The following is a 56044-nucleotide window of genomic DNA, read 5'->3' on the forward strand; positions in this document are numbered from 1 at the left end:
GCATGCTCGCCGAGCAGTTGCTGCGGCTGACCCGCCGGCTGCACCGCATCCAGAGCCGCCAGCTGGAGCCGATCGACATCACTCCGGCCCAGTTCCGGCTGCTGCGGACGGTCGCGAGCTACGAGGCCGCCCCCCGGATGGCGGATCTCGCCCGGCGCCTGGACGTCGTTCCGCGCGCGGTGACGACGCTGGTCGACGCCCTGGAGGCGAGCGGGCGCGTGCGCCGCGCACCCGATCCGGACAGCCGCCGGGTGGTCCGCGTCGAGATCACGGACGAGGGGCGCGCCACGCTGCGGTCCCTGCGCAGCGCGCGCCGGGCCGCCGCAGAGGAGATCCTGGCCCCATTGACCGCCGATCAGCGCGAGGTCCTCGGCGGGCTGCTGTCCGCCCTGGTCGACGGCATGCCGGAACGCCACTGCTGAACACCGCGCCGAGCCGCCGAGGAGATGTCCGACATGCCGCTGCTGGAGCCCGACCCGGAAGCCCTGCGCCCCCGAACCACGCGGGCGCCCGCCCCCGACCGGGTCACCGACCGCAGCGCGGGCGGCACCCCGGAGCCGCTGCGCGGCGAGCTGACGGCCCTGCTCGGCGCCGACAAGGTGCTCTGGAAGATCTCCGACCTCGTGCGGTACGCCTCCGACGCCAGCCCCTACCGCTTCCTCCCCCGGGTCGTGCTGGTCCCCGAGAATCTCGACGACGTCTCCGCGATCCTTTCGTACGCCCACGGCAAGGGCCGTGACGTGGTCTTCCGGGCCGCGGGCACGAGCCTCAACGGCCAGGCGCAGGGCGAGGACATGCTCGTCGACGTACGCCGCCACTGGACCGGCGTCGAGGTGCTGGACGACGGGGCGCGGGCCCGGATCGGGCCGGGGACGACCGTGATGCGGGCCAACATCGCCCTCGCCCGGTACGGCAGGCTGCTGGGCCCCGACCCGGCCAGCGCCATCGCCTGCACCGTCGGCGGGGTCGTCGCCAACAACGCATCGGGCATGACGGCGGGCACCACCCGCAACTCCTACCGGACGCTCGCCTCGCTCACCTTCGTCCTGCCGGGCGGCACCGTCGTCGACACCGCCGATCCGGCCGCCGACGAGGAGCTGGCCCGCGCCGAACCGGAGCTGTGCGCGGGGCTGATGGAGCTGAAGGCGGAGATCGAGGCGGACGAGGAGCTGACCGCCCGCATCCGCGCCAAGTACACGATCAAGAACACCAACGGCTACCGCCTGGACGCCTACCTCGACGGGGCGACACCGGTGGAGATCCTGCGGGGGCTGATGGTCGGCTCCGAGGGCACGTTCGGCTTCATCTCCGAGGTCGTCTTCGACACCCTGCCGCTCGACCGGCGGATCTCCAGCGCCCTGCTGTTCTTCCCCTCCCTCACCGCCGCCGCGGCCGCCGTGCCCCGGTTCAACGAGGCGGGGGCCATCGCCGTGGAACTGATGGACGGCAACACCCTGCGCGCCTCCGTCAGTGTGCCGGGCGTTCCGGCGGACTGGGCGGCGCTGCCCCGGGAGACGACCGCGCTGCTGGTGGAGTTCCGGGCGGCCGACGAGTCGGGCCAGGAGGCGTTCGAGCGGGCGGCCGACGCCGTCGTCGCCGGCCTGGACCTGGTCGTCCCGGCCGTGTCGGTGACCAACGCCTTCACCCGGGACGCCGGGACGATCGCCGGGTACTGGAAGGCCCGCAAGGCGTTCGTCACGGCGGTCGGCGGGTCCCGGCCCTCGGGCACCACTCTGATCACGGAGGACTTCGCCGTGCCGCCCGCACGGCTGGCGGATGCCTGCGAGGCGCTGCTGGAGCTCCAGTCCCGCCACGGGTTCGACGCCGCCGTGGCCGGTCACGCCGCGCACGGCAATCTGCACTTCCTGCTCGCGTTCGACGCGGCGAAGCCGGCCGACGTCGAGCGGTACGACGCCTTCATGCAGGAGTTCTGCGCGCTGGTGGTGGACCGTTTCGACGGGTCGCTCAAGGCGGAGCACGCCACCGGGCGCAATATCGCGCCCTTCCTGGAGCGGGAGTGGGGGCCGCGCGCCACCGAGCTGATGTGGCGGACGAAGCAGATCATCGATCCCGCCGGGGTGCTCGCTCCCCGCATCGTCCTGGACCGGGATCCGCGGGCCCATCTGCGGGGCCTGAAGACCATTCCGAAGGTGGAGGCGGTCGCCGACCCGTGCATCGAGTGCGGCTTCTGCGAACCGACCTGTCCCAGCGAGGATCTGACGACCACTCCGCGCCAGCGGATCGTGCTGCGCCGGGAGATGATGCGCCAGGTGGACGGTTCGCCGGTCGAGGCCGGTCTGCTGGACGCCTATGGGTACGACGCCGTGGACACCTGCGCCGGAGACTCCACCTGCAAGCTCGCCTGTCCGGTCGGCATCGACACCGGGGCGATGATGAAGGGCTTCCGGCACCGCAGGCACACACCGCGCGAGGAGCGGATCGCCGCGCTGACCGCGAAGAACTTCCGCGTGGTGGAGGCCTCGGCACGACTGGCCGTGGCCGTGGCCGACGCGGTCGGCGACCGGGTGGGCGACGGTCCGCTCGGGGCCGTGTCGCGGCTCGCCCGCAAGGCCGTCCGCCCCGATCTCGTACCGGAGTGGCTGCCGCAGATCCCGGGGGCGGCGGCCCGACGGCTGCCGCGTACGGACCGGGTCGGAGCGGGCGCCGTCTACTACCCGGCCTGCGTCAACCGCATCTTCGCCGGGCCGGACGGCCGCCCCGGCCTCTCCCTGGCCGAGGCGGTGGTCGCCGTGTCCGGGCGGGCCGGGAAGCCGGTGTGGATCCCCGAGGACGTCGCGGGGACGTGCTGCGCGACGATCTGGCACTCCAAGGGGTACGACGCGGGCAACAGGATCATGGCGAACCGCATCGTGGAGGCCGCCTGGGGCTGGACGGCGGGCGGGACGCTGCCGCTGGTCGTGGACGCGTCCTCCTGCACGCTCGGCATCGCCGAGGAGGTGGTGCCCTACCTCAGCGAGGACAACCGGGCGCTGCACCGTGAACTGACCGTCGTGGACTCGCTGGTGTGGGCGGCCGAGGAGCTGCTGCCGGAGCTGACGGTGTTCCGCACCGCCGGGTCGGCCGTCGTGCATCCGACCTGTTCGATGGAACACCTGGGTGACGTGGGGCAGTTGCGCGCGCTGGCCGAGGCATGCGCGGACGAGGTCGTGGTGCCCGACGACGCGGGGTGCTGCGCGTTCGCGGGCGACCGGGGGATGCTGCACAAGGAGTTGACCGATGCGGCGACGGCCAAGGAGGCGGCCGAGGTCGGCCTCCGCGACTACGACGCCCATCTGTCGGCGAACCGGATGTGCGAGATCGGCATGGAACGGGCCACCGGGCGTCCCTACCGCTCGGCACTGATCGAGCTGGAGCACGCCACCCGGCCGACCCTCCGCTGAGTATCCGCCGTCGGTCGCGAACCCCCCGTCCGACGTGCACATGTGAGCGTTTCCGGGCCCCGATTGGTTGCACCAGTCGGGGCTTCGGCGTGCCGTGAAGAAAGTCCATGGTTTGAGGACGAGAGTCCAAATACTTCTCTTGCGCACCATCAGCCTCACCCTCCAGGGTCCTTACCGAGACCCGGTCCCCGCGCTCGTCATGCGTACGGGGACCGGACGCGCTCGCGCACCGTCTGAACCCCCAACCCCACCTGGAGGCTCGATGAACGACGACGCCCGGCCCGCACCGGAACCGCGGGACATGCCCCCGCACAGCGGCGCGGCCGACGAGGGGGCGCGGCAGGATCCCAGCCGGCGTTCGGTGCTGTGGACCACGGCGGGTGTGGCCGGCGCCGGACTCGGCCTCGGCGCACTGGGTACGGGGAACGCGTCGGCGGCCGAGGCGACCGCCCCGCAAGCCCTCTCCGCCGCGGAAGCGGCCGCCGCCGCCCCCGCCCGGCAGGGCCGCACCATGGCGGACGTCCGCTTCGAGGGACGCTCCACGATCCGGGTCGGCATCGTGGGCCTCGGCAACCGGGGCGGCAGCATGATCGACCTGTTCCTCGCCGTACCGGGCGTCCAGGTGAAGGCGGTCTGCGACCCGGTCCGGGACAAGGCGGAGAAGGCCGCGGCCAAGGTGACGGCCGCCGGTCAGCCCGCCCCCACCGTCTACGCCAAGGGCGAGGACGACTACGAGAACCTCTGCAAGCGCGGGGACCTCGACTTCGTCTATGTGGCGACGCCCTGGGAACTCCACTTCCCGATGGCGAAGGCGGCGATGCTGAACGGGAAGCACGTCGGCGTGGAGTGCCCGATCGCCATGCGGCTGGAAGAGCTCTGGCAGTTGGTGGACCTCTCCGAGCGCACCCGGCGGCACTGCATGCAGCTGGAGAACTGTTGCTACGGCAAGAACGAGATGCGGGTGCTGCGCATGGCGCACGCGGGTCTCTTCGGCGATCTGCTGCACGGGGCGGGCGCCTACAACCACGATCTGCGCGAGCTGATGTTCGACCCCGACTACTACGAGGGCCCCTGGCGCCGGCTGTGGCACACCCGGCTGCGCGGTGACCTCTACCCCAACCACGGGTTCGGGCCGGTCGCCAACTACATGGACGTCAACCGGGGCGACCGGGCGGTGAGCATCACGAGCATCGGCACCCCGGCCCTGTCGCTCGCCGAGTACCGGAAGGAGCACGTGCCGGCCGGCGACCCCAGCTGGAAGGAGTCGTACATCGGGGCCGACCGGACGATCAGCCTCGTCCAGACGGCCAGGGGCCGGGTGATCCGGCTGGAGCACGATGTGTCGAGCCCGCACCCGTACTCGCGGATCAACAGCCTCGGCGGTACGCGGGGCGTGTTCGAGGACTACCCGGAGCGCGTCTACCTGGAGCCCACGAACACGAACCACCAGTGGGACGACTTCAAGAAGTACGCCGAGTGGGACCACTGGCTCTGGAAAGAGCACGCGAACCCGCCGGGCGGGCACGGCGGCATGGACTACATGATGGTCTTCCGGCTGATGCAGTGCATGCGGCTCGGCCTGGTCCCCGACTTCGACGTGTACGACGCGGCGACCTGGACGGCCCCCGTGCCGCTGAGCCATCTCTCCATCAAGGCCAAGGGCGCGCCGCTGCCGATCCCGGACTTCACCCGGGGCGAGTGGAAGAAGGCCCGGTCCGGCATGGACTCCGAGAAGCCCGCGGAGTGACGTCCCCGGGGTCCCGGGCCGCCTGGGCCCGGGACCCCGCAGGGCGGCGGAGAGGGCCGGAAAACCGGTTGCCCCGGACCGGGACGAACAGGGAACCTTGCACGTCACCCCGTTCTTCGAGGTCCATCCGGATCTCCGTTTCACAAGCCCTGGGACGTCATGCAGATTCGCGACCTTCCGTATTCGGATCCCGGCGACCCCGATGTCCGTTCAGGCCCTCGATTCCTCTACTGGCTCGGGCGCAACCAGCTCGCGGGGCAGCTGAAGGCCCTCTCCTGGGGGCTGCTGCACCAGCTGGGCATCGCCGGTCTCCCGATCACCGTGGGACTCGCCGTCCAGGCCGTCATCGACCGCTCCGGGGGGCGACTCGCCCTGGCCGGCGGCCTCATCGTCGCCCTCGGCGTCCTGATCGCCGTCGGCGACACCATGCTCCACCGGACCGCCGTGACCAACTGGATCACCGCCGCCGCCCGGGTCCAGCAACTGCTCGCCCGCAAGACCGCCGAGCTGGGCTCGGCGCTGACACGGCGGGTCGCGGCCGGTGAGGTCGTCGCCGTCTCGACCGGCGACGTGGAGAAGATCGGCTGGTTCGTCGAGGCGCTCTCCCGCTTCGCGGCCGCCGCCACCGCCCTCGTGGTCATCTGTGTGGGGCTGGCGTTCTACCTCCCGTCCCTCGGCCTGATGGTGGCACTCGCCATGCCGGTGCTCGCCCTGGCCGTGCTGCCGTTGCTGCCGCGCGCCACCCGGCGCGCCGACGAGCAGCGCGAGAAGGCGGGCAAGGCCACCGAGCTGGCCTCGGACACGGTCGCCGGACTGCGTGTGCTGCGCGGTATCGGCGGCGAGGAGCTGTTCCTGGGCCGCTACCGGCGCGCCTCCCAGGAGGTCCGCCGGGCGGCGGTGCGCTCGGCCCGGATGTGGGCGCTGATCTCGGCGGTGCAGGTGCTGCTGCCGGGGATCCTGCTGATCTCCCTCGTCTGGTACGGGGCGACGCTGGCCCGGGACGGCCGCATCGACGTCGGCCAGCTGGTCACCGTCTACAGCGCGGCCACCCTGATGCTGTTCCCCCTGCGCCACTTCGAGGAGATCGCGATGGCGTACTCCTTCTCACGGCCGTCCGCCCAGCGTGCGGTGCGCGTGCTGGCGCTGCGCCGCAGTGCGCGGGAGGCCACCGTCGAGGGTGTGACGCCCGCCGGTGATCTGTACGACCCGTCGACCGGACTGATGGCCCCCCGGGGGCAGTTCACCGCCGTCGTCTGCGGCGACCCGGACGAGGCGGGCCGGCTGGCCGAACGGCTCGGCGGGCACGCGGAGACCGGCGAGGAGGACGGGGAGGCTTCGGCGAGGACTCCGTCGGTCCTGCTCGGCGCGGTCGCCCTGGACGAGATCCCGCTGGACGCCGCACGGGCCGCGGTGCTGGTCCAGGACAAGGACCCGGTGCTGCTGTCCGGCACGCTCCAGGAGCTGCTGGACATCCCGGCGTCGGGCCTGGTCACCGCCGAGGCGGCGTTGGAGGCGGCGCAGTGCGGTGATGTGCTGAGCGCCCTGGCACAGGCCTCCCCCGAGAACGACGGGGACCCGATGCGGACCCGGATCACCGAGCGCGGCCGGTCCCTGTCCGGCGGTCAGCGCCAGCGCCTCGCGCTGGCCCGGTCGCTGGTCACCGACCCGGAGGCGCTGGTGCTGGACGAGCCGACCTCCGCGGTCGACTCGCACACCGAGGCGCGGGTCGCCGCCGGGATCGCGAAGCTGCGCCGGGGCCGTACGACGGTGGCGTTCGCCTCGTCACCGCTGCTGCTCGACGCCGCCGACCGGGTGGTGCTCGTCCACGAGGGCACGGTGGTCGCCGTGGGAACCCACCGCGACCTGCTGCGCACCGAACCCCGCTACCGGGCGGTCGTCACCCGGGAGACCGACGACGAGGCGGCCGCCACGAGCGCGCTGAACGGCGTCGGCGAAGTCCCCGCCATGAAGAGCATCCAGGAAATCGAGGAGAGGGCATGATCGGCGTCGCACCCCCGGCGTACGACCCCGCGGCCCCGGAGTCGGCGACGACGCTGCCCGTGGGCACGCCGACGACCGTGCGGAGCTACGTGGGCAGTCTGCTGCGCCGGCACCGCAGGGCGTTCGCCGTCCTGATCACGGTCAACGCGGTGGCGGTGATCGCGTCGATCACCGGACCGTATCTGCTGGGCGGACTGGTGGAGGATCTGTCCGACGGCGTCACCGACCTGCGTCTGGAGCGCACCGCCGCGATCTTCGCGGTCGCGCTGGTCATCCAGGTCCTGTTCACGCGCAGCATGCGGCTGCGCGGGGCGATGCTGGGCGAGGAGATGCTCGCCGATCTCCGCGAGGACTTCCTCGTACGGTCCGTCCGGCTGCCGCCCGGGGTCCTGGAGCGGGCCGGGACGGGCGATCTGCTGTCCCGGATCACCACCGACATCGACCGCCTGGCGAACGCGATGCGCGAGGCCGTGCCGCAGTTGGCGATCGGCGTCGTCTGGGCCGGTCTGCTGATCGGCGCGATGGCGGTGACCGCTCCCCCGCTGGCGCTGGCCGTGCTGGTCGCGCTGCCGGTGCTGATCGTGGGCTGCCGCTGGTACTTCCGCCGCGCCCCCTCGGCGTACCGCTCGGAGGCCGCCGGTTACGCCGCCGTCGCCGCGATGCTCGCGGAGACCGTCGACGCCGGGCGGACCGTGGAGGCGCACCGCCTCGGCGACCGCCGGGTGGCGCTGTCGGACCGGCGGATCACGGAGTGGACGGCCTGGGAGCGGTACACGCTGTTCCTGCGTTCGGTGCTGTTCCCCGTCGTCAACGCGACGTACGTGACGATCCTCGGCGCGGTCCTGCTGCTCGGCGGCTGGTTCGTGCTGGAGGGCTGGATCACGGTCGGGCAGCTGACGACGGGGGCGCTGCTGGCCCAGATGATGGTCGACCCGATCGGTCTGATCCTGCGCTGGTACGACGAGCTCCAGGTGGCCCAGGTGTCGCTGGCCCGGTTGGTCGGCGTCCGGGAGATCGAGCCGGACGCGGGCGACTCCGGGGTCGGTCCGGACGGCCGGGACGTACGGGCGGACGACGTCCGCTTCGGGTACCGGGAGGGCGTCGACGTGCTGCACAAGGTGTCGCTCGACGTGGCTCCGGGCACCCGGCTCGCGCTGGTCGGCCCCTCCGGCGCGGGCAAGTCCACGCTGGGCCGGCTGCTGGCGGGGATCTACGCGCCGCGCACCGGGGAGGTGACGCTCGGCGGGGCGGAGCTGTCGCGGATGACGGCGGAGCGGGTCCGCGAGCACGTGGCCCTGGTCAACCAGGAGCACCACGTCTTCGTCGGCTCGCTCCGGGACAATCTCCTGCTGGCCCGCGACGGGGCGAAGGACGCGGAGCTGTGGGCGTCGCTGGCCGCGGTCGACGCGGACGGCTGGGCGAAGGCCCTGGAGGAGGGGCTGGACACCGAGGTCGGCTCGGGCGGGTTCGCGCTGACCCCGGCGCAGGCCCAGCAGATCGCGCTGGCGCGTCTCGTGCTGGCCGATCCGCACACGCTGGTGCTGGACGAGGCGACCTCGCTGCTGGACCCGCGGGCCGCCCGCCATCTGGAGCGTTCGCTGGCCCGGGTGCTGGAGGGCCGCACGGTGGTGGCGATCGCGCACCGGCTGCACACCGCGCACGACGCGGATGTGATCGCGGTCGTGGAGGACGGCCGGATCAGCGAGCTGGGCAGCCACGACGAGCTGGTGGCGGCGGACGGCGCGTACGCGTCCCTGTGGCGGTCCTGGCACGGGTGAGCCGCCCGTCGGACGGCCCGGGGGTCACCGGGCCGTCCGCGTGCGGTCGGGCTGGAGGAGCTGATCGACGGGCGCGTGGTCGTCGGTGAGGATCCGGGCGTCCCCGGTCCAGGCGGCGAGGTCGTCGCCGGTGGTGATCCTCCAGCCGACGTCGCGGGCTTCCAGGGCTTCCTGGATCGCGGGTGCGTCGACCGGCCGGCCGGAGGCGACCACCACCAGATTGCCGCCCACGGTGGACGCGGTCGGGTCCAGCCCGATGTCCGCGGGCTTCCCGAGGAGGGCGACGTGCTCGAAGGCCGCGGCGAGGGTGGCGACCTCGGCGCGGGCGAAGGCCAGCTCGCCGTGGTCGATGAGGTTGGCGACGTACAGTCCGTCCTCGTCGAGCGCCCGGCGGACGTCTCCCAGCGCCTGCGACGTCGTGAGGTGCCACGGCACGCTGACGCCCCCGAAGGCGTCGCCCACCACCAGGTCGTGGCTGCCCGCGTCCAGCCTGCGCAGGCCCAGTCGGCCGTCCTCCTCGGTCACGTCGATGCCGGTGGCGGTCGACGGCCCCAGGCCGAGCCGGTCACGGTCGATGCGCACGACCCCGCCGTCGATCTCGGAGACGGTGCTGCGGGTCCCCGGGCGTGAGGCCGCGAGGTAGCGGGGGAAGGTGAGGCCGCCGCCCCCGATGTGGTGGGCGGTCAGCGGCTCACCCCCGGGGAAGGCGGTGTCGACCACCGACGCGATGGCGCGCACGTAGGCGAACTTCAGGTGCGTCGGGTCCTCGACGTCGACGTAGGAGTGGCTCAGGCCGTCGAGGACGAGGGTGCGGCCGCTGTCCCGGTCGGGGTCCGTGACGACCTGTGCGCAGTGGTAGCGGGTCTCCGCGTCACAGCCGCCGGGGGCGAACGCCGTGGCGAGGGAGCCCGCGACGACGGTGGCGAGCGCGACGGCCGCGGCGCGCCGCCAGCGGCGGGCCCGCCAGCCGACCAGTGCGGCGCCGAGCACGAGCAGGGTGCCGAGGCCGATCAGAATGGAGCTGACGGGCAGGCGTGAGACCAGGACGAATCCGGTGAGGACGGTGCCGACGATGGCGCCGAAGGTACCCACGCCTGACAGCCGTCCGACGACCGTCCCGGTCTCGGCGAGGCTGGTCAGCCGCAGCTTCGTCACGAACGGGGTCACCGCGGAGAGCAGGGCGCCGGGCACCAGGAGGGTCGCGGAGGCGACCAGCAGGAGCAGCGCCGGCGACCACTGGGCGGTGGTGCGCAGCAGGAGCGGGGTGAGCGCGACGACCACGCCCGACACCCCGAGCGCCGGGGCGATGAGCCGGAGCGGGTCGACCTGGTCCGCGACGCGCCCGCCCAGCCAGGAGCCCAGCGCGATGGCGGTGAGGGCGATGCCGATCACCATCGTGCTGGTTTCCAGGGTGAGGCCGAGATACGGGGCCAGCAGCCGCAGGGCGACGATCTCGACCACCAGGACCGCGGCCGATGATCCGAACACGAGGACCGCGGCGGCGCGGGGGCCCAGGCCGGGATCGCGGGGCGGATCGTCCGCCAAGGGGGAGTCGTCGGCCACGGGCGAGGGGGGCGAGGTGGTCACCGCAGCATCCTCGCACGGGGTGCGGCTGCCGAACTCCCCCTGCTCCAACGGGAGGAGGGAGCGGCCGTACGGGCCCCGAGGTCCACCGGCCGCGGGTGCCGCCGGTCACTCCGCCCCCGTGAGCGGGGCCCCCGTTCACCCCGGTCGGGAGGCGGAGGCCGGGACGTCCGGTTAAGGATGAGAGGTGAATCACCCGGTAAACGGGGCAGGCGAGCGCAGGACCACGCAAGCCCGAGAAGGGACGCAGACCCGTGGCACCACCCAGGATTCTCGTCGTCGGCGCCGGTTTCGCAGGCGTCGAGTGCGTACGCCGCCTGGAGCGCAGGCTCGCTCCGGGAGAGGCCCAGATCACGCTCGTCACACCGTTCTCCTACCAGCTGTACCTGCCGCTGCTCCCCCAGGTGGCCTCCGGGGTGCTCACACCGCAGTCCGTCGCGGTGTCGCTGCGCCGCAGCCGCCGCCACAGGACGAGGATCGTGCCGGGCGGGGCGATCGGTGTGGACACGGCGGCGAAGGTCTGTGTGATCCGGAAGATCACGGACGAGATCGTGAACGAGCCGTACGACTACATCGTGCTGGCGGCGGGCAGCGTCACCCGGACCTTCGACATCCCGGGACTGCTGGACAACGCCCGTGGGATGAAGACGCTGGCCGAGGCCGCGTACGTCCGGGACCACGTCATCGCCCAGCTGGATCTGGCGGACGCCAGTCATGACGAGGCCGAGCGGGCTTCGCGGCTCCAGTTCGTGGTGGTCGGCGGCGGTTACGCGGGCACCGAGACGGCCGCCTGCCTCCAGCGCCTGACCACCAGCGCGGTCCGGCACTATCCGCGGCTGGACGCGCGGCTGATCAAGTGGCATCTGATCGACATCGCGCCCAAGCTGATGCCGGAGCTGGGCGACAAGCTGGGGCAGGCCGCCCTGGAGGTGCTCCGCAAGCGGAACATCGAGGTGTCGCTCGGGGTCTCGATCGCGAAGGCGGGACCGGAGGAGGTCACGTTCACCGACGGCCGGGTGCTGCCCTGCCGGACCCTGATCTGGACCGCCGGAGTGGCCGCCAGCCCGCTGATCGCCACGCTCGGCGCGGAGACCGTGCGCGGCCGGCTCGCGGTGACCCCGCAGTTGAACCTGCCGGGCGCGGACGGCGTGTTCTCGCTCGGCGACGCGGCCGCGGTGCCCGATCTGGCGAAGGGCGACGGGGCGGTCTGCCCGCCCACCGCGCAGCACGCGATGCGCCAGGGCAGGGTGCTGGCGGACAATCTGATCGCCTCGCTGCGTCATCAGCCGCTCCGGGACTACGTGCACAAGGATCTGGGGCTCGTCGTGGACCTCGGCGGCAAGGACGCCGTGTCCAAGCCGCTGGGCATCGAGCTGCGTGGGCTGCCCGCGCAGGCGGTGGCGCGCGGCTACCACTGGTCGGCGCTGCGGACGAACGTCGCCAGGACCCGGGTGATGACGAACTGGATGCTGAACGCGGTCGCCGGCGACGACTTCGTACGGACCGGGTTCCAGTCCCGCAAGCCGGCGACGCTGCGGGACTTCGAGTACACGGACGTCTATCTGACACCGGAGCAGATCAAGGAGCACACGGCGACGACGGTCATCAAGCACTGAGCGGCCGGTCTCCGTGCGAGCGCGTCCCGGGGTCCCCGGGGCGCGCTCACGGCTGCCGGGACAGGACCGTCTCCACGGTGTCCGCCTCCTGTGCGGTCTTGTCCTCCCGGTAGCGCAGGACGCGGGCGAACCGGAGGGTGACCCCGGCGGGGTAGCGGGTGGAGCGCTGGAGTCCGTCGTAGGCGATCTCCACGACGAGTTCCGGGCGTACGGTGACGACATGGCCGTCGTCGTCGGTCGCCAGCTCCCCCAGCCGCTCGGTCTGCCAGTCCAGCAGGGCGTCCGTGAGCCCCTTGAAGGTCTTGCCGAGCATCGCGAACGTGCCGTCGGGCCGGCGGGCGCCCAGGTGCAGGTTGGAGAGCTTGCCGGTGCGCCGGCCGCTGCCCCGTTCCACGGCCAGGACCACCAGGTCCAGGGTGTGCACGGGCTTCACCTTCAGCCAGGACGCGCCCCGGCGGCCCGCGCTGTAGGGGGCGGCCAGGTCCTTGACGACGACTCCCTCGTGACCGCGCTCCAGGGTGTCCGCGAGGAACGCGTCGGCCGCCGCGCGGGCCTCGGGGTCGTCCGGATCGGCGACGAGGGTGCGCCGGACCCGCAGGCTCTCGGGGAGCAGCTGGGCCAGGGCCGCGTGGCGGGCGGCGAAGGGCCGGTCGAGCAGGTCCTCGTCATCCACGAGAAGGGCGTCGAAGAAGACGGGGACGACAGGCATGTGCGCCGCGGCTGTGGCCACGTCCCGCCGTGAGCCCACCCGGGAGGCGGTCTCCTGGAACGGCCGGGGCCTGCCGTCCTCCCCCAGGGCGATCAGCTCGCCGTCGAGGACGAAGCGGCGCGCGTCGAGCGCGGCGACGGCGGTGACCAGTTCGGGCAGCCGGTCGGTGATGTCGTCGAGGGTCCGGGTGCAGGCGCGGATCCGGTCGCCGTCGCGGTGGACCTGCACCCGGATCCCGTCGAGCTTCTCCTCGACCGCGCACGGGCCGAGCTCGTCGAGGGCTTCGCCCACCGAGGCGGCACTGCGCGCGAGCATCGGCTGGACGGGCCGCCCGACGGTGAGGCGGAAGCCGGCGAGTGCTCCGGGTCCGTCGGCGAGGAGGACCTCGGCGACCTCCTGGAGGGACCCTGCGAGCATCACGGCGCGCCGGACGTCGGCGGGCGGTGCCCCGGCGGCGTGGGCCAGGGCGTCGGCGGCGACGGCGTCCAGGGCCCCCTGGCGTACCTCGCCGGTGAGCAGGGCCCACAGGAAGTGCTGCTCGTCGGCGGTGGCGGCGGCGAACAGGGCACGCAGGCGGCTCCGGCGCCGGGCCTGGGAGCCGGGGCCGGAGGTGGCGGCCAGGGCGGTCAGCTCGGCATCGACGCCGGTGACGGTGAGGGTGGGCCCGGAAGCCGGTTCCACCGGGTCCCCCAGGCTCCGCCGGCCGACGCCGATGCGGCCCTGGGGCAGCCGTCCGGCGAGGTACGGGATGACGACGGGGACGTCCTCGGGTCCGGCGTTCCGGAAGAGACCGGCGAGGAGCGCCGTCTTGCGGGACCGGGCGGAGGTGGCGGCGACCTCCAGGGACACCTGGGCGAGCTCGGCGAGCAGCATGCCGCCATCGTGCTACGGGGCGGGTGGCCTCGCCCGCCCGCGCGAGCGGCGATCGGTCATATGAAGTTGAGGGCGGCCGCCCCGCCCACTCCCCCGAGCACCATGAACGCGGGCATCAGCACCTTGATCTCCACCCAGCTGCCGGCCCGGAACCGCATGAACTTCGGAGGGCCGAGCGGGTACCAGCGCTTTCCGGCGATCGGGAGCGGCCACAGGATCGGGCACCCCGAGACGGTCAGCGCGTCCCCGATGTCGTGGACCAGGGCGCCGAGCACGATGGGCAGGCCGAGCCACATGTACTCCTGGCCGGGGGCGTCGAAGAGCCAGCCGGCCCCGTTGCCCGGCTGGTCCAGGACGCCGGCGAGGATCCAGGCGCTGGTGGCGCCGAGCAGCCAGACGAGGACGTCGCTGGAGACCCGGGCGGCCCGCCAGAGCAGGCCCTCGACGGCGAGCACCAGGTGGACGAAGAGGATCGCGAGGACCGCCCAGCGCCCGCCGGTGACCGCGGCGAAGGAGCAGCCGGCACCCATCAGGACGGCGAAGAACCAGGTGTGGGTGAGGGTCCGGTGGCCGCCGGTGCGGCGGGGGTCGGCCTTGCTCTTGGTGGCCTTGTAGACGGCGTACGACAGCTTGTCGGCTATCTCGCAGAGACCCTTGGAGAGGGGTCCGAAGGCGCGCGAGATGGTCGCGGACTTGTGGTCGAGGTCGGGGGCGAGCGCGGCTCCCGCGCAGATCAGCGCCCCGACGACGAGGACGGGCCAGGGCATCGTGTGGCCGGTGGCGGCGGCCGCCGCGCCCACCCCCAGCCAGGCCGCTGCCCCTGACAGGGAGTGTGCCGGTCCCATCATGGTCTTTTCCCGCCCCCAGCGCTTCGTACGCCCATCACCTCTACGGCGCGGGCAGGTTGAGACCGCAGCGTACCGTCCGTGATCTTCGTGCCGTCCGCCGGTTCCCTCATCCGGGCCGAAGACAGGCAAGATGGGGGGCGTGACCCTCATCGACCAGCTGCCTAAGACACCCGACCCGGACGCCCTCTTCGAGGCCTTCTCGTCATGGACCGAGACCCAGGGCATCACCCTTTATCCGGCTCAGGAGGAGGCGCTGATCGAGGTGGTCTCCGGGGCGAACGTGATCCTTTCCACCCCGACCGGCTCCGGAAAGAGCCTGGTGGCGGCGGCCGCGCACTTCACGGCGCTGGCGCAGGACAAGGTCACCTTCTACACGGCGCCGATCAAGGCGCTGGTGTCGGAGAAGTTCTTCGACTTGTGCAAGCTCTTCGGCACCGAGAACGTCGGCATGCTCACCGGCGACGCCTCGGTCAACGCGGACGCCCCGGTGATCTGCTGTACGGCCGAGGTGCTGGCCTCCATCGCGCTGCGCGACGGCAAGTACGCCGACATCGGCCAGGTCGTGATGGACGAGTTCCACTTCTACGCGGAGCCGGACCGGGGCTGGGCGTGGCAGATCCCGCTGCTGGAGCTTCCGCAGGCCCAGTTCGTGCTGATGTCGGCGACGCTCGGCGACGTCGCGATGTTCGAGAAGGACCTGACCCGGCGTACCGGCCGGCCCACCTCCGTGGTGCGCTCCGCGACCCGTCCGGTGCCGCTCAGCTACGAGTACCGCTTCACACCGATCACCGAGACGCTGACCGAGCTGCTGGACACCCGGCAGTCGCCGGTCTACATCGTGCACTTCACGCAGGCGGCGGCCGTCGAGCGGGCGCAGTCGCTGATGAGCATCAACATGTGCACGAAGGAGGAGAAGGAGAAGATCGCCGACATGATCGGCGGCTTCCGCTTCACCACCAAGTTCGGTCAGAACCTCTCCCGTTACGTACGCCACGGCATCGGGGTGCACCACGCGGGGATGCTGCCGAAGTACCGCCGCCTGGTGGAGAAGCTGGCCCAGGCGGGTCTGCTGAAGGTGATCTGCGGGACGGACACGCTCGGCGTCGGCGTCAACGTGCCCATCCGTACGGTGCTGTTCACGGCGCTCACCAAGTACGACGGCACCCGGGTGCGGACGCTGCGCGCGCGGGAGTTCCACCAGATCGCGGGCCGGGCCGGGCGGGCCGGTTTCGACACGGCCGGTTTCGTCGTGGCGCAGGCCCCCGAGCACGTCATCGAGAACGAGAAGGCCGTCAAGAAGGCGGGCGACGACCCGAAGAAGAAGCGCAAGGTGGTCCGCAAGAAGGCCCCGGAGGGCTTCGTGGCCTGGTCGGAGACCACCTTCGACAAGCTGATCACCTCGGATCCCGAACCGCTGAGCTCGCGCTTCCGGGTCACCCACACCATGCTGCTCGCGGTCATCGCGCGCCCCGGCAACGCCTTCGAGGCGATGCGGCATCTGCTGGAGGACAACCACGAGCCGCGCCGGGCGCAGCTGCGGCACATCCGGCGGGCCATCGCGATCTACCGCTCGCTGCTGGACGGCGGGGTGGTGGAGCGGTTGGAGACGCCGGACGCCGAGGGCCGGATCGTGCGTCTGACGGTCGATCTCCAGCAGGACTTCGCGCTGAACCAGCCGCTCTCCACGTTCGCGCTGGCCGCGTTCGACCTGCTGGACGCCGAATCCCCCTCGTACGCGCTGGACATGGTCTCGGTCGTCGAGTCGACGCTGGACGATCCCCGGCAGATCCTGGCCGCCCAGCAGAACAAGGCGCGCGGCGAGGCCGTGGGGCAGATGAAGGCGGACGGGGTCGAGTACGAGGAGCGGATGGAGCGGCTCCAGGAGGTCTCGTACCCGAAGCCGCTGAGCGAGCTGCTGTGGCACGCCTACGACGTGTACCGCACGAGCCACCCGTGGGTGAACGACCACCCCGTGTCGCCGAAGTCGGTGATCCGGGACATGTACGAACGCGCCATGACCTTCACGGAGTTCACCTCGCACTACGAGCTGGCCCGGACCGAGGGCATCGTGCTGCGGTATCTGGCGAGCGCGTACAAGGCGCTGGAGCACACGATCCCGGACGACGTGAAGTCGGAGGACCTCCAGGACCTGATCTCCTGGCTCGGTGAGATGGTGCGCCAGGTGGACTCCAGTCTGCTGGACGAGTGGGAGCAGCTGGCCAACCCCGAGGTGGAGACCGCCGAGCAGGCCCAGGAGAAGGCGGACGAGGTCAAGCCGGTCACGGCCAACCCCCGCGCCTTCCGGGTGCTGGTGCGCAACGCGATGTTCCGCCGGGTGGAGCTGGCCGCGCTGGACCGGGCCGGTGCTCTGGGCGAGCTGGACGGCGACTCCGGGTGGGACGAGGACGCCTGGGGCGAGGCCCTGGACGCGTACTGGGACGCGCACGAGGAGATCGGGACCGGTCCGGACGCACGCGGTCCGAAGCTGCTGAAGATCGAGGAGGACCCGGCGCACGGGCTGTGGCGGGTCTGGCAGGCGTTCGCCGACCCGGCGGGCGATCACGACTGGGGCATCAAGGCCGAGGTGGATCTCGCGGCGTCCGACGAGGAGGGCCGGGCGGTCGTCCGGGTCACCGAGGTCGGCCAGCTGTGAGGGCACCGGTGAGACGCACGTGGGGAGCGACGCTATGACGAACCCGGCCGAGCGCCTGGTCGACCTTCTCGACCTGGAGCGGATCGAGGTCAACATCTTCCGGGGCCGCAGTCCCGAGGAGTCCCTGCAACGGGTCTTCGGCGGGCAGGTCGCGGGCCAGGCGCTGGTGGCGGCGGGCCGGACGACCGACGGGGACCGGCCGGTGCACTCGCTGCACGCCTATTTCCTGCGGCCGGGCCGTCCCGGGGTGCCGATCGTGTACCAGGTGGAGCGGGTGCGGGACGGCCGGTCGTTCACCACCCGGCGGGTGACGGCGGTCCAGGAGGGCCGGACGATCTTCAACCTGACGGCGTCGTTCCACCGCCCCGAGGAGGCGGGCTTCGAGCACCAGCTGCCGCCGGCCCGGATCGTCCCGGACCCGGAGGAGCTGCCGACGGTGGCCGAGGAGGTGCGCGAGCACCTGGGCGTGCTGCCGGAGGCGCTGGAGCGGATGGCACGGCGGCAGCCCTTCGACATCCGTTACGTCGACCGGCTGCGCTGGACGAAGGATGAGATCAAGGACGCGGATCCGCGGAGCGCGGTGTGGATGCGGGCGGTGGGCCCGCTGGGCGACGACCCACTGGTGCACACCTGCGCGCTGACGTACGCGAGCGACATGACGCTGCTGGACGCGGTCCGCATCCCGGTGGAGCCGCTGTGGGGTCCGCGCGGCTTCGACATGGCCTCGCTGGACCACGCGATGTGGTTCCACCGGCCGTTCCGGGCGGACGAGTGGTTCCTGTACGACCAGGAGTCGCCGATCGCCACGGGCGGCCGGGGGCTTGCGCGGGGCCGGATCTACGACCGTTCGGGGGAGCTGCTGGTGTCGGTGGTGCAGGAAGGGCTGTTCCGGCGGCTGGCGAGCGACTAGAGCACCCTTCTACGTGCCGGGCAGCGGGTCCTGGTCGACCTCGTGGCGGCGGGTGCGGATGTCCGGCGGCGCCGGGTGCAGCTTGGCGTCGCAGGACGGTCCGAGGCCGGCCCGGCGCGAGTCGGTCCCGGTGAGGGGCCGGCCGCAGAGGCGGCAGCGGACGAGGCGGCGGCCCCGGTGCTGCTCGCCTTCGGCGGCGGGGTCCCGGGCGACGGCACCGGCGGCACCGGCGGCACCGGGCAGCGGTTCGGGAAAGGCGTCGGGAATCTCCACACGCCGATCCTGTCACTACGGCGCCGCGGCCGCCCGCAGGGGCCGGTGCGGCTCAGGGACGATCGCGCTCCCGGTCGAGCGCCTCGTCCAGGGTGCGGGCCGCCATGATGAGCGAGAGATGGGTGAACGCCTGGGGGAAGTTGCCCAGTTGTTCGCCGCTGGGTCCGATCTCCTCGGCGAACAGGCCCACGTGGTTGGCGTAGGTGAGCATCTTCTCGAAGGTGTAGCGCGCCTGGCGCAGCCGTCCGGCCCGGGCGAGTGCGTCGACGTAGAGGAAGGTGCAGAGGCTGAACGTCCCCTCGGAGCCGCGCAGCCCGTCCGGTGAGGCCGCCGGGTCGTAGCGGTAGACGAGGCTGTCCGAGACCAGGGTGCGGTCCATGGCGTCCAGGGTGGACAGCCAGCCCGGATCCTTCGGGGCGAGGAAGCCCACGCGCGGCATCAGCAGCAGGGAGGCGTCGAGGACCTCGCTGCCGTAGCTCTGGACGTAGGCCTGGAGGTTCTCGCTCCAGCCGCGCTCCACCACCTGCTCCAGCACGGCGTCCCGCGCCGCCGTCCACCGGGCGGTGTCGGCGGGGCGGCTGAACTGCGCGGCGAGTTTCAGGCCCCGGTCGAAGGCGGCCCAGCACATCACCCGGCTGTAGGTGAAGTCCTTGCGCCCGCCGCGGGTCTCCCAGATGCCTTCGTCGGGGCGGTCCCAGGAGTCCGCGAGCCGGTCCAGGGTGCGGGAGAGGATCTTCCATCCCCGGTGGCCCGCCTGGATGCCGACCTCGCGGCCCTCGGACAGCGCGTAGAGGGCTTCGCCGTAGATGTCGAGCTGGAGCTGGTCGTCGGCGGCGTTGCCGAGCCGGACCGGGTGGGAGCCCCGGTAGCCCTCCAGGTGTCCGAGGATCCGCTCCCCCTCCAGAGGGCTCCCGTCGACCCGGTACATGATCCGGAGCGGCTCCCCGCCGGTGTCCCGGCGGTCCCGCAGCCGGTCGCCGAGCCAGTGGGTGAACGCGGTCGCCTCGTCGACGAAGCCCAGGTCCAGCAGGGCGCGCACCGACAGGGAGCCGTCCCGCACCCAGGTGTACCGGTAGTCCCAGTTGCGTTCTCCGCCCAGCTGTTCGGGCAGTCCCATGGTCGCCGCGGCGACGGGCGCGCCGCTGGGTTGGTAGGTGAGCAGTTTCAGGGTGATCGCGGAGCGGTTGACCATGTCGAGCCAGCGGCCGTCGTAGTGGGATCCGCGCACCCACCGCTGCCAGAAGTCGACGACGTCCCAGAGCTCGTCCGTGACTCCCTCGGTGGTGGGGTGCGGTGGCTCGGGCCCGTCGGGGCCGCAGAGGGTGAGGACGGCCCCCGCCGTCTCCCCGGCGCGCAGGGTGACGCCGCCGACGGCGTCCTGGCCGTCACGGGTCAGCGGGAAGGCCGTCCGGAGGTGGGCCGTGACCCCCGGGGCCCGGAAGACCGCTGCGTGTCCGGTCGGACCGAGCGCCAGCTCGTGGGCGGCCCGGCCGTAGTCGAACCGGGGCCGGCACTCCAGGCCGAACCGCACGGTGCCGCGGACCGCGCGCACGGTGCGGACGAGGGTGTGCCGGTCGGTCGGCCCGCCGGAGCGGATCGGGGTCATCCAGTCGAGGACCTCTCCGACGCCGTCGGGTGCCATGAACCGGGTGACGACGACCGCGGTGTCGGGGTAGTAGAGCTGCTTGCACGTGTGCGTGCCGCCTTCGGGCGCCACCCGGAAGAACCCGCCGCGCTCGTGGTCGAGCAGGGCGGCGAAGACGCTGGGCGAGTCGAACCGGGGTGCTGCGAGCCAGTCGACGACGCCCCGCGAGGAGATCAGCGCGACGGTCTGGAGGTCGCCCACGAGCCCGTGGTCGGCGATCGGCGGATACCGGTCCATGCGCCTTTCCTCCCGGTCGGGCCCCGTCCCCTCACTATCGGGCACTCCCGCCCCGGGTGCGCGGCACGCGTCCGGGCGCCGGGCCGGGACGGGCGCCCGGTTTGCCGAACGGGGGCGGGGCCGCGTTACTGGAGTGAGCCCCCGGGGCCACCGGCCGGGTGGAGCGCCGTGCGACGGGGCCGGGAGCCGCGGAGGTACCGGGATGGACATGATCCACATCCGCGCGGTCAGCCCGCCGGACCTGACCGACGAGGTCGTCGGCCTGCTCTCGGGCGACCCCTGCGTGCTCAACCTCATCGTGCAGCGTGACGCCGCGCGCCGTCCCGACGGCGACTCCATCGCCTGCGACGTGCTGACGGGGGCGGCGAACGACGTGCTGCACCGTCTGCTCGACGTCCATCTCGACCAGCGGGGCACGCTGGTCATCGAACCGGTCGACACGGCCTTTCCCGGCAGGGCCTCCGAGGAGGGGCGGCGCGAGCTGGGGCCGCTGAGCCGGGCGCCGGTCTGGGAGCAGGTCGAGGCGCGCATCAGGTCCGGCGGGCGGTACCCGCCGAGCTTCTTCCTCTATCTGGTCGTCGCCGGGCTGATCGGTTCGGTCGGCATCGTCACCAACTCGCAGATCCTGATCGTGGCGGCGATGGTCGTCGGGCCGGAGTACGGCGCCATCGTCAGCGTGGCGCTGGGGATCGACCGGGGCCATCGGGCCATGGTGCGGAGCGGGCTGGCCGCCCTGGGTTCCGGTTTTCTCCTGACCATGGTCGTCACCTTCCTCTTCGCCCTCCTCATCCGCGGTTTCGGGCTGCAGTCGGAGGCCTTCGACCGGGGGTTGCGCCCCGTCTCCAACCTCATCAACACGCCGAACTTCTTCTCGGTCGCCGTCGCGACCCTGGCCGGGATCGTCGGGATCGTGTCGCTCACCGAGGCCAGGACCAGCGCCCTGCTCGGCGTGTTCATCTCCGTGACGACGATCCCGGCCGCGGCGGACATCGCCGTCTCCACGGCGTTCACCAGCTGGTCCGACGTGCGGGGCTCCGCCATCCAGCTCGTCGTGAACATCCTGGTGCTGATCGTGGTCGGCACGGCGGCTCTCAAGGCCCAGCGGGCGATCTGGCAACGGGTCGGACTCCGGCGTGACCGTGACCGCGGGCTCGCCGAAGAGGCCTGACCGAATACCGAAGAGACCTGACGAACTCCGGAAGGGATCACCTCATGGACCGGGAAGCCGTAGCGTCGCTGCGCGCCGCACCTCACGCGACACCGGCCGAACGGGCGGCGCTCGGCAGGGCCGCCCGGCGGGACGCGCCCCGGTCGAGCCATGCGGATTTCGCTCCGTCGTCGCGGCGCCCCGACCCGCTGACCGTCCTCGAAGCGCAGTCCGCGGACCGGGTTCCCGAGCTGGTCCCGATCCGCTACGCCCGGATGACCGAGTCCCCGTTCCGTTTCTACCGGGGCGCGGCCGCCCTGATGGCCGCCGATCTGGCGGGCACCCCGGACTCCGGGATCCGGGCACAGTTGTGCGGGGACGCCCATCTGCTGAACTTCCGGCTGCTGGCCTCGGCCGAGCGGAATCTGCTCTTCGACATCAACGACTTCGACGAGACGCTGCCGGGTCCCTGGGAGTGGGACGTCAAACGGCTGGCGGCCAGCCTCGTCATCGCGGGGCGGGCGAACGGCTTCACGGACCGGGAGCGGGCCGGGATCGTACGGGCCGCGGTCCGCTCGTACCGGGAGGCGATGGCCCGGTTCGCCGGGATGCGCAATCTGGAGGTGTGGTACGCGAGGACCGACGCCGAGCGGCTGCGCACGGTGGCCGCGGAGCAGTTGGGCGGGCGGGGTCGCAGGAACGTCGACCGGGCGCTGGGCAAGGCCCGCTCCCGGGACAGCCGGCAGGCCTTCGGGAAGCTCGCCGAGGTGGTCGACGGGCAGCTGCGGATCGCCCCGGACCCGCCGATGGTCGTCCCGCTCACCGGTCTGATGCCCGGGGTGGAGCGGGAGACGGTGTACCGGGAGTTCCGGACCATGGTGGCGGGGTACGCCCACAGCCTGGCGTCCGACCGGCGCAGTCTGCTGGAGGACTTCGCGCTGGTGGACGTGGCCCGGAAGGTCGTCGGTGTGGGCAGTGTCGGCACCCGGTGCTGGATCATCCTGCTGCTCGGCCGGGACGGCGGGGATCCGCTCCTCCTCCAGGCCAAGGAGGCGGGCCCCTCGGTGCTCGCCGAGCACACCGGGGCGAGCCGGTACTCCCATCAGGGCGAGCGGGTGGTCGCGGGGCAGCGCCTGATGCAGGCCTCCAGCGACATCTTCCTCGGCTGGGAGCGGGCCGACGGCATCGACGGCAGGAGCCGGGACTTCTACGTGCGTCAGTTGCGCGACTGGAAGGGCATCGCCGAGCCGGAGTCGATGGTGCCGAAGGGGATGCGCGCGTTCGGCGAGGTGTGCGGCGCCACGCTGGCCCGCGCCCACGCCAGGTCCGGGGACCGGATCGCCATCGCCGGCTACCTGGGGCGGGGGGACGTCTTCGACCGGGCGATCGCCACGTTCGCGGAGTCGTACGCGGACCTCAACGAGCTCGATCACCGGGCGCTGGTCGACGCGGTGGCCTCGGGGCGGCTGCCGGCGGACGTCCCGGGCGGTGGCGCGAACGGTCTTCCGGGGCCGGGCGGCTGACCTTCCGCGCCGAAGGGCGTGTCCCCGGCGGTGGTCGGGGGCCCGGTCCACCGGTGCGTGGTATCCCGGCGTGAACCCGTGGGGCCCCGCCCCCTTCCCCGTCCCGGGGATCTTCACGCCGAGGAGTTCGACCTATGCCGGCCACGTCTCCGGGCACACCCGTCGCAGCGCCGGAGGACCCGTACGCGGCGGTCCGCACGCGGAGGTACACGGGGCTGCTGCTGATGGCGGCCGTTCTCGGGGTGCCGGTCTCCGCGGTCGCGTTCGGCTTCCTGGCCCTCGTGTCGGAGCTCCAGGCGGTGACGTACACGCAACTGCCGCGGGCGCTGGGCTTCGAGGAGACGCCGTCGTGGTGGCCCGTGCCGCTGCTCGGCGTCGCGGGTCTCCTGGTCGGCCTCACCGTCCGCCGGATGCCGGGCGGGGGCGGGCACCGGCCGGCGGACGGGCTGGTGTCCACCGGCGCCCCGGCCGCGGCGGACCTGCCCGGCATCGTCCTGGCGGCGCTGGTCTCGCTGGGCGTGGGCGCCGTGCTCGGGCCGGAGGCGCCCCTGATCGCGCTGGGCGGCGGGCTGGCGGTCTGGGCGGCGGGGCGCGTCAAACGGGACCTGACACCGCGGGCCCGGTCCCTGCTCGGGGCCTCGGGGAGCTTCGCCGCGGTGAGCGCACTGCTGGGATCCCCGCTGCTGGGCGCGTTCCTGCTGATGGAGGTGTCGGGGCTGGCCGGGCCGATGCTGGGCGTGGTGCTGGTTCCCGGGCTGCTCTCCGCGGGGATCGGCGCGCTGATCTTCACCGGGCTGGGTTCCTGGACGGGTCTGGGGACCTACTCGCTGACCCTGGGCGAGGTGCCGTCGGCGGCGGCCCCCGACGTCGCGGGGTTCGGGTGGGCGCTGGCTCTCGGTGTCGCGGCCGCCTTCGCCGGCGCGGGCATCCGCCGGCTCTCGCTGGCGCTCCAGGAACGTGTGGAGCGGCGGACGGTGGTGGCCACGGCGGTGATGGGGCTGGTCGTCGGCGGGCTCGCGCTGGTGTACGCCGAGACGTCCGGCAAGGACGGCTCCGAGGTGCTGTATTCGGGTGAGCACGAGTTGGGCCATCTCCTCTCCGGGAGCGCGGGGTACTCGGTCGGTGCTCTGGTGCTGCTCATCGTCTGCAAGTCGCTGGCCTACTGCGCCTCGTTGAGCTGTTTCCGGGGCGGTCCTGTCTTCCCCGCGATGTTCGTGGGCGCGGTGGGGGGCGTCGCGCTGTCCCACCTGCCGGGCCTGGACCTCACGGCGGGGTTCGCGATGGGCGTCGGGGCCATGTGCGTGGCGATGCTGCGGCTGCCGATGACCTCGGTGCTCCTGGCGACGCTGCTGCTGGGCAAGGAGGGGCTCACGGTGATGCCCCTGGTGATCGTGTCGGTGGTGGTGGCGTACGTGGTCACCCTCCGGTTGACGCCGGAGCCGGTGGCCGGAACGCGGCCGGAGACCGGGTGACGTCACGCGCGCCCGGTGTCGGGCGGCGCATCCGGGTAGGGGATGGACGGCACCGTGGGGAATGTCGTCGCCGGGGTGGAGCACCCGTGCACCCTGGAGGAAAGAGCCTCCGCCGCGGGCCGTACGGTTCCTCCCGTCCCCTGCCCTGTGAAAGGACCCCCGCGCATGACCGAGATCGTCCACGTGTCCGCCCCCGAACTGGTCACGTACGCCGACGACCTGGCCGGCCTCCTGGCCGAGACCGTCGACGAGGGGTCCTCGGTGGGCTTCCTCGCCCCGTTGGACCGGGAGACGGCCGCCGCCTGGTGGCGTGAGCGGGCCGCCGACGTGGAGGCGGGGCGGGTCGGCATCTGGATCGCCCGCGAGGGCGGGCGGGTCTCGGGGACGATCGCCCTGGTCCGCGCTCCGCTGCCGAACGCCCGGCACCGCGCGGAGGTCGCCAAGCTGATGGTCCGGCCGTCCGCGCGCGGCCAGGGGCTCGGCGGGGCGCTGCTGTCCGCGGTCGAGGCGTACGCGGCGACGGAGGGCATCACGCTGCTGATCCTGGACACCGAGAGCGGCAGCCTGGCCGAGCAGGTCTACCGCAAGGCGGGCTGGACGAAGGTCGGGAGCGTACCGGGATACGCGGCGGATCCGGCGGGCAGCCTCAAGCCGACCACTTTCTACTACAAGGAGCTCGCCGCTCCGTGAGCGGCGGGCGGCACCATGGGCACCACCACGCAATGATCAGGGAGAGTTTCATGACGCTGCACGACATTCCGCTGCGCACCCTCGCGGGCGAGCCGACCACGCTGGGCGCCTACAGCGGCCGGGCCGTCCTCTTGGTGAACGTGGCCTCCAAGTGCGGGCTCACCCCGCAGTACGAGGGCCTGGAGCGGCTGCAGCAGAACTACGGGGACCGGGGCCTGACCGTGCTCGGTGTCCCGTGCAACCAGTTCGCCGGCCAGGAGCCGGGCAGCGCGGAGGAGATCCAGAGCTTCTGCTCGACGACGTACGGGGTCACCTTCCCGCTGCTGGAGAAGACCGACGTCAACGGCGCGGACCGGCATCCGCTGTACGTGGAGCTGACGAAGCTGGCGGACGCGGACGGGGAGGCCGGGGACGTCCAGTGGAACTTCGAGAAGTTCCTCATCTCGCCGGCCGGTGAGCCCGTCGCCCGGCTCCGGCCGCGCTCCGAGCCCGAGGCCACGGAGGTCGTGGCGGCGATCGAGGCGCAGTTGCCCGGCTGAGCAGGCCGGAGGGGGCGGTCCGGTACGCGTGTCCCGGACCGCCCCCTTTCCGTCACCCGCGGCGGCTAGCGGATCGGCATGCCCGACAGGGTGCGGGCGATCACCAGGCGCTGGATCTCGCTGGTGCCCTCGAAGATGGTGTAGATGGCCGCGTCGCGGTGCATGCGCTCGACCGGGTACTCGCGGGTGAAGCCGTTGCCGCCGAGGATCTGGATGGCCTGCGCGGTGACGTCCCGGGCGGTCTCGCTCGCGTACAGCTTGGACATGGAGCCCTCGGCCGAGGTGAACGGCTTTCCGGTGGTGGCCATCCAGGAGGCGCGCCAGACCAGCAGCCGGGCGGCGTCGATCCGGGTGCGCATGTCGGCGAGCTGGAAGGCGATGCCCTGGTTGTCGATGATCGGGCGGCCGAACTGGCTGCGGGTCTTCGCGTAGTCGAGGGCGACCTCGTAGGCGGCGCGGGCGGTGCCCACGGCCATCGCGCCGACGGCCGGGCGGGACGCCTCGAAGGTGGCCATCGCCGCGTTCTTGACGCGCTCACCGCCGGACTTGGCGCGCTCCCGGGCGCGGGCGAGGCGCTCGTCGAGCTTCTCCTTGCCGCCGAGCAGGCAGTGTCCGGGGACGCGGACGTCCTCCAGGACCACCTCGGCGGTGTGCGAGGCGCGGATGCCGTGCTTCTTGAACTTCTGGCCCTGGGAGAGGCCGGGGGTGTTCGGCGGCACGATGAAGGAGGCGTGGCCCTTGGAGCCGATGCCGGGGTCGACGACGGCGACGACGACGTGGACGTTGGCTATGCCGCCGTTGGTCGCCCAGGTCTTGGTGCCGTTGAGGACCCACTCGTCCTTGGCCTCGTCGTAGACGGCCCGGGTGCGCATCGAGGCGACGTCGGATCCGGCGTCGGGCTCGGAGGAACAGAAGGCGGCTACCTTCACGTCGTCGGCGTCGCCGTACATCTGCGGGATCCAGGTGCCGATCTGCTCCTCGGTGCCGTTGGCGAGGACGCCGACGGCCGCCAGGCCCGTACCGACGATCGACAGGGCGATGCCCGCGTCGCCCCAGAAGAGCTCTTCCATGGCCATGGGGATGCCGAGACCCGTAGGGTCGAAGAACTGCTGGGCGTAGAAGTCCAGGGAGTAGATGCCGACCTTGGCCGCTTCCTGGATGACGGGCCAGGGCGTTTCCTCACGCTCGTCCCACTCCGAGGCGGCGGGGCGGATGACATCCGCCGCGAAGCCGTGGAGCCACTCCTTGACCTGCTTCTGGTCGTCGTTGAGCTCAAGCGTGAACTCGGCCATGTTCCCCTCCAGGCACTGCGGCGAAAACCATGCGTTACTCGCGGTAACCACAGTCTGTTACCGACAAGTAGGTACTGTCAACCGCCACGGAGCCGATCAGGCGCCCGCCCTGTGGAGTGTTACGTTGCGCGGGCGTGCAGAGGCGATGCGACGGCATCGCGTGGCCAGGGGTGGGAGAAGAGACGACATGGAGACCGCACGAAGCGCCGAGCGACAGCGGACCGCGGCCGAGCGCCGTCGCCGCGAGTTGCTGGAAGCGGCGGACCGGGTGGTGCTCAGGGACGGACCGCAGGCCTCGATGAACGCCATCGCCGCCGAGGCCGGGATCACCAAACCCATCCTCTACCGCCACTTCGGGGACAAGGGCGGCCTCTACCGCGCCCTCGCCAAGCGCCACACCGACGCGCTGCTCAGCGCCCTGCGGGCCGCCCTGGACGCGCCCGCCGACCGGCGTGAGCGGGTGGAGTCGACGCTCGACACCTATCTCGCCGCGATCGAGGCCCGCCCCCAGGTCTACCGCTTCCTGATGCACCCGTCCGACAGCGCCGACGCCACCCCCTCCCCCGAGCAGGGCTTCGACGTCGGCCGGCACTCCGCCCCGCTGCTGCGCCGCCTCGGCGAGGAGCTCGGCCAGGTGATCGCCGAGCGCGTCGACCTGGGCCCGGACAGCGAGCAGATGGCCCGCATCTGGGGGCACGGGATCGTCGGCATGATGCACGCGGCGGGCGACTGGTGGCTCGGCGACCGGCCCTGCTCCCGCGAACGGCTGGTGAGCAGCCTGGCCGATCTGCTCTGGGGCAGGCTCGCGGAGGCGGGCGACCTCCAGGGCGGCCCGGGGTTCTGAGGACCCGCTCCCGACGCCGGGCCCGGGAGCCCGGCGTGCTCAGCCCCCGCGCGCCCAGGGCGCCCGGCGCGCCGCGCGCAGCGCCCGGGTGCGCCGCAGCCCGGTCAGCCGGTCGGTGTAGACCGTGCCCTCCAGGTGGTCGCACTCGTGCTGGAGGCACCGGGCGAACCATCCCGTCCCGGCGATCCGGACCGGCTCGCCGGTCATCGTGAGGCCCTCGACGACCGCGTGGTCGAAGCGATCCGTGCCCGCTTCCAGACCGGGAAGTGACAGACAGCCCTCCGGTCCGCGTACGGTGAGTCCGTCCGCCTCGACCAGTTCGGGATTGACCACGTGTCCCAGATGGCGGACATCGTCGTCGTCCGGGCAGTCGTAGACGAACACCTTGAGCGGGACGCCGACCTGGTTGGCGGCGAGCCCGACACCCTGCGCGGCGTACATCGTCGCGAACATGTCCTCGACCAGCCGCGCCAGCGACGGGCCAAAGTCCGTGACGTCCTCGCAGGCACGGTGGAGCAACGGGTCGCCGAGCAGACTCATCTCACGGACGAGTCCGGAACTGCCGGGGATCGGGCGGTTTCGCATGGCGGCAAGGTTACGTTCCACCGGGGCCGGGGAGTTCCCGTGGTGCCGCGGTGCGGTCGCCGCGCCGGACATCGATAGGCTAGGCGCGGACCGATGCAAGGAGGATCTAGGACGATGGCAGGCAACACGGAGCCGTTGTCGCCGCGGGCCAAACTGGCCGTGACGGCGGGCAAGGCCGCGGCGGCGGTGTCACGCGCCGCGGGGCGGGGCAGCGGATCGGTGATCGGCGGCCGGGTGGCGCTCAAACTCGACCCCGACCTGCTGGGGCGGCTGGCGCAGCACCTGGACGTGATCCTCGTGTCGGCGACGAACGGCAAGACGACCACCACGCGGCTGATCGCCGAGGCGCTGCGGGCCGCCGGGCCCGTCGTGTCGAACGCGCTCGGCGCGAACATGCCCGCGGGCATCACCTCGGCACTGGCCGGCGGCTCGGACGCGAAGTTCGGCGTGATCGAGGTCGACGAGAAGTATCTGGCGGGTGTCGCGCGCGACACCACACCCAAGGCGATCGCCCTGCTCAACCTCTCGCGCGACCAGCTGGACCGCGCGGCGGAGACCCGGATGATGGCCGAGCACTGGCGCGAGGGCCTCTCCGGCTCGAAGGCCGTGGTCATCGCGAACGCGGACGACCCGCTGGTCGTCTGGGCGGCCTCCTCCTCGCCCAACGTGGTGTGGGTGGCGGCCGGCCAGGCGTGGAAGGACGACGCCTGGTCCTGCCCGTCCTGCGGCGGTGTGATGCAGCGCCCGGGCGACGACTGGTTCTGCGGGCAGTGCGGATTCCGCCGCCCCGCCCCGAGCTGGGCGCTGAACGGCGACTACGTCCTGGACCCGCACGGTTCGGCATGGCCGATCCACCTCCAGCTGCCGGGCCGGGCGAACAAGGCGAACGCCACCAGCTCCGCCGCCGTCGCCGCTGTCTTCGGCGTGCCGCCGCAGGTCGCGCTGGAGCGGATGTACCAGGTGCAGGCGGTGGCCGGACGCTATGACGTCGTCACCTTCCAGAACCGTGAGCTGCGTCTGCTGCTGGCGAAGAACCCGGCCGGCTGGCTGGAGACGTTCTCGCTGATCGACCCGCCGCCGACGCCGGTGATCCTCTCGGTGAACGCGCGCGGCGCGGACGGCACGGACACCTCCTGGCTGTGGGACGTGGACTACACGCAGCTGGCGGGTCACCCGATCTTCGTGCTCGGCGACCGGAAGCTGGACCTCGCGGTCCGCCTCGAAGTGGCCGGTCTCGACTTCCGGGTCTGCGAGACGCTCGACGAGGCCGTGGGTTACGCACCGCCCGGCCGCATCGAGGTCATCGCCAACTACACCGCCTTCCAGGATCTGCGCCGTCGTGTCGGCAACTGACCCCGGCCCCGGCCACCTCCGGAGAGGACGAAGCATGAGCAACAACGGTCTGCGTCTGGTCTGGGTCTACCCCGACCTGCTCAGCACCTACGGCGACCAGGGCAACGCCCTGGTCGTGGAGCGGCGGGCCCGGCAGCGCGGTCTGGACGTGCAGCGCGTCGACGTGCGCAGCGACCAGCCGGTGCCGACGTCCGGCGACATCTATCTGATCGGTGGCGGTGAGGACCGTCCGCAGCGCCTGGCAGCCGAGCGGCTGCGCCGCGACGGCGGGCTGAGCCGGGCCGCGTCCAACGGCGCGATCATCTTCTCGGTCTGCGCGGGCTACCAGATCCTCGGGCACGAGTTCGTCAACGACCTCGGCGAGCGCGAGGCCGGTCTCGGTCTGCTCGACGTGGTCTCCACCCGCGGCGAGGGCGCACGGTGCGTCGGCGACGTACTGGCGGACATCGACCCGCACCTCGGGCTGCCGCCGCTGACCGGGTTCGAGAACCACCAGGGCGTCACCCATCTCGGCCCGACGGCACGGCCGTTCGCCCGGGTGCAGTTCGGCCGGGGCAACGGCACGGGGGACGGCACGGAGGGCGCGTACAACGACACCGTCTTCGGGACGTACATGCACGGCCCCGTGATGGCCCGCAACCCGCAGATCGCCGATCTGCTGCTGAAACTGGCCCTCGACGTGAACGCGCTGCCGCCCACCGACGACCGCTGGTACGACGCGCTGCGCTCCGAGCGGATCGCCTCGGCGACCCAGCCCGCATGAGGCACTTTCCGCTCGCCTGAGCGATGTCCGCCTGAGGTGTTTTCCGCTCGGTTGAGCGGAGTCCAGCAGGCGGACGGCCGGTTCGGTCCCGCCACCCTGCGCCGGTAGGGTGGCGGGGATCCAACCGGACGACGTGGTCCGGTCATCGACTTCACGTTGCAAAGGTTTCCGGGCCATGCGCATTGGCGTACTCACCTCCGGCGGCGACTGCCCCGGCCTCAACGCCGTCATCCGTTCCGTCGTGCACCGCGCGGTGGTGGACCACGGCGACGAGGTCATCGGCTTCCACGACGGCTGGAAGGGGCTGCTGGAGTGCGACTACCGCAAGCTCGACCTTGACGCGGTGGGCGGCATCCTGGCCCGCGGCGGCACGATCCTCGGTTCCTCCCGGGTCCAGCCCGCGCATCTGCGCGACGGTGTGGAGCGCGCCCGCGGCCATGTCGCGGACCTCGGTCTGGACGCCATCATCCCGATCGGCGGCGAGGGCACCCTCAAGGCCGCGAACCTCCTCTCCGAGGCCGGTCTCCCGATCGTCGGCGTCCCCAAGACCATCGACAACGACATCGCCTCCACCGACGTCACCTTCGGCTTCGACACCGCCGTCGGCGTCGCCACCGAGGCCCTGGACCGGCTGAAGACCACCGCCGAGTCGCACCAGCGGGTGCTGATCGTCGAGGTCATGGGCCGCCACACCGGCTGGATCGCCCTGCACTCCGGCATGGCCGCCGGCGCCCACGCCATCGTGGTGCCCGAGCGCCCCTTCGACATCGACGAGCTGACCGAGCTGGTCGGCAAGCGCTTCTCGGCGGGCAAGAAGTTCGCCATCGTGGTGGTCGCCGAGGGCGCCAAGCCCCGCGAGGGCTCCATGCAGTTCGAGCAGGGCGTCAAGGACATCTACGGTCACGAGCGGTTCGCCGGGGTGGCCACGCAGCTCTCCGGGGAGCTGGAGCAGCGGCTCGGCAAGGAGGCCCGCCCGGTCATCCTCGGCCACGTCCAGCGCGGCGGCACGCCCACCGCGTACGACCGGGTCCTGGCGACCCGGTTCGGCTGGCACGCGGTGGAGGCGGCCCACCGGGGCGAGTTCGGGATGCTGACCGCGCTGCGCGGCACCGACATCGTGATGGTCCCGCTGGGCGAGGCCGTCGAGACGCTGAAGACGGTCCCGGCCGAGCGGTACGCCGAGGCGGAGTGCGTGCTCTAGAACACCTCGTCAGGACACGTCGTCCAGAACTGCCCCCGGCCGCAACCGCGGCCGGGGGCAGTTCTACTCTGGACCGGACAACCGGCACGAAACGGGGACGTGTCCCCATCGGGAGTGAACAGATGGATCACAGCGGGCACGGCATGAACATGGATCTGCCGCCGTTCACGCTGGGGCGGGGGCTGGAGCTCTCCGTCGACCCGTTCTTCCTGACCGGCTGCGTCCTGGCGCTCGCCCTGTACGGGTACGGCGTGGTGCGGCTGCGTCGGCGCGGGGACGGCTGGCCGGTGAACCGGATCGTGTTCTTCACCGTGGGCGTGCTGAGCATCGCTCTGGTGATGTGCACCAAGCTCAACGACTACGGCATGGTCATGTTTAGCGTGCACATGGTGCAGCACATGGTGATCAGCATGCTGTCGCCGATCCTGCTGCTGCTGGGCGCCCCGGTGACGCTGGCGCTGCGCGCGCTGCCCCCGGCGGCCCGGGGGCGGATCGGGCCGCGCGAGCTGCTGCTGAAGCTGCTGCACAGCCGGTACATGAAGATCATCTCGCATCCGGTGTTCACGATCCCGCTGTTCATCGCGAGCCTCTACGCGCTCTACTTCACGCCGATCTTCGACTTCCTGATGAGCTCGAAGCCGGGCCACATCGGGATGATGGTGCACTTCCTCGCGGTCGGCCTGGTCTTCTTCTGGCCGATCATGGGCGTGGACCCCGGTCCGCACCGGCCCGGTTATCTGATGCGGATGCTGGAGCTGTTCGCCGGGATGCCGTTCCACGCGTTCTTCGGGATCGCGCTGATGATGGCGTCGACGCCGATGGTGAAGACGTACGAGAATCCGCCGGCGTCGCTCGGCATCGACGCGCTGAGCGACCAGAACTGGGCGGGCGGCATCGCCTGGGCGTTCAGCGAGATCCCCTCCGTGCTGGTGCTGATCGCGCTGGTCTTCCAGTGGTACCGCTCCGAGCAGCGCACCGCGCGGCGCACGGACCGGGCGGCGGACCGCGACGGTGACAAGGAGCTGGCGGCGTACAACGCCTATCTCGCGTCTTTGCAGGCGCGCGGACAGTAGCGCGGAGGGCGCATACGGGGTGACCATGGGGACAACGGCCGCGCGGCCGACGAGGAGCGTGCGCGCATGTCCGGATCGACGAAGACCATGGGATACATGACCGGCGGGGCCCTGATAGCGGTGACCGCGTACACGGTGGCGCTGGGAAGCAGCGGCTGGCTCTGGTTCGGCTGGGTGGTGCTGGGACTGTGCACCCTCGGCATGCTGGCCACGCAGGACACCTGAGCCCGCCGGGACGGTCCTCAGCAGCGGGTGAGGACGTCTGACGGGGCCGGAGGCGGGTACGAGCCGGGAGACCGGTTCGCTACGGTCGCTCGGTGGTGCCGGGGTCTACGCTGTGGCGCCCCGGCACCACCGTGACCTGGTACTACGCAGCCCTGAACCCGGCAGTACAGCCCTGACGCCGACCCGGCAGAGCGAGGTGCACCCGCAAGGTGTTCTATTACGTCCTGAAATATGTCGTGCTGGGGCCCGTACTGCGGCTGCTGTTCCGGCCCCGGATCGAGGGCCTGGAGAACATTCCTGCGGACGGCGCGGCGATCGTCGCGGGCAACCACCTCTCCTTCTCCGACCATTTCCTGATGCCGGCCATCATCAAGCGCCGCATCACCTTCCTGGCGAAGGCCGAGTACTTCACGGGCCCGGGGATCAAGGGCCGGCTCACCGCGGCCTTCTTCCGCAGCGCGGGCCAGATCCCGGTGGACCGGTCCGGCAAGGACGCCGGGCAGGCGGCCATCCGCGAGGGGCTCGGCGTCCTGGGCAAGGGCGAGCTGCTGGGGATCTACCCGGAGGGCACCCGCTCGCACGACGGCAGGCTCTACAAGGGCAAGGTCGGGGTCGCGGTGATGGCGATCACCGCGCAGGTGCCCGTGATTCCCTGCGCCATGGTCGGCACCTTCGAGATCCAGCCGCCCGGCCAGGTCGTGCCGAAGATCAAGCGGGTCGCGATCCGCTTCGGCGAACCGATGGACTTCTCCCGGTACGCCGGCATGGAGAACCAGAAGGCCGCGATCCGGGCCGTGACGGACGAGATCATGTACGCGATCCTCGAACTCTCCGGCCAGGAGTACGTGGACGAGTACGCGGCCAAGGTGAAGGCGGCCGAACAGGAGGCCGCGCCGCCGAGGAAGTTCCCCAAGCTGCGACGCTGAGCGCGAATACGCCACCGGCAGAGCGCCCTCGTCCCGGCGGGCCGGCTCCCCTAGCGTCGGATCCATGAGCAAGGGACACGCATGGGTGCTGGGAGCGACGGGCCAGATCGGGCGGGCCGCGGTGCGGGCGCTGGCCGCGGGCGGCTGGGAGGTCACCGCAGCCTCGCGCGGCGGCGGCCGGGACGAGGGATGGGACGCCGGGGTCCGGGCGGTGGCGCTCGACCGGGACGAGGAGGGGGCGCTCGGCCGGGCGCTGGGCGACGGCTGTGACGTGCTGGTCGACATGGTGGCGTTCGACGGCGCGCACGCCCGGCAGCTGAGGGGGCTGGCCGACCGGATCGGATCGGCCGTCGTGATCTCCAGCGGGGCGGTGTACGAGGACGACCGGGGCCGCAGCTTCGACACCCAGGCGCGGAGTGACGGCTTCCCCCGCTATCCGGTGCCGCTGCCGGAGACCTGGCGCACGGTGGCACCGGGTGACGCCTCGTACGCGACGCGGAAGATCCTGCTGGAGCGGGAGCTGCTGGCGGCGGGCGAGGAGCTGCCGGTGACGCTGCTGCGCGCGGGCGCGGTCCACGGCCCGTACTGCCGCACACCGCGCGAGCTGTACGTGGTGAAGCGGCTGCTCGACGGGCGTCGGCGCCGGGTGCTCGCGTACAACGGGGAGAGCCGCTTCCATCCGGTCCATGTGTCCAACGCGGCGGAGCTGATCCGGCTGGCGGCCGGGCAGCCGGGATCCCGCGTGCTGAACGCCGGGGACCCCGAGGCCCTCACGGTCGCGGAGATCGCGTCGGCGATCGACGACGTGCTCGGGCGGGAGACGGAGACGGTGCTGATCGACGGCGGGCCGCCGGACGGCGTTGTCGGGGACACGCCGTGGAGCGGCGCCCACCCCGTGGTCTACGACATGACGGCCGCCGGGGAACAGCTGGGCTACCGCCCCGTGACGGGGTACGTGGAGTCGCTGCCGGAGACGGTCGAGTGGCTCGACGCGGAGTTGGCGGGGCGCGACTGGCGGGAGGCGTTCCCGAAGATGCTCAAGAACTACGGCGAGGGTCTCTTCGACTACGCGGCGGAGGACGCCTGGCTGGAGGCGTACGACCGGGGCCGCCGCTGAGCGGCCCCGGTCCCACGAGGGGTTCTTACGGCTTCGGCGTGGCGTGCGGGGCGCACGTCACATCGCGCCGGTCGGTCTTCCCGGTGAGCAGGTAGGTGTCCACCCGCTCGTTGACGCAGGGGTTGACCAGTCCGGTGACGCCGTGGGATCCGGCGTCCTTCTCGGTGATGAGCCGTGAGCCCTTGAACCGCTTGTGCAACTCGACGGCGCCCTGGTACGGGGTGGCGGCGTCTCGGGTGGACTGCACGATGAGGACCGGCGGCAGGCCCTTGCCGGTCTTCACGTCCAGCGGGGTCCGCTGCTTGGCCGGCCAGGTGGCGCAGGGCAGGTTCATCCAGGCGTTGGCCCACGTCATGAACGGGTACTTCTCGTGCAGCCGGGTGTTGTCCCGGTCCCAGGTGCGCCAGTCGGTGGGCCACTTGGCGTCGGCGCATTCGACGGCGTTGTAGACCGCGTTGCCGTTCTCGGCGGCCGCGTTGCCCGCGAGGTCGCTCATGTCGGGGGCGGCGGCGTCGACCAGGGCCTGGGTGTCACCGGCCCGGTAGGCGCTCCAGGTCTTGGCGGTGGGGGCCCAGGCGGAGTCGTAGTACGGCGCGCCCTGGAAGAAGCCGATGAGCTCGGCGGGCCCGACGACGCCCCCGATGGGCTCCTTCTTGGCGGCGGCCCGCAGCTCCAGCCAGGCCTTCTCGACCTTCTGCGGGGTGTCGCCGATGCCGTAGACGGAGTCGTGCTTCGCGACCCAGGCCTTCCAGTCGTCCCAGCGCGTCTGGAAGGCGATGTCCTGGTTGAGGTTCGCCCGGTACCAGATGCTCTTCTGCGACGGGTCGACCACACTGTCGACGACCATGCGCCGGACGTGGGCCGGGAAGAGCGTGCCGTAGACGGCGCCCAGGTAGGTGCCGTAGGAGACGCCGAGGAAGTTGAGCTTCTTCTCCCCGAGCGCGGCCCGGATGACGTCCAGGTCGCGTGCGGTGTTGGGCGTCGTCATGTGCGGCAGCATCGCACCGCTGCGCTCGCCGCACCCTTCGGCGTACTCGCGGGCCAGCTTGCGCTGGGCGCGCTTGTCGGCCTCGCTGTCGGGGACCGGGTCGGCCTTGGGGGCCTTGACGAACTCCTGCGGGTCGGCGCAGGAGATGGGGGCCGAGTGGCCGACCCCGCGCGGGTCGAAGCCGACGAAGTCGTACGCCTTCGCGGTCTTCGTCCAGAGCGGGTTCTTGGCGGGGATCCGGGCGGGGAAGCGCAGTCCCGAACCGCCGGGCCCGCCCGGGTTGTAGAGCAGTGCGCCCTGTCGCTCGCCCTTCGTGCCGGTGCTGACGTGCCGGTCGACGGCGAGCTTGATCTTCTTGCCGTTCGGCCGGGCGTAGTCGAGCGGCACGGTCACCCAGCCGCACTGGATGGGGGCGGCGAGGCCCCAGTCCTCCGGGCAGTCCTGCCAGTCGATCCCGGCGTTCGCCGCCCGGTGCGCCGCGACGGCGACCCCGCGCGCCTCCGCGTCGCCCCGGCCGTGCCGGCTGCCGTCGGCACTGGCGGCGGGTGCGGCCATCGCCCCCGCTATGAGCGTGCCCGCGACGAGGGCCCCGGCCGAACCGAGCACCTTGGTACGTCTCACGTGGAACCTCCCCCTTCGTCCGATCCGCCGCCGAAGGCGGCGTGGTCATCGGTACATCGCGGGGATCCTTTCGCCTGTGGGGCACCCGGGGCCAGGGCGTACACCTGTTTCTTTACCGAACCCATAACCGGTGAAGGAGGTTCGCTGAGCGGACTCCGTCGGCCGGACGGCCTTCAGCCCGTTCGATGGTCCGCCTTCAGCCCGTCCAGCAGCTCGCGCATCGCCTCGTCCAGGATGGCGCGCAGCAGGCGGGCGTCGGCGGCCACGGCGGTCACCAGGACGGCGGGGCCGGGGAGCGGGGTGAGGGCGCCGGTGGGCCCGAGGAGGCGTGCGGGGAGCGGGGCTTCCTCGAAGGCGGGGTCGGCGAGGAGGAGTTGGCCGACGGCCCGGTGCCCGCCGAGGACGGCGGGGCCGTCCCAGCCGCCGGGGGCGCCGGGCCCGTAGGCCAGTTGCTGGTCCAGGAGCGGGCGGCCCGCGCGGTGGACGGTGAGCCGGGTGGTGAGCGCGCCGGTGGGCTCCCCGTGCCGGCCGAGGATCTGTTCCTCGCGCAACAGCAGGCGGGCGGTGGGGGCGAGTCGGACCCGCGTGGTCTGGTGCAGGTCGCTGCCGCGGGCGGAGACCAGCTGTTCGGGCAGCCAGTGCAGCACGGCCCCCTCCCCCACGGTCAGGTCCATCCCGTACGTGGACGGGCCGGTGTCCGCCCGTGGGCCCGGGAGGGCCACGGTGGCCGCCACCGCGTCCACGGTGAGGCGTGCCCCGTCCGCGATGTCCGCCTCGATCGCCAGCTTGTCGCCGTTGAGCGGGGCGCTCATCGCGCCGACGACGGTGACCCGGGCGTACGCGGCCTGCGGCGAGCGGGTGCGGCGCAGGGCGAGCGGGCCGTCGCTGACCAGGACGGGCAGCGCGGTCCCGCCCCGCCCGTCGGGCTCGGCCCGGAGCCGGGCCGTCGCGCGGACGCTCACGCGGCCCAGGCGGCGAGCTGTGCCCGCACCCAGTCGGCGACCGGCCCGACGCCTTCGGCCGAGGTCAACGAGGTGAAGGCGACGGGGAGTTCGCCGCGCTGCTTCTTGGCGTCGAGGGCCATCTGCTCCAGGTCGGAGCCGACGTAGGGGGCGAGGTCGGTCTTGTTGACGACCAGCAGGTCGGCGGTGGTGACGCCGGGTCCGCCCTTGCGCGGGATGTCGTCGCCGCCCGCGACGTCGATGACGAAGATCTGCGCGTCGACCAGTCCCTTGGAGAACGTGGCGGTGAGGTTGTCGCCGCCGGACTCGACGAGGATCAGGTCGAGCGGGCCGACCGCGTCCTCCAGGTCCTCGACCGCTTCGAGGTTGGCGGAGATGTCGTCGCGGATCGCGGTGTGCGGGCAGGCGCCGGTCTCGACGGCCTGGATCCGCTCGGGCGGCAGGACCGCGTTGCGCAGCAGGAAGGCGGCGTCCTCCTGGGTGTAGATGTCGTTGGTGACGACGGCGATGGAGAGCCGGTCGCGCAGTTCCCGGCAGAGGGCGGCGACGGTGGCCGTCTTGCCGGAGCCGACGGGTCCGCCGAGGCCGATACGCAGGGCGCGCCGGGCGCCGTCGGGGCGGGTGGCGTCGGCGCTGACGGCGGCGGGGCCGTCGTGGGAGTGGCCGAGGTGCATGAGGGGCTCCTGTGGGTGTGCGGGTCGGAAAGTGGGTCCTGCGGGCCCGGGCCGGTGCGGTTACGAGGCGAAGAGGCGGACCGGCCAGGCGGCGTGCGCCTCGGCGGTGATGTCGAGGAGCGGCGCCGAGGCGGCGGGCAGGGCGTCGATGCCCTGTCGGGCGGCCTCGGCGGCCTGTTCGGCGACCCGGTCCAGCTCGGGGGCGAGCCGGGCGAGTACGGCGGTGGCGTGGAAGGGGTCGAGGGAGAGGAGCCGGACGACGGCGGTGGCGGGGCCGCTGACGGTCTCGTACGCGACACAGTGGGCGGCGTCCACGGGGTCCAGACCCGCCGACCGCGCGGTGAGCCCGAGGACGACCGGCTGGTGGGCGCCGCGCGGCCGGGCCGCCGCGAGCGCGTCCAGTTCGGGGCCCGGCCAGGTGGCGCGGGCGGCCCGCATCATCTGCCGGCCCAGCTTCCGGGCGGTGGCCCGCAGGGCGGGCGAGGGCGTACGGGCGTCGGCGGCCTCGTCGAGGGCGAGCGGGTCGAGGCCGTGGGCCGCCGCCGCCGCGAGGGCGGCGGCGGTGAGGCCCGTGGTGTGCAGCCGGCCCCGGCAGAAGTCGGCGAGGGAGTCGGCGTCGAGGACGCGGCCCTCGGCGACCGCCGGTTCGGCGCCGCCGGAGTGGGCGTGCCCTCCGGCGGGGAACCGGCCGTCGGCGAGGACGAGGAGTGCGGCGCGTGACATGGCGGGTCCGCTCAGAAGAGGAAGTAGCGCTGGGCCATGGGCAGTTCCGCCGCAGGCGCCGGCTCGACCGGGTCGCCGTCGATCGTGACGGCGAAGCTGTCGGGGTCGACGTGGACCTGCGGCAGGGCGTCGTTCTCCCGCATGTCCGCCTTGGTGACCCCCCGGGTGCTGGTGATGGGGACGAACCGCTTGTGCAGGGCGAGGCGTTCGGGCAGCCCGTCCTCGATCGCTGCGGCGGAGACGAAGTTGAACGAGCCCTGGGCGGCCGCTCGCCCCAGGGCGCCGAACATCGGCCGGGGCAGCACCGGTTGGGGCGTCGGGATGGAGGCGTTGGCGTCGCCCATCTGTGCGTACGCGATCTGGCCGCCCTTGATGACGGTCTGCGGCTTCACGCCGAAGAACGCCGGGTCCCAGAGGACGAGGTCGGCGAGCTTGCCGGTCTCCACGGAGCCGATCTCCTGGTCCATTCCCTGCGCGACGGCCGGGTTGATGGTGTATTTGGCGACATAACGACGGACCCGGTGGTTGTCTGCCCGGCCGTCCCCGGGCAGGGCTCCGCGCCGCTTCTTCATGACGTGGGCGGTCTGCCAGGTCCGCAGGACCACCTCGCCGATCCGCCCCATGGCCTGGGAGTCCGAGGAGATGATCGAGATGGCCCCGAGGTCGTGCAGGATGTCCTCGGCCGCGATGGTGGAGGGCCGGATCCGGGACTCGGCGAAGGCCAGGTCCTCGGGGACGGCGGGGTTCAGGTGGTGGCAGACCATCAGCATGTCGAGGTGTTCCTCGATGGTGTTGACGGTGTGCGGCCGGGTGGGGTTGGTCGAGCTGGGCAGGACGTACGGCTCGGAGACCACGCTGATGATGTCGGGCGCGTGTCCGCCGCCCGCCCCCTCGGTGTGGTACGCGTGGATCGTCCGGCCGGCGATGGCGGCGAGGGTGTCGGCGACGAACCCTGCCTCGTTGAGCGTGTCCGTGTGGATGGCGAGCTGCGCGCCCGTCCGCTCGCAGACGGTGAGGCAGGCGTCGATGACGGCGGGCGTCGCGCCCCAGTCCTCGTGAATCTTGAAGCCCAGGGCGCCGCCGCACAGTTGGGAGTGCATGGCCTCGTGGGACATCGTGTTGCCCTTGCCGAGCAGCCCGATGTTGACCGGGAAGGTCTCCAGCGCCTCGAACATCCGGGCCAGGTGCCAGGGCCCTGGGGTGACGGTGGTGGCCTTGGAGCCCTCGGCGGGTCCGGTGCCGCCGCCGACGAGGGTGGTGATGCCGCTGGAGAGTGCCTGGTCGATGAGGGTGGGTGAGATGAAGTGGACGTGGGCGTCGACGGCTCCGGCCGTGAGCAGCTTCCCGTTGCCCGCGATGATCTCGGTCTCCGGGCCGATCACCAGGTCGGGGTGGACGCCGTCCATGGTGTCCGGGTTCCCGGCCTTGCCGATGCCGGTGATCCGGCCGTCCCGGATACCGATGTCGGCCTTGACGATGCCCCAGTGGTCGATGACGACGGCCCCGGTGATGACGGTGTCGGGCGCGCCCTCGGCGCGGGTGGTGCGGGCCTGGCCCATCGACTCCCGGATCACCTTGCCGCCGCCGAACACCGCCTCGTCGCCCGCGTGTCCGGGGCCGCCCGAGCGGTCCTCCTCGATCGCGACGAGCAGGTCGGTGTCGGCGAGCCGGATCCGGTCGCCGGTGGTGGGCCCGAACAGATCGGCGTACACGGCTCTCTTGAGGTCAGGCATCGAGGGCACCTCCGGTTTCGCCGCGCAGGCCGGGGACGACGCGGCGGCCGGTGAGGGGGACGAGTTCGACGTCGGCGGGGATGCCGGGCTCGAAGCGGACCGCCGTGCCGGCGGCGATGTTCAGCCGCAGCCCGTGGGCGGCCGCGCGGTCGAAGCGCAGCCCGGGGTTGGCCTCGGCGAAGTGGTAGTGGGAGCCGACCTGGACGGGACGGTCGGCGGCGTTGAGGACGGTGAGGCGGGTGACGGCACGCCCCGCGTTGAGGGGGATGTCCCCGTCCCCGTACAGGATCTCTCCGGGAATCATCGGCGCGGCCCCGTCAGACGATCGGGTCATGGACGGTGACGAGCTTCGTGCCGTCGGGGAAGGTGGCCTCGACCTGGACGTCGTGGAGCATCTCGGGGATGCCCTCCATGACGTCGTCCCGGGTGAGCAACTTGCGTCCGGACGCCATGAGTTCGGCGACGGTACGGCCGTCCCGGGCACCTTCCAGCAGATGGGCGGTGATCAGGGCGACGGCCTCGGGGTGATTGAGTCGCAGCCCGCGCGCCCGGCGCTTCTCGGCCACGTCGGCGGCCACATGGATGAGCAGACGCTCCTGCTCGTGCGGGGTCAGTTGCACGCTTCCACCTCATCGTCTTCCGTCCGGCTCCGGCTCCGGACGCAGCGGGACCATATCCCCGTTCAACAATTCGTTGAACGAGAACTGCACTCCCGCGACCAGGCATTGCACGTTAGGGCGGAAGTTTTTCCATTGCGTTAACTGATCTTTTGCGGGTTCATGGACATCAGTCCGCGCAACCCGTTCTTCAGCACCTCGGGGCGCACATCCCCGAAGAGCGCCTCCTGCACGATGAAGCCCTGCGCCGTCGCGATCATCGTGCGCGCCACATCGTCGCCGGGCACGTCGCTCGCCAGGATCCCGGCGGAACGGTAGGCGTCGACGAGCTTCGCCCAGGCGACGCGCATCGTGGCGTAGCCGTCGTCGAGGAGCGCGGCGAGCCGTTCGTCGCGCAGCGTCTCGGACCAGAGCTGAACGACGAGCGCGGCGAAGGCCCGGCGCTCCAGCCCGTGCACCTCCCCCGCGAGCACCCCGCCGAGCACCCGGCCGAGCAGCGCGTCCGGGGTGGGCGGCGGCGTCATACGGGAGGCCTCCTCGAAGGCGCCGCGGATGACGGCGAAGGTCTCCTGCGTGATGGCCGCGATGATGTCCTCCTTGCCGGGGAAGTAGCGGTAGACCGCCCCGGCGGACAGACCCACCTCCTTGAGGACGTCCTGCATGGACGTGCCGTGGAATCCGTTGCGGGCGAAGCAGCGCGCCGCACCGTCGAGGATCTGACGGCGACGGGCGTCGAGGTGTTCCTGAGATACGCGAGCCATGACACCAATCTAAAACGAACGTTCCTTCTTGACAATCCCGCACAGGGTGCCGACAGTGGGGACAAGACGTAAAACGAACGATCCTTCTCTATCACCACTCCGTCGCCGCACGAATCGAGGCCCTCTCATGTCCACCGCACCCAACCGCCGCGCGGTGGCGGTGACCCTGTTGATCCCCCTGATGGTGACGCTCGCCCTCTGGGCCTTCGCCTGGCCCGCCGCCCGGATCGCACCGCGCGACCTTCCGGTCGGGGTCGCGGGGCCGGCATCGGCGGCCCAGCAGCTGGAACAGCGCTTCGAGCAGCGCGACGGCGCGTTCGACGTGCACCGCTTCGACGACGAGGCCGCCGCCCGCACCGCGATCGAGGAGCGGGTCGTATACGGAGCCGTCGTCGCCACCCCGCGGGGGCCGCACCTGCTCACCGCCTCGGCGGCGAGCCCCGTCGTCTCCCAGCTGCTGCGCGAGGCCGTGACGGCGTCCGCCCCCGAGGACACTCCGGTCCGGGTCACCGATGTGGTCGCCGCGCCGTCCGGTGACCCGCGCGGCAGCGCACTCGGCGCGAGCGTCCTGCCGCTCGCCCTGGCGGGCATGGCGGCCGGAGCCGTCGTCACCCTGATGGGGCTGCGCGGGGCACGGGCCGCGGTGACCCTGGTCGGGTCGGCCGCGCTGGTGGGCCTCGCCGCCACGGCCGTGGCGCACAGCTGGCTCGGCGTGGTCACGGGCGACTGGTGGACGGAGGCGGGAGTGGTCGCGCTCACCGTGCTGGCCATCGGTTCGGCGGTGGCGGGACTCGCTGCCCTGTTCGGGCCGCGCGGCATCGGGCTCGGGGCGCTGCTGATGGTCCTGCTGGGCAACCCCTTCTCCGGCGTCACCAGCGCACCGGAGCTGCTGCCCGAGCCCGTCGGCGTGATCGGCCAGTGGCTTCCGCCGGGCGCCGGCGGTTCACTGCTCCGCTCGGTCGCCTTCTTCGACGGAAGCGCTGCGGGCGGCGCCGTGCTGACGCTCTCACTGTGGGCGCTGACCGGCCTGGCGGCGGTGATGTCCGCCCGCCGGGTGCCCGCGACGGACGAGCCGGCCGCACCCGTCCGGGAGCCGGCCCTGACCGGCTGAGCTCCGGATCCCGCGTCGCCGAGCCGGGCGCCCCTCTTACCGGAGGGGCGCCCGGCTCCATGCCGTCCCGGGCCGTCGCGGCATCAGGAGTCCCGGCCGTCGTGGGGGCGGTGCTCGGCGGCGATGCCGAACCTGTGCCGTTCGCCCTGAGCGGATGGCGTGGAGCCGATCGAGGAGACCGAGCTGATCACCTGCTCCTCGGCAGCCGCTTCATCGGTTTCGAGTCGTTGCAGGTCAGCGGCGGAAACCAGGGCGATGAGCGGCTTGCCGTGCCGCGTCACCACCACGCGTTCACCGCCGTAGACAACGCGGTTGATCAGTTCGGCGAGCTCCGCCCGTGCTTGCGTCACCGGAATCTCGTAGGCCATAGTCCCCATCATAACCTTCTGTACGTCCTGTACATTTTTCACGGACGGGCAGACGGATGGTCAGCTCCAGGAGAGAGGCACGCCATGATCCGCCCCGCCGCCCGCTACGTACTGCCGGAGTTCACCGAGCGCACCGCGACCGGAACCCGGACGCTGGACCCGTACTCCAAGCTGCTGTCCGAGCGGATCGTCTTCCTCGGGAGCCCGATCGACGACATCGCCGCGAGCGACCTCATCGCCCAGTTCATGTATCTGGAGCACGCCGATCCGGACCGGCCCCTGTCGCTCTACATCAACTCCCCCGGCGGCACGTTCCAGGCGATGGCGGCGGTCTACGACACGATGCGGTTCCTGACCTGCGAGGTGGAGACCTTCTGCCTGGGGCAGGCGGGCTCCTACGCGGCGGCCCTGCTGGCGGCCGGGGCGAAGGGGCGCCGACATGCGCTGCCCGGCGCGCGGGTAGTCATTCAGCAGCCCGCGATGGAGGAGCCGATGCGGGGCCAGCCGTCCGACCTGGAGATCCACGCGCGCGAACTGGTGCGCACCCGCGAGATGTTCGCGGCCATGCTGGTCCGGGACACGGGCCGGACCGCGGAGCAGATCACCGCCGACATCGAGCGCGACACCATCCTCGACGCCAAGGCCGCCCTCGACTACGGGCTGGTCGACCACGTCGTGGAGAACCGCTGACCCTCCAGGCCGCCGTACGACGCGAGGTGAGATGCCGATGGAGCCACCCGATTTCCCGCCCCTGCCCGCACTGACCCGCGCGGAGGGTGAGTTCGTCGACTGTTATCTGGCCGTGCTCGACCAGGTGGGCCGGATCAACCCGGCCCACGGCAGCGACACCTACAGCGCACTGCGGGCCGCCCAGGCCCTGGCCTCCCGGGCTGCGGCCCTGCGCGACGCCCTCGCCCTGATGCACGAGCGCGGCGAGTCGCGGATCCACGCCGCGACCCTGGCGCGGGCCCTGCGCGTCCTGGACGGGGAGCGCCGGGCGGGCCGGGTCGCGATGCCGCCGCCCGTGAACTGACCGGCCCCGCGCACGAGGAGCGCGCTACGGGAGCGGGCCGGTCGGCCCCACGCACGACACGCCCGGTCCCGGGACCGATTCTCCTCGCTCGTTCGGCGTAGACGATCACCCGCACGAGCGACGGCTCAACTTGCGTTCGGCGCGCGGTCCGTACTCGAAATGCTCCCTTTCGTCGCTGGTACGAGGGTGTGCGCCCGGCTCGTGCACGAGCGCGAATCCGACCTGTCCACCCGAATGGATCAGTGGTGAGGAGACTCACAAACCGCTGTTTCAGCTCGGAAATCCGGCACCGAGTGAGTCAAGATCCCTGGGACGACAAGCCCCCGCCACCGCGGCGGGGCGGTCCGGGCGGACGCCGAGTCCTGCCGCCGCCCGGATGACTGGTCGACAGGAGTGGATCGGCAGGAGTGGAGGACCCGAGCACAACGGGCCGACCGGGAGACCGGGAAGCCCTCGGGGTGAAGCCGCGACAGCGGCCGGGCGACTTCGCCAGCCCGAACCCGACAGGTCATCCTTCACAGGCGGCTGACGAAGGGTTGCGCATGTCTGCGCAGGTTCATGTCCCGTCTCTGTTCGCCCGGGTCGGTACGGCCTCGGTACTCACCCTGGCCGTGACGTCCACGATGCTGGCGCCCGGTCTCGTGAACGATGCCGAGGCCGCCACCCACTCGACGAAGGCCCTGAAGGTGGCCGCGTCGAAGAAGGGGGCCCCCTACAAGTACGGAGCGGCCGGTCCCAGCCGCTTCGACTGTTCGGGGCTGACGGCCTATTCGTTCAAGAAGGCCGGCAAGAAGCTTCCCCGCACGGCACAGCAGCAGTACAACAAGACCCGCCACATCGGGAAGTCGCAGCGCAAACGCGGCGACCTCGTCTTCTTCCATTCGGGGCGCAGCGTCTACCACGTGGGCATCTACGCCGGGGCCGGGAAGATCTGGCACTCCCCCAAATCGGGGGACGTGGTGAGACTGGCCAAAATCTGGTCCAAGAGCGTCTGGTACGGACGGGTCCGCTGACCCACCGGCCGGACGCTCTTTCCGTGCGGGCGGCCCGGCCCGGCCTCGGAGCCGCCCGCGCCGTCCACCGCGCCCTCAGCGCAGCAGGGGGCCGGTGACCAGCGCCAGTCCCAGACCGGTGAGCGCCACTCCGCTGCCGCCCTCGATGGCGCGGGCGGTACGCGGGCGGCGCAGCCACCGGCCCAGCCGGTCCACGAGCAGGGCGACGGCCGGGAACCAGATCAGCGCCAGCACCACCACCAGGGCCGCGAGCAGCAGGGTCCTGGGCAGCGGCGGCTGACCGTCGGGCACGAACTGCGGCAGCAGGCTGAGGAAGAGGACCGGGGCCTTCGGGTTGAGCGCGTTGGTCAGGAACCCCTGGCGCAGCGCGCGTCCGAACTCCCTGGGCACGGGCCGCCCCGGCTCGTCCTCCCGCGTACCGGAGGGGGAGCCGGAGCTGTCCCGCGAGGGCCGGCGGCGGATCGCGTACAGCGCGCTGACCCCGAGGTAGAGCACGTACGCGCCGCCGAGCAGCTGGACGGCGCGGAAGAGCACCGGCATGGTCACCAGCACCGCGGCGAGTCCGGCGACCGCGAGCGCGGTGTGCACCAGCAGCCCTCCGGCGACGCCGAGCGCGGTGGCCAGGCCCGCGGTGCGCGAGGCGAGGGCGTTGCGTACGACGACGGTGAAGTCGGCGCCCGGCAGCGCGACCATCCCGGCGGCGACCCCGGTGAAGGCGATCAGTTGTGCGTCCATGGGTCCACCTTGGACCGGCGGAGCCTTTAGCGTGTACTTGCAATCTTCTGGGTCTGCCTAAAGGAACGCTTTCATGTACGACCCGACACGGCTCGCGGCGCTCGTGGCGGTCGCGGAGGCCGGATCGATCACCCGGGCCGCCGCCCGCCTCGGCTACACCGCGCCCGCGCTCTCCCAGCAGCTGGCCAAACTGGAGCGGGAGGCCGGGGCGGCACTGCTGGTGCGCCACCATCGCGGGGCGCGGCTGACGGCGGCGGGCGAGCTGCTGGCGGGCCGGGCCCGGCGGGTCCTGGACGAGCTGGACCAGGCGCGGCACGAGCTGGCGCGGCTGGCCGGGCTCTCGGGCGGCAGGCTGCGGGTGGGGACGTTCACGACGGCCGGCATCCATCTGCTGCCGCCGGTCCTGAGCGCGTTCCGGCGGGCCCATCCGGAGGTCGAGCTCGCCGTCGCCGAGTACGAACCGCCGGGCGGCATCGCCGCGGTGGTCGCGGGCGAGGTGGACCTCGCCCTGACCCACGCCTACGAACCGGCGGCGGCCGAGCCCCCGTCGGCGGGCGTTCTCCTCGAACCCCTGCTGGTCGAGGAGCTGGTGCTGGTCACCTCGGTGGGCCACCGGCTCTCCGAGGGCACCGGGCGGCTGCCGGTCGGCGAGCTGGCGGGGCGGCCGCTGATCAGCAGCGCGCCCACCCATCCGCCCCGGCGCGGGGTCGAGAACGCCCTCGCCGCGGCCGGGGCGACACCGGCGGTGGTCTGCGAGTCGCCCGGGTACGCGCTGGTGTGCGCGCTGGTCAGCGCGGGGCTCGGGGTGGCGGTGGTGCCGGAGATGGTCGCCTCGATGTCCTCGACCCCGCTGTCGGTCCGGCGGCTGGAGCCCGCCTCGTTCCGCCGGACCATCTCGGTCGTGCACCGGGGCGAGAAGTCGACCGCGGCGGCGGCGACGCTGCTCGCGCTGCTGCGCAGCGGTTTCGGCCGCGGGATCACGGCCGGCGCGCGATGAGCCTCACCGGGGTCGGCCCTGGATCGGAACGACCCAGGGGAGGGCGATCCAGACCGTCTTGCCGCCCTCGGCGGTCGGGGTCACCTGGAGCCGCCCGCCGCGCTCCTTGGCCAGCGCCCGGATGATGACCATGCCGCGGCCGTTGTCCTGCCGTACGGCGGCGGGCAGCCGCTGGGGCCAGCGGGGGTGACTGTCCGTGACGCCGAGATACAGCTCCTCGTCGCGTTCGAGGCGCAGGTCCACGGTGAAGGTGGGCGACTGGCCGAACGTGTGCTGGACGGCGTTGGTGGCCAGCTCCGAGACGATCAGCCGGATGGTGTCGGCGAACTCGGTGTCGTCGGGCAGGCCCCATTGGGCCAGGGTCCTGGCGACATGTCTGCGGGCCGATGAGACCGAGACCGGATCGGTCGGCAGCGTGACGGTTGCTTCCTGATGGTCTGCCATGGCGACGCCGTCCCTTTCCCGCCCTGGTCGACCGGCGGCCGGCCAGGATTGTGCTTCGCGCCAGATTGCCATTGATGCAGCTCCCTGTAACGGCGTTCGGCCAAGATATGCATATATCTGTCGCTCGAAGCGGTGAATTCGGGACCCGTACGGCGTGGACGGACGGCACACTGACCCCTCTGCGGGCCGGCCCCGGTGACGGACCGGCCCTTTCCGACAGCAGAAGGAGACCGGCATGCTGCACGGCCCCGTCGTCCGACGCCGCAAGCTCGGTGAGGAGCTGCGGAGTCTGCGCCACGCCTCCGGGCTGACCAGCCGGGACGCGGCGCGGCTGCTCGGCTGGCACCAGTCGAAGGTGAGCCGCATCGAGACGGGCGCGAGCGGGGTGACGCCCGCCGACGTGTCACGGCTGCTGGACGTCTACGCGGTGTGCGACACCCAGTTGCGCTGCCTGCTCGAAGTCCTCGCGGGGTCGGCGGGCGGTGGCGGCTCGGGCTGGTGGCATGCCTACCGGGGGCTGATCCCGCCGCAGTACCGGGACTTCATCAGTCTGGAGTCGCAGGCCAGTACGGTCCGGACGCTGGAGACCTCGGTGGTGCCGGGGCTGCTCCAGACCGCCGGATACGCGCGTGCCGTGACCCGCGCCTCGCTGGACGGCTTACCGGACGGCCGGCTCGACTCGCTGGTCGAGGTCCGGCTGACGCGCCAGCGAGTGCTGCGCGCGAGTCCGCCGCTGCGTTTCACCGCCGTGCTGGACGAGGCGGTTCTCCGCCGCGAGGTGGGCGGGCCGGAGGTGATGAGGGACCAGCTGCACCATCTGACACAGGTTGCCCAACTGCCGCATGTGCAACTGCAGTTGCTGCCGTTCTCGGTCGGCGGTTACGTCGGCCTCACCGGCCCTTTCGTTATTTTCTCCTTTCCGAACATTTCTGATCTGGATGTGGTCGTTCTTGACCACTTGACGAGTAGCCTCTATCTGGAACGGAAAGAAGACCTCGACGCGTACAGCTCGGCCTTCCGTTCCTTGCAGGCACACGCGCTGTCACCAGAACGCTCGCTGGACCTCATCACCGAGATCGGACGCAGCTAAGGGGCCGCCATGTCAGACCGTCTCGCACTGTCCGCCGCACCGCCGCCGTCCACCGCGCCGCCCACCCCGCGGTGGCGGCGCAGCAGCCGCTCGACCGGCATGAACAACTGCGTGGAGACCGCCCTGTTGGGCGGCGCGCTCCTCGCCGTACGCGATTCCAAGGACGTGCGCCGGCCGCCGCTGCGCTTCTCGGCGGCGGCCTGGAGCACGTTCGTGGACGGGCTCGGCCCGCACGGAGCCGGTCCACGCCGCTTCAACTGACCGGAGCGTCCGCCTGCCGGGGAGCGGTGGCGAGGACCGTGGCCACCGCGGCCGTGATCTGCTCCTCGGTCAGGTCGGCGCGCGCGGTCAGCCGCAGCCGCGAGACGCCGTCCGGCACCGACGGCGGGCGGAAGCAGCCCACCGCCATCCCGGCCTCGCGGCAGTCGGCCGCCCAGCGCACGGCCGCGTCCGCCGAGGGCGCCCGGACGGAGACGACGGCCGCGTCGGGCCGGACCGCCCTCAGCCCGGCCGCGGTGAGCCGGGTGAACAGCGCGGTGGCCACCTCCCGGGCGCGGGCCGCCCGTTCGGGCTCCCGGCGCAGGACCGCGAGGGCGCCGAGCGCGCCGCCGGCCGCCGCCGGGGCGAGTCCGGTGTCGAAGATGAACGTACGGGCCGTGTTGACCAGGTGGTCGATGACCCGGGCGGGCCCCAGGACCGCTCCGCCCTGGCTGCCCAGGGACTTGGACAGGGTGAGCGTGGCCACGATCCCGTCGCGGCCCGCCAGCCCGGCCGCGGCGAGCGCGCCGCGGCCGCCCTCCCCCAGCACGCCGAGGCCGTGGGCGTCGTCGACCAGCAGGGCGGCGTTCGCGGAACGGCAGACCTCGGCCAGGGCGTCGAGCGGGGCGGCGTCGCCGTCGACGGAGAAGACCGAGTCGGTGACGGCGAGGGCCCGTCCGTCGTGTTCCCGCAGGGCCTTCCCGAACGCGTCCGGGTCGGCGTGGGGCACGACGGCGGTCCCGGCGCGGGAGAGCCGGCAGCCGTCCACGATCGAGGCGTGGTTGCCGGCGTCGGAGACGATGAGGGAGCCGCGCCCGGTCAGCGCGGTCAGCGCGGCGAGATTGGCCGCGTACCCGGAGGAGAGCACGAGGGCCGCCTCGAAACCGCAGAACGCGGCGAGCTCCCGTTCCAGCCGGGCGTGCAGGGCGGTGGAGCCGGTGACCAGCCGGGACCCCGTCGCCCCCGCCCCCCAGGTCCGGGCGGCGCCGGCGGCGGCGCCGGTGACCTCCGGGTGCCGGGTGAGGCCCAGGTAGTCGTTGCTCGCGAGGTCCAGCAGCTCCGGCTCGGCGCCGCGCGGACGCAGGGTCCGTACGAGTCCGGCGGCGGCCCTGCTGCGGGCCTCGGCGTCGATCCAGTCGAACGGGGCGAAGGACATGGGGCGGTCCCTTGGGTAGGCGGGCCCTCGGCGGGCGGCTCCGCGCGGACGGTCCGGTGCGGACGGTCCCTTTGTAGGCAGCCAACAGACCCTAGCCGGGTGCGCAGCAGGTCAGGGTGTGGCAATACACACACCCTCGCCCGGGTCTCCTGTCTGGTTCCTCCTTGGCTGGAGGCGGTGCCGTACGTCAGGATCATCTTTCATGGACCTGCTGAACACGCTGGTGGACAAGGGGCTGCGGCGCGAACTGCCGACCCGCGAAGAAGCGCTCGCCGTACTGGCGACCTCCGACGACGAGCTGCTCGACGTGGTGGCGGCCGCCGGGAAGGTGCGCCGTCAGTGGTTCGGGCGGCGCGTCAAGCTCAACTATCTGGTCAACCTCAAATCGGGGCTCTGCCCCGAGGACTGCTCCTACTGCTCGCAGCGGCTCGGTTCGAAGGCCGGGATCCTCAAGTACACCTGGCTGAAGCCGGACGAGGCGTCCAAGGCCGCCGCAGCCGGAGTGGCGGGCGGCGCCAAGCGGGTCTGCCTGGTCGCGAGCGGGCGCGGCCCGACCGACCGGGACGTCGACCGGGTCTCGAAGACCATCGAGGCGATCAAGGAGGAGAACGAGGGCATCGAGGTCTGCGCCTGCCTCGGCCTCCTCTCCGACGGACAGGCCGACCGGCTGCGTTCGGCTGGCGCCGACGCGTACAACCACAACCTCAACACGTCCGAGGAGACGTACGGGGCGATCACCACCACCCACACGTACGCGGACCGGGTGGAGACCGTGCAACAGGCCCAGGCCGCCGGGCTCTCGGCGTGTTCCGGGCTGATCGCCGGGATGGGCGAGAGCGACAAGGACCTGGTCGACGTCGTGTTCGCCCTGCGGGACCTGGACCCCGACTCGGTGCCGGTGAACTTCCTGATCCCGTTCGAGGGAACGCCGCTCGCCAAGGAGTGGAACCTCACCCCGCAGCGCTGCCTGCGCATTCTGGCGATGGTCCGCTTCGTCTGCCCCGATGTCGAGGTCCGGCTCGCCGGGGGCCGTGAGGTGCACCTGCGCTCGATGCAGCCGCTGGCGCTCCATCTGGTCAACTCCATCTTCCTGGGCGACTACCTGACGAGTGAGGGCCAGGCCGGCCAGACCGACCTGGACATGATCGCGGACGCGGGTTTCGCGGTGGAGGGCGCGGGCACGACGACGCTGCCGCGCCACCGGGCCGACGCCCTGGGCGGCGGCTGCGGGACGCGGGAGGCCACGGCGGACTCCGGCTGCGGATCACACGAGGACTCCGGAGCCGCCGGCTGCGGTTCCCACGGTGGCGGCGGGGGCTGCGGGCCGTGCGGTGGACACGGGGAGCGGGAGGCGGTGGCCGCTGCCGACTCCGAGGCCGGGGAGAGCGCCCCGGTGGCGCGTACGGACGCCAACGGCACGGCGCGTACGGATCTGGTGGCGGTGCGCCGGCGCGGCGCGGGAACGGATCTCGCGCCCAATGCCTGAGCCGTACGCCCCCGCACTCCCTCTGTCCGCCGCGCCGAAGCCGTACGCCCCCGATGAGCTGCGGGCGCTGGACCGGGCGCACGTCTGGCATCCGTACGGTCCGATGCCGGGCCGCCAGGAGCCGCTGATCGTGGAGTCCGCCTCCGGCGTACGGCTCCGGCTCGCCGAACCCGTCGAGGGGCGGCGCGAGTTGGTGGACGGCATGTCCTCCTGGTGGTCGGCGGTGCACGGTTACAACCACCCCGTCCTCAACGAGGCGGCACGCGGCCAGCTGGACCGGATGAGCCATGTGATGTTCGGCGGGCTCACCCATGAGCCCGCCGTCCGGCTGGCGACCCGGCTGGTGGAGATCACCCCCGGGCCGCTCCAGCACGTCTTCCTCGCCGACTCGGGGTCCGTCTCCGTGGAGGTCGCCGTCAAGATGTGCCTCCAGTACTGGCGTTCGGCCGGGCGTCCGGCCAAGCAGCGGCTGCTGACCTGGCGCGGGGGCTATCACGGGGACACCTGGCAGCCGATGTCGGTGTGCGACCCGGAGGGCGGGATGCACGAGCTGTGGTCGGGGTCCCTGCCCCGCCAGGTCTTCGCCGACGCCCCGCCGGACGGTTTCGACGCGGAGCCGGACCCCGCCTATGTGACGCATCTGCGGGAGCTGATCGCCGAGCACGCCGACGAACTCGCGGCGGTCATCGTGGAGCCGGTGGTACAGGGGGCCGGCGGGATGCGGTTCCACTCCCCCGCCTATCTGCGGGTCCTGCGCGAGGCCTGCGACGAGCACGACGTCCTGCTGGTCCTCGACGAGATCGCGACCGGTTTCGGGCGTACGGGCAAGCTCTTCGCCGCCGGGCACGCCGGGATCTCGCCGGACGTCATGTGCGTCGGCAAGGCCCTGACCGGCGGATATCTCACGATGGCGGCAACGCTGTGCACCACCCGGGTGGCCGAGGGCATCTCCAGCGGCGAGGTGCCGGTGCTGGCCCACGGGCCGACGTTCATGGGCAACCCGCTGGCCGCCTCGGTGGCCTCGGCCTCCGTGGACCTGCTGCTCGGGCAGGACTGGGAGGGCGAGGTGACGCGGATCGGCGCGGGCCTGCGCTCCGGGCTCGCTCCCGCCGCGGACCTCGCCGGGGTGGTGGACGTACGCGTCCTGGGGGCGATCGGGGTCGTCCAGCTCGACCACGAGGTGGACATGGCGGCGGCGACCCGCGCGGCCGTGCGCGAGGGCGTCTGGCTGCGGCCGTTCCGCGACCTCGTCTACACGATGCCGCCGTACGTCACCGAGGACGAGGACGTGGCACGGATCTGCCGGGCCGTGTGCGCGGCGGCACGGGAGGGCTGAGCCGATATGTCGACGATTCTGGTGGTGTCCGGTACGGGCACGGAGATCGGCAAGACCGTGGTGACCGCCGCGGTGGCGGCCGCCGCACGGGGCCGCCGGGTCGCGGTGCTCAAGCCCGCGCAGACCGGGCTCGCCCCCGGGGAGCCGGGCGACGCGGCCGAGGTCGCGCGCCTGGCGGGGAGCCGGGTGACGGCGGTCGAACTGGCGCGCTTTCCGGAGCCGTTGGCTCCGGCCACGGCCGCCCGGCGGGCGGGTCTCGTGCCCGTGCGGCCGTTCGAGGTCGCCGAGGCCGCGGAGAAGCTGGCCACCGAGCACGACCTCGTCCTGGTGGAGGGTGCGGGCGGGCTGCTCGTGCGGTTCGACGACGAGGGCGGCACCCTAGCGGACGCGGCCCGGCTGCTGTCCGCGCCGGTGCTGCTGGTGGCCCCGGCGGGCCTGGGCACGCTGAACGCCACCGCGCTGACGGCCGAGGCGCTGCGTAACCGGGGGCTGAGCTGCCGGGGCGTCGTGATCGGCAGCATGCCGGCGGAGCCGGACCTCGCGTCCCGCTGCAACATCGAGGACCTGCCGGTGGCGGCCGGTGCACCGCTGCTCGGCGCGGTACCGGCCGGCGCGGGTTCCCTGTCGGGCGCCGCCTTCGCGGCAGGCGCGCCGGGCTGGCTGGCTCCGGAGCTCGGAGGGACCTGGGCGGCCACGCGCTGACGGGCCGCGCCGGGGTGTCCGGGCGGTCCTCGGGGATTCCCGCCGGGGCGATCCGGGGGAGAATCGTGGAGGAACGTCACGTCCATCCCCGAGCGTCACGTCCACTCCTCAGCGGAGGTCCGTCATGCAGCTGCGCAGCAGGAAACTCCCCCGGGACGCCGTGCACCACCCGGTCTTCGCCCGCTTCTACGCACGGGTGAGCGTGACCGCCGACCTGAAGGGCGGCATCGCCGCGTACCGCGAGGAGCTGCTGTCGGGGCTCTCCGGCCGGGTCATCGAGATCGGCGCCGGTAACGGGCTGAACTTCGCCCACTATCCCGGCGCCGTCTCGGAGGTCGTGGCGCTGGAGCCGGAACGCTCGCTGCGGCAGCTCGCCGTCCGCTCCGCTCTGCGCGCGGAGGTGCCGGTGGACGTGGTGCCGGGGGCCGCCGAGGCGCTGCCGGTCAAGAGCGAGGCCTTCGACGGGGCGGTGGCGTCCCTGGTCCTGTGCACCGTACGGGATCTGCCCCGGGCGCTCGCCGAGATCAGGCGGGTCCTGCGGCCGGGCGGCGAACTGCGGTTCTTCGAGCACGGGCTGGCACCGGGCCGGGCGCTGGCCACGGCGCAGCGGGTGGCCGACCGGACCCTGTGGCCGCTGCTCTTCGGCGGCTGTCACACGGCCCGGGACCCGCTGGCCGCGATCGAGGCGGCGGGCTTCGAGATGGGCACGTACCGCAGGCTGCGGATTCCGGAGACGGGCCTCCAGGCGCCCTCCTCCCCCTGTGTGCTGGGCGTGGCCCGAAAGCCGTTCACCGAGGACTGAGAGCCGGGGCACGGGGTGTCCCGCCCGGCCTCACACGCTCCACTGCCGCAGCTCGTCGGCGATGGCGCGCACGTCCGCCTTGCCCTGCTTCACCAGCAGCGCCAGGTCGCGGACCTGCTCGGGCGAGGTGATGACCTTGAGCCCGGAGGCGACGAGGTAGCCGTAGGCGACGGCCGAGGCGAACATCGCGTTGGAGTGTTCGAGTGCGGGCACGTGCAGGAGCAACTGCAACAGGGCGGCCGCCCGCGCGTGCGGGTCGCTGTAGACGGCGCTGCCGAAGATCTCCGCGTCATGCCGTGCGACGGCGGCGACGAGCGCACCCCAGTCGACGACCTGCGGGTCTCCGGGCGTCTTGTGCTCGGCGACCATCAGCAACCAGGAGAGGTCGATCCGAAGGTTCAACGGGTGCCTTCGCGCTCCGGGCCGAACTCCTCGGCGAACACCGACTCGTACTGCTTCATGAAGTCGGCCGCGGCCTCGACGAAGGTGTGTCCCACCTCGCCCGCGTCCTGCTGGACGAGTTCCTCTATGTAGCGGTTCACGCTCATCCCCCTCTGCAGCGCGCGCTGCCGCGCGGCCTCGGCGGTGGCCTCGTCCACTCGAACGTTCAGCTGAGTCTTGGGCACCCCACCACGCTAGCGCGGCCGTGCTAGCACCGGCAAGGGGAGCGCGGGGGCAGGGAGCGCGGGATGCCGCGCCCGGACTGTGGAACGCGATCGACGCCCCGCCGCCGCGGATGGTGGGATGGCCGTCATGAACGATCTTTCGCTACGGTCCGCGACCCCGGCCGATCTGGACGCGGTCCTCGCCTTCTGGAAAGTGGCCGCCGAGGGCACCAGCATCAGCGACGACGGGGACGGGGTCGCACGCCTGGTGGAACGCGACCCCGCCGCCTTGATACTCGCGGAGCGGGAGGGGGCGCTGGTGGGCACGGTCATCGTGGGCTTCGACGGCTGGCGCTGCCATCTCTACCGGCTCGCGGTCCACCCGGACCAGCGGCGCCGGGGCGTGGGCGGCGCCCTCCTGGCGGCGGCCGAGGAACGGTTCGTCGCCCTGGGCGGGCGGCGGGCCGACGCCATGGTCCTCGACCGCAACACATCGGCCCACCAGGCCTGGCGCGCGGCGGGCTACGAGCCCCAGCCGCAGTGGAGCCGCTGGGTGAAACACCTGACCGGCTGAGCGGTACGGCGGGTGCGCACAGGCGTACCACCACAACCTCTGCCTTCCGGCGCGGTGCGGCGGCTTCCGGCGCGGTGCGGCGGACATTGACGCGGTGGGCGGGGCGGCGCTGGGCAGACGCCCTACGATGACATGCCCTCCGTCACCCCCTGCCGAAAGGTGTGAACGTCCGCCCATGGGCGAGCCTCCCCGTAGCCGACACCGCCGACACCGCGCGGTCCCCCCACCCC

At 72.3% G+C, this 56044-nt stretch carries 54 protein-coding genes and 1 riboswitch; of the genes, 33 read left to right on the plus strand and 21 right to left on the minus strand.

What is annotated here, in order from left to right:
* Positions 1-2: 2 nt before the first annotated feature.
* The 5 genes from HET64_RS03465 (at position 3) to HET64_RS03485 (ending at position 8927) form a co-directional block, all read left to right on the plus strand.
* Positions 3-422, plus strand: a complete 420-nt coding sequence (locus tag HET64_RS03465) for a MarR family winged helix-turn-helix transcriptional regulator (RefSeq protein WP_032752732.1) — start codon at positions 3-5, stop codon at positions 420-422.
* Between the two features lie 33 nt (positions 423-455).
* Complete coding sequence (locus HET64_RS03470) at positions 456-3401, plus strand: FAD-binding and (Fe-S)-binding domain-containing protein (RefSeq protein WP_215102224.1); 2946 nt, start codon at positions 456-458, stop codon at positions 3399-3401.
* A gap of 262 nt (positions 3402-3663) precedes the next feature.
* Entirely contained in the window at positions 3664-5148 is a 1485-nt protein-coding gene (locus HET64_RS03475; protein WP_215102125.1) for a Gfo/Idh/MocA family protein, read from the plus strand.
* Between the two features lie 159 nt (positions 5149-5307).
* Complete coding sequence (locus HET64_RS03480) at positions 5308-7149, plus strand: ABC transporter ATP-binding protein (RefSeq protein WP_215102127.1); 1842 nt, start codon at positions 5308-5310, stop codon at positions 7147-7149.
* The gene (locus HET64_RS03485) at positions 7146-8927 is read left to right on the plus strand and encodes an ABC transporter ATP-binding protein (RefSeq protein WP_215102128.1); all 1782 of its coding nucleotides are present in this window, start codon (positions 7146-7148) and stop codon (positions 8925-8927) included. Before HET64_RS03480 ends, HET64_RS03485 begins: the two co-directional genes overlap by 4 nt.
* A gap of 24 nt (positions 8928-8951) precedes the next feature.
* On the opposite strand, the gene HET64_RS03490 is transcribed toward HET64_RS03485, so the two are convergent.
* Positions 8952-10514: a fused MFS/spermidine synthase gene (locus HET64_RS03490; protein ID WP_215102130.1), complete on the minus strand. Its 1563-nt coding sequence runs from the start codon at positions 10512-10514 to the stop codon at positions 8952-8954.
* 251 nt (positions 10515-10765) lie between these two features.
* Here HET64_RS03490 and HET64_RS03495 point away from each other — a divergent pair, with 251 nt between their 5' ends.
* Complete coding sequence (locus HET64_RS03495; RefSeq protein WP_215102132.1) at positions 10766-12127, plus strand: NAD(P)/FAD-dependent oxidoreductase; 1362 nt, start codon at positions 10766-10768, stop codon at positions 12125-12127.
* 46 nt (positions 12128-12173) lie between these two features.
* Here the strand turns inward: HET64_RS03495 and HET64_RS03500 are convergent, their stop codons facing one another.
* Both HET64_RS03500 and HET64_RS03505 read right to left on the minus strand, forming a co-directional pair.
* Complete coding sequence (locus tag HET64_RS03500; RefSeq protein WP_215102134.1) at positions 12174-13709, minus strand: ATP-dependent DNA ligase; 1536 nt, start codon at positions 13707-13709, stop codon at positions 12174-12176.
* Between the two features lie 56 nt (positions 13710-13765).
* Positions 13766-14557: a metal-dependent hydrolase gene (locus HET64_RS03505; protein WP_215102136.1), complete on the minus strand. Its 792-nt coding sequence runs from the start codon at positions 14555-14557 to the stop codon at positions 13766-13768.
* A gap of 139 nt (positions 14558-14696) precedes the next feature.
* On the opposite strand from HET64_RS03505, the gene HET64_RS03510 reads away from it, so the two are divergent.
* Together HET64_RS03510 and HET64_RS03515 are read left to right on the plus strand one after the other, a co-directional pair.
* On the plus strand, positions 14697-17210 hold the full coding sequence (locus tag HET64_RS03510) for an RNA helicase (protein WP_215102138.1): 2514 nt from the start codon (positions 14697-14699) through the stop codon (positions 17208-17210).
* A gap of 34 nt (positions 17211-17244) precedes the next feature.
* Positions 17245-18120, plus strand: a complete 876-nt coding sequence (locus HET64_RS03515) for an acyl-CoA thioesterase II (RefSeq protein ID WP_215102140.1) — start codon at positions 17245-17247, stop codon at positions 18118-18120.
* Positions 18121-18129: 9 nt separating this feature from the next.
* On the opposite strand, the gene HET64_RS03520 is transcribed toward HET64_RS03515, so the two are convergent.
* Both HET64_RS03520 and HET64_RS03525 read right to left on the minus strand, forming a co-directional pair.
* Complete coding sequence (locus HET64_RS03520; RefSeq protein ID WP_215102142.1) at positions 18130-18393, minus strand: DUF6011 domain-containing protein; 264 nt, start codon at positions 18391-18393, stop codon at positions 18130-18132.
* 52 nt (positions 18394-18445) lie between these two features.
* Positions 18446-20275, minus strand: coding sequence for a glycoside hydrolase family 15 protein (locus tag HET64_RS03525; RefSeq protein ID WP_215102144.1), 1830 nt, complete (start codon positions 20273-20275; stop codon positions 18446-18448).
* A gap of 202 nt (positions 20276-20477) precedes the next feature.
* On the opposite strand from HET64_RS03525, the gene HET64_RS03530 reads away from it, so the two are divergent.
* The 5 genes from HET64_RS03530 (at position 20478) to HET64_RS03550 (ending at position 25646) form a co-directional block, all read left to right on the plus strand.
* Complete coding sequence (locus HET64_RS03530; protein ID WP_215102146.1) at positions 20478-21443, plus strand: DUF389 domain-containing protein; 966 nt, start codon at positions 20478-20480, stop codon at positions 21441-21443.
* Between the two features lie 44 nt (positions 21444-21487).
* Positions 21488-22945, plus strand: coding sequence for a DUF2252 domain-containing protein (locus HET64_RS03535; RefSeq protein ID WP_215102148.1), 1458 nt, complete (start codon positions 21488-21490; stop codon positions 22943-22945).
* A gap of 134 nt (positions 22946-23079) precedes the next feature.
* Positions 23080-24417 (plus strand): chloride channel protein, encoded by a 1338-nt coding sequence (locus HET64_RS03540; RefSeq protein ID WP_215102150.1) that lies wholly within the window; start codon positions 23080-23082, stop codon positions 24415-24417.
* A 165-nt stretch (positions 24418-24582) separates the two neighbouring features.
* Positions 24583-25107 (plus strand): GNAT family N-acetyltransferase, encoded by a 525-nt coding sequence (locus HET64_RS03545; protein WP_215102152.1) that lies wholly within the window; start codon positions 24583-24585, stop codon positions 25105-25107.
* Between the two features lie 50 nt (positions 25108-25157).
* The gene (locus HET64_RS03550; RefSeq protein ID WP_215102154.1) at positions 25158-25646 is read left to right on the plus strand and encodes a glutathione peroxidase; all 489 of its coding nucleotides are present in this window, start codon (positions 25158-25160) and stop codon (positions 25644-25646) included.
* 65 nt (positions 25647-25711) lie between these two features.
* Here the strand turns inward: HET64_RS03550 and HET64_RS03555 are convergent, their stop codons facing one another.
* A complete protein-coding gene (locus HET64_RS03555; RefSeq protein WP_215102156.1) occupies positions 25712-26938 on the minus strand; it encodes an acyl-CoA dehydrogenase family protein in 1227 nt (408 codons plus the stop codon).
* Between the two features lie 187 nt (positions 26939-27125).
* Here HET64_RS03555 and HET64_RS03560 point away from each other — a divergent pair, with 187 nt between their 5' ends.
* The gene (locus tag HET64_RS03560; RefSeq protein ID WP_215102158.1) at positions 27126-27782 is read left to right on the plus strand and encodes a TetR family transcriptional regulator; all 657 of its coding nucleotides are present in this window, start codon (positions 27126-27128) and stop codon (positions 27780-27782) included.
* A gap of 39 nt (positions 27783-27821) precedes the next feature.
* On the opposite strand, the gene def is transcribed toward HET64_RS03560, so the two are convergent.
* A complete protein-coding gene (gene def / locus HET64_RS03565) occupies positions 27822-28367 on the minus strand; it encodes a peptide deformylase (protein ID WP_215102163.1) in 546 nt (181 codons plus the stop codon).
* A 114-nt stretch (positions 28368-28481) separates the two neighbouring features.
* Between def and HET64_RS03570 the strand changes: the two genes are divergently transcribed.
* From HET64_RS03570 to HET64_RS03600, 7 genes are all read left to right on the plus strand, one after another.
* Entirely contained in the window at positions 28482-29720 is a 1239-nt protein-coding gene (locus tag HET64_RS03570; protein ID WP_215102165.1) for a MurT ligase domain-containing protein, read from the plus strand.
* 34 nt (positions 29721-29754) lie between these two features.
* Positions 29755-30483: a type 1 glutamine amidotransferase gene (locus tag HET64_RS03575; RefSeq protein ID WP_215102167.1), complete on the plus strand. Its 729-nt coding sequence runs from the start codon at positions 29755-29757 to the stop codon at positions 30481-30483.
* A gap of 175 nt (positions 30484-30658) precedes the next feature.
* Entirely contained in the window at positions 30659-31684 is a 1026-nt protein-coding gene (locus tag HET64_RS03580; protein WP_003970624.1) for a 6-phosphofructokinase, read from the plus strand.
* A 122-nt stretch (positions 31685-31806) separates the two neighbouring features.
* A complete protein-coding gene (locus HET64_RS03585; protein ID WP_215102169.1) occupies positions 31807-32757 on the plus strand; it encodes a cytochrome c oxidase assembly protein in 951 nt (316 codons plus the stop codon).
* A 66-nt stretch (positions 32758-32823) separates the two neighbouring features.
* Positions 32824-32982: a hypothetical protein gene (locus tag HET64_RS03590; RefSeq protein ID WP_003970622.1), complete on the plus strand. Its 159-nt coding sequence runs from the start codon at positions 32824-32826 to the stop codon at positions 32980-32982.
* A 209-nt stretch (positions 32983-33191) separates the two neighbouring features.
* A complete protein-coding gene (locus HET64_RS03595) occupies positions 33192-33908 on the plus strand; it encodes a 1-acyl-sn-glycerol-3-phosphate acyltransferase (protein ID WP_215102171.1) in 717 nt (238 codons plus the stop codon).
* Positions 33909-33993: 85 nt separating this feature from the next.
* Positions 33994-35025 carry an NAD(P)-dependent oxidoreductase gene (locus tag HET64_RS03600; RefSeq protein ID WP_215102225.1) on the plus strand — a complete coding sequence of 344 codons (1032 nt, stop codon included), beginning with the start codon at positions 33994-33996 and terminating at the stop codon, positions 35023-35025.
* A 25-nt stretch (positions 35026-35050) separates the two neighbouring features.
* Here the strand turns inward: HET64_RS03600 and HET64_RS03605 are convergent, their stop codons facing one another.
* The 8 genes from HET64_RS03605 to HET64_RS03640 all read right to left on the minus strand — a co-directional run bounded on the left by HET64_RS03605 (position 35051) and on the right by HET64_RS03640 (position 42104).
* On the minus strand, positions 35051-36634 hold the full coding sequence (locus HET64_RS03605; RefSeq protein ID WP_308369777.1) for an alpha/beta hydrolase: 1584 nt from the start codon (positions 36632-36634) through the stop codon (positions 35051-35053).
* A 173-nt stretch (positions 36635-36807) separates the two neighbouring features.
* Positions 36808-37596: an urease accessory protein UreD gene (locus HET64_RS03610; RefSeq protein ID WP_215102173.1), complete on the minus strand. Its 789-nt coding sequence runs from the start codon at positions 37594-37596 to the stop codon at positions 36808-36810.
* Complete coding sequence (gene ureG, locus HET64_RS03615; protein WP_215102175.1) at positions 37593-38270, minus strand: urease accessory protein UreG; 678 nt, start codon at positions 38268-38270, stop codon at positions 37593-37595. The genes HET64_RS03610 and ureG overlap by 4 nt, the downstream gene beginning before the upstream one ends.
* Before the next feature lie 60 nt (positions 38271-38330).
* The gene (locus HET64_RS03620) at positions 38331-38993 is read right to left on the minus strand and encodes an urease accessory protein UreF (RefSeq protein ID WP_215102177.1); all 663 of its coding nucleotides are present in this window, start codon (positions 38991-38993) and stop codon (positions 38331-38333) included.
* Between the two features lie 11 nt (positions 38994-39004).
* Positions 39005-40726, minus strand: coding sequence for an urease subunit alpha (locus tag HET64_RS03625; RefSeq protein ID WP_215102179.1), 1722 nt, complete (start codon positions 40724-40726; stop codon positions 39005-39007).
* Positions 40719-41030 carry an urease subunit beta gene (locus HET64_RS03630; protein WP_215102234.1) on the minus strand — a complete coding sequence of 104 codons (312 nt, stop codon included), beginning with the start codon at positions 41028-41030 and terminating at the stop codon, positions 40719-40721. Before HET64_RS03630 ends, HET64_RS03625 begins: the two co-directional genes overlap by 8 nt.
* Before the next feature lie 13 nt (positions 41031-41043).
* Positions 41044-41346 (minus strand): urease subunit gamma, encoded by a 303-nt coding sequence (locus HET64_RS03635; RefSeq protein WP_215102182.1) that lies wholly within the window; start codon positions 41344-41346, stop codon positions 41044-41046.
* A 137-nt stretch (positions 41347-41483) separates the two neighbouring features.
* Positions 41484-42104, minus strand: a complete 621-nt coding sequence (locus tag HET64_RS03640; protein WP_215102184.1) for a TetR/AcrR family transcriptional regulator — start codon at positions 42102-42104, stop codon at positions 41484-41486.
* A gap of 127 nt (positions 42105-42231) precedes the next feature.
* Between HET64_RS03640 and HET64_RS03645 the strand changes: the two genes are divergently transcribed.
* Positions 42232-43215 carry an ABC transporter permease gene (locus HET64_RS03645; RefSeq protein ID WP_215102186.1) on the plus strand — a complete coding sequence of 328 codons (984 nt, stop codon included), beginning with the start codon at positions 42232-42234 and terminating at the stop codon, positions 43213-43215.
* Between the two features lie 83 nt (positions 43216-43298).
* Here the strand turns inward: HET64_RS03645 and HET64_RS03650 are convergent, their stop codons facing one another.
* The gene (locus HET64_RS03650; RefSeq protein WP_215102188.1) at positions 43299-43583 is read right to left on the minus strand and encodes a type II toxin-antitoxin system Phd/YefM family antitoxin; all 285 of its coding nucleotides are present in this window, start codon (positions 43581-43583) and stop codon (positions 43299-43301) included.
* Positions 43584-43667: 84 nt separating this feature from the next.
* Between HET64_RS03650 and HET64_RS03655 the strand changes: the two genes are divergently transcribed.
* The 3 genes from HET64_RS03655 to HET64_RS03665 all read left to right on the plus strand — a co-directional run bounded on the left by HET64_RS03655 (position 43668) and on the right by HET64_RS03665 (position 45629).
* The gene (locus tag HET64_RS03655; protein WP_215102190.1) at positions 43668-44273 is read left to right on the plus strand and encodes an ATP-dependent Clp protease proteolytic subunit; all 606 of its coding nucleotides are present in this window, start codon (positions 43668-43670) and stop codon (positions 44271-44273) included.
* A 37-nt stretch (positions 44274-44310) separates the two neighbouring features.
* Entirely contained in the window at positions 44311-44616 is a 306-nt protein-coding gene (locus HET64_RS03660; protein WP_007453675.1) for a hypothetical protein, read from the plus strand.
* Positions 44617-44969: 353 nt separating this feature from the next.
* Positions 44970-45155: riboswitch (cyclic di-AMP (ydaO/yuaA leader) on the plus strand.
* 3 nt (positions 45156-45158) lie between these two features.
* Positions 45159-45629, plus strand: coding sequence for a C40 family peptidase (locus HET64_RS03665; RefSeq protein ID WP_215102192.1), 471 nt, complete (start codon positions 45159-45161; stop codon positions 45627-45629).
* A 75-nt stretch (positions 45630-45704) separates the two neighbouring features.
* On the opposite strand, the gene HET64_RS03670 is transcribed toward HET64_RS03665, so the two are convergent.
* On the minus strand, positions 45705-46364 hold the full coding sequence (locus HET64_RS03670) for a LysE family translocator (RefSeq protein ID WP_215102194.1): 660 nt from the start codon (positions 46362-46364) through the stop codon (positions 45705-45707).
* Between the two features lie 73 nt (positions 46365-46437).
* On the opposite strand from HET64_RS03670, the gene HET64_RS03675 reads away from it, so the two are divergent.
* Positions 46438-47361, plus strand: a complete 924-nt coding sequence (locus tag HET64_RS03675; protein WP_215102196.1) for a LysR family transcriptional regulator — start codon at positions 46438-46440, stop codon at positions 47359-47361.
* Positions 47362-47364: 3 nt separating this feature from the next.
* Here HET64_RS03675 and HET64_RS03680 read toward each other — a convergent pair whose 3' ends face one another.
* On the minus strand, positions 47365-47805 hold the full coding sequence (locus tag HET64_RS03680; protein ID WP_215102199.1) for an ATP-binding protein: 441 nt from the start codon (positions 47803-47805) through the stop codon (positions 47365-47367).
* Between the two features lie 235 nt (positions 47806-48040).
* Here HET64_RS03680 and HET64_RS03685 point away from each other — a divergent pair, with 235 nt between their 5' ends.
* Both HET64_RS03685 and HET64_RS03690 read left to right on the plus strand, forming a co-directional pair.
* Positions 48041-48895, plus strand: a complete 855-nt coding sequence (locus HET64_RS03685; RefSeq protein ID WP_215102201.1) for a helix-turn-helix transcriptional regulator — start codon at positions 48041-48043, stop codon at positions 48893-48895.
* Between the two features lie 9 nt (positions 48896-48904).
* Positions 48905-49156 (plus strand): DUF397 domain-containing protein, encoded by a 252-nt coding sequence (locus tag HET64_RS03690; RefSeq protein WP_215102203.1) that lies wholly within the window; start codon positions 48905-48907, stop codon positions 49154-49156.
* Here the strand turns inward: HET64_RS03690 and HET64_RS03695 are convergent.
* Positions 49149-50309, minus strand: a complete 1161-nt coding sequence (locus HET64_RS03695) for an 8-amino-7-oxononanoate synthase (RefSeq protein ID WP_215102205.1) — start codon at positions 50307-50309, stop codon at positions 49149-49151. The two genes, HET64_RS03690 and HET64_RS03695, sit on opposite strands and share 8 nt — an antisense overlap.
* Before the next feature lie 202 nt (positions 50310-50511).
* On the opposite strand from HET64_RS03695, the gene bioB reads away from it, so the two are divergent.
* From bioB to HET64_RS03715, 4 genes are all read left to right on the plus strand, one after another.
* A complete protein-coding gene (gene bioB / locus HET64_RS03700; protein ID WP_215102207.1) occupies positions 50512-51795 on the plus strand; it encodes a biotin synthase BioB in 1284 nt (427 codons plus the stop codon).
* The gene (locus tag HET64_RS03705) at positions 51788-53131 is read left to right on the plus strand and encodes an adenosylmethionine--8-amino-7-oxononanoate transaminase (protein ID WP_215102209.1); all 1344 of its coding nucleotides are present in this window, start codon (positions 51788-51790) and stop codon (positions 53129-53131) included. Before bioB ends, HET64_RS03705 begins: the two co-directional genes overlap by 8 nt.
* A 6-nt stretch (positions 53132-53137) precedes the next feature.
* Positions 53138-53833 (plus strand): dethiobiotin synthase, encoded by a 696-nt coding sequence (gene bioD / locus HET64_RS03710; RefSeq protein WP_215102211.1) that lies wholly within the window; start codon positions 53138-53140, stop codon positions 53831-53833.
* A gap of 124 nt (positions 53834-53957) precedes the next feature.
* Positions 53958-54635: a class I SAM-dependent methyltransferase gene (locus tag HET64_RS03715; protein ID WP_215102213.1), complete on the plus strand. Its 678-nt coding sequence runs from the start codon at positions 53958-53960 to the stop codon at positions 54633-54635.
* Positions 54636-54665: 30 nt separating this feature from the next.
* Here the strand turns inward: HET64_RS03715 and HET64_RS03720 are convergent, their stop codons facing one another.
* Both HET64_RS03720 and HET64_RS03725 read right to left on the minus strand, forming a co-directional pair.
* On the minus strand, positions 54666-55037 hold the full coding sequence (locus HET64_RS03720; protein WP_018957883.1) for a hypothetical protein: 372 nt from the start codon (positions 55035-55037) through the stop codon (positions 54666-54668).
* Positions 55034-55261, minus strand: a complete 228-nt coding sequence (locus HET64_RS03725) for a hypothetical protein (protein WP_010062312.1) — start codon at positions 55259-55261, stop codon at positions 55034-55036. Before HET64_RS03725 ends, HET64_RS03720 begins: the two co-directional genes overlap by 4 nt.
* Before the next feature lie 79 nt (positions 55262-55340).
* Between HET64_RS03725 and HET64_RS03730 the strand changes: the two genes are divergently transcribed.
* Positions 55341-55814, plus strand: a complete 474-nt coding sequence (locus HET64_RS03730; RefSeq protein WP_215102215.1) for a GNAT family N-acetyltransferase — start codon at positions 55341-55343, stop codon at positions 55812-55814.
* The last annotated feature ends 230 nt before the right edge of the window (positions 55815-56044 follow it).

It is taken from the genome of Streptomyces sp. McG3 (assembly GCF_018619185.1).
In the GTDB taxonomy this organism is placed as follows: Bacteria; Actinomycetota; Actinomycetes; order Streptomycetales; family Streptomycetaceae; genus Streptomyces.

Coding starts and splice junctions, on each gene's coding strand:
- HET64_RS03465 (WP_032752732.1), top strand. CDS start 3: ATGCTCGCCGAGCAGTTGCTGCGGCTGACCCGCCGGCTGCACCGCATC.
- HET64_RS03470 (WP_215102224.1), top strand. CDS start 456: ATGCCGCTGCTGGAGCCCGACCCGGAAGCCCTGCGCCCCCGAACCACG.
- HET64_RS03475 (WP_215102125.1), top strand. CDS start 3,664: ATGAACGACGACGCCCGGCCCGCACCGGAACCGCGGGACATGCCCCCG.
- HET64_RS03480 (WP_215102127.1), top strand. CDS start 5,308: ATGCAGATTCGCGACCTTCCGTATTCGGATCCCGGCGACCCCGATGTC.
- HET64_RS03485 (WP_215102128.1), top strand. CDS start 7,146: ATGATCGGCGTCGCACCCCCGGCGTACGACCCCGCGGCCCCGGAGTCG.
- HET64_RS03500 (WP_215102134.1), bottom strand. CDS start 13,709: ATGCTGCTCGCCGAGCTCGCCCAGGTGTCCCTGGAGGTCGCCGCCACC.
- HET64_RS03505 (WP_215102136.1), bottom strand. CDS start 14,557: ATGATGGGACCGGCACACTCCCTGTCAGGGGCAGCGGCCTGGCTGGGG.
- HET64_RS03515 (WP_215102140.1), top strand. CDS start 17,245: ATGACGAACCCGGCCGAGCGCCTGGTCGACCTTCTCGACCTGGAGCGG.
- HET64_RS03525 (WP_215102144.1), bottom strand. CDS start 20,275: ATGGACCGGTATCCGCCGATCGCCGACCACGGGCTCGTGGGCGACCTC.
- HET64_RS03530 (WP_215102146.1), top strand. CDS start 20,478: ATGGACATGATCCACATCCGCGCGGTCAGCCCGCCGGACCTGACCGAC.
- HET64_RS03535 (WP_215102148.1), top strand. CDS start 21,488: ATGGACCGGGAAGCCGTAGCGTCGCTGCGCGCCGCACCTCACGCGACA.
- HET64_RS03540 (WP_215102150.1), top strand. CDS start 23,080: ATGCCGGCCACGTCTCCGGGCACACCCGTCGCAGCGCCGGAGGACCCG.
- HET64_RS03545 (WP_215102152.1), top strand. CDS start 24,583: ATGACCGAGATCGTCCACGTGTCCGCCCCCGAACTGGTCACGTACGCC.
- HET64_RS03550 (WP_215102154.1), top strand. CDS start 25,158: ATGACGCTGCACGACATTCCGCTGCGCACCCTCGCGGGCGAGCCGACC.
- HET64_RS03555 (WP_215102156.1), bottom strand. CDS start 26,938: ATGGCCGAGTTCACGCTTGAGCTCAACGACGACCAGAAGCAGGTCAAG.
- HET64_RS03560 (WP_215102158.1), top strand. CDS start 27,126: ATGGAGACCGCACGAAGCGCCGAGCGACAGCGGACCGCGGCCGAGCGC.
- def (WP_215102163.1), bottom strand. CDS start 28,367: ATGCGAAACCGCCCGATCCCCGGCAGTTCCGGACTCGTCCGTGAGATG.
- HET64_RS03570 (WP_215102165.1), top strand. CDS start 28,482: ATGGCAGGCAACACGGAGCCGTTGTCGCCGCGGGCCAAACTGGCCGTG.
- HET64_RS03575 (WP_215102167.1), top strand. CDS start 29,755: ATGAGCAACAACGGTCTGCGTCTGGTCTGGGTCTACCCCGACCTGCTC.
- HET64_RS03580 (WP_003970624.1), top strand. CDS start 30,659: ATGCGCATTGGCGTACTCACCTCCGGCGGCGACTGCCCCGGCCTCAAC.
- HET64_RS03585 (WP_215102169.1), top strand. CDS start 31,807: ATGGATCACAGCGGGCACGGCATGAACATGGATCTGCCGCCGTTCACG.
- HET64_RS03590 (WP_003970622.1), top strand. CDS start 32,824: ATGTCCGGATCGACGAAGACCATGGGATACATGACCGGCGGGGCCCTG.
- ureG (WP_215102175.1), bottom strand. CDS start 38,270: ATGCACCTCGGCCACTCCCACGACGGCCCCGCCGCCGTCAGCGCCGAC.
- HET64_RS03620 (WP_215102177.1), bottom strand. CDS start 38,993: ATGTCACGCGCCGCACTCCTCGTCCTCGCCGACGGCCGGTTCCCCGCC.
- HET64_RS03625 (WP_215102179.1), bottom strand. CDS start 40,726: ATGCCTGACCTCAAGAGAGCCGTGTACGCCGATCTGTTCGGGCCCACC.
- HET64_RS03630 (WP_215102234.1), bottom strand. CDS start 41,030: ATGATTCCCGGAGAGATCCTGTACGGGGACGGGGACATCCCCCTCAAC.
- HET64_RS03640 (WP_215102184.1), bottom strand. CDS start 42,104: ATGGCTCGCGTATCTCAGGAACACCTCGACGCCCGTCGCCGTCAGATC.
- HET64_RS03645 (WP_215102186.1), top strand. CDS start 42,232: ATGTCCACCGCACCCAACCGCCGCGCGGTGGCGGTGACCCTGTTGATC.
- HET64_RS03650 (WP_215102188.1), bottom strand. CDS start 43,583: ATGGCCTACGAGATTCCGGTGACGCAAGCACGGGCGGAGCTCGCCGAA.
- HET64_RS03655 (WP_215102190.1), top strand. CDS start 43,668: ATGATCCGCCCCGCCGCCCGCTACGTACTGCCGGAGTTCACCGAGCGC.
- HET64_RS03660 (WP_007453675.1), top strand. CDS start 44,311: ATGGAGCCACCCGATTTCCCGCCCCTGCCCGCACTGACCCGCGCGGAG.
- HET64_RS03665 (WP_215102192.1), top strand. CDS start 45,159: ATGTCTGCGCAGGTTCATGTCCCGTCTCTGTTCGCCCGGGTCGGTACG.
- HET64_RS03670 (WP_215102194.1), bottom strand. CDS start 46,364: ATGGACGCACAACTGATCGCCTTCACCGGGGTCGCCGCCGGGATGGTC.
- HET64_RS03675 (WP_215102196.1), top strand. CDS start 46,438: ATGTACGACCCGACACGGCTCGCGGCGCTCGTGGCGGTCGCGGAGGCC.
- HET64_RS03680 (WP_215102199.1), bottom strand. CDS start 47,805: ATGGCAGACCATCAGGAAGCAACCGTCACGCTGCCGACCGATCCGGTC.
- HET64_RS03685 (WP_215102201.1), top strand. CDS start 48,041: ATGCTGCACGGCCCCGTCGTCCGACGCCGCAAGCTCGGTGAGGAGCTG.
- HET64_RS03690 (WP_215102203.1), top strand. CDS start 48,905: ATGTCAGACCGTCTCGCACTGTCCGCCGCACCGCCGCCGTCCACCGCG.
- HET64_RS03695 (WP_215102205.1), bottom strand. CDS start 50,309: ATGTCCTTCGCCCCGTTCGACTGGATCGACGCCGAGGCCCGCAGCAGG.
- bioB (WP_215102207.1), top strand. CDS start 50,512: ATGGACCTGCTGAACACGCTGGTGGACAAGGGGCTGCGGCGCGAACTG.
- HET64_RS03705 (WP_215102209.1), top strand. CDS start 51,788: ATGCCTGAGCCGTACGCCCCCGCACTCCCTCTGTCCGCCGCGCCGAAG.
- bioD (WP_215102211.1), top strand. CDS start 53,138: ATGTCGACGATTCTGGTGGTGTCCGGTACGGGCACGGAGATCGGCAAG.
- HET64_RS03715 (WP_215102213.1), top strand. CDS start 53,958: ATGCAGCTGCGCAGCAGGAAACTCCCCCGGGACGCCGTGCACCACCCG.